Here is a 57671-nt window from a genome sequence, read left to right as displayed (position 1 = left end):
GTTGATGATCCTAACCTTTTTTGGACAAGTTTAATAAATTTTGGTATTTCCATCGCCTTCGGCGATGGAAATACCAAAATCGTTTTTTTATGAAGTTGCGATTGAAGGCGATCGCAGTTCTAATCCCAGAACTTGCGTATGCTCACCCCTTGCTTGAGTTACACCAATTGTCCGTTCTGATGCCTCGATCATTGGGCGACGCAAACTGACCACAATGAATTGGGCAAGATTAGCTTGCTTCCGTACCATCTTTGATAGACGCTCCACATTCGAGCCATCGAGGAACATATCAACCTCGTCAAAGGCATAGAACGGCGATGGACGATAGCGTTGTAGAGCAAAGATAAAGCTGAGGGCCGTGAGAGATTTTTCCCCACCAGACATGGATGCTAAATGCTGAACTTGTTTTCCTTTAGGATGGGCAACTAGAGTTAGCCCACCACTAAGAGGAGCATTAGGATTTTCTAGTTGTAGATATCCATCGCCATCAGAGAGTTCGGCAAAGATCTCTTTGAAATGCCCGTTGACCGCATCAAAGGCTTGCATGAAAGCGCGTTGACGGAGGGTCGTAAAGTTCTCAATTCTGATTAAAAGTTCAGTGCGTTCTTGGTTAAGGGTTTCCAGACGGTTGCTAAGTTCCTCAAGACGCTGAGATGTTGCCTCGTATTCAGCGATCGCCATCATATTGACTGGCTCCATGGACTGGATGCGCTTGAGCAAGCGGCGTTGCTCTAGTTGCAGTTGTTCTAGAGTCATGGTTTCAGGAACTTCAGGAATAATATCAGGAAGTTCAATTTGATCAAGTTGTTCCGTGAATTGAACAATTTGCTGTTCGAGTTCGGCTTGACGTTCGCGATTTTTTTGGAGTTGCCACTGCTGCTGCTGTTGTTGTTGTTGCTGAGTACGCAGCGATCGCTCACAGGCATCACGTTCTTGTTTTGCGGAGCCAATGGTTTGTTCGAGAACTTCTAAACGAGATTGATAGGAGGCGATCGCAGCTTCAGTTTGTTTGATTTGATGCTGAATTTGCGATGTGCTATTAATCAGTTCAGCTTGAGTACTGCGTAATTCTTGGAGACGAGTTTGACGTTGTGCCATTTTCTCCAAGGCTAATTTATGCTGATTTTCTAATTCTCCTAACTGTTGCTTGGCAGTGCGAAGTTCAATTTCCGCCGTATTGAGCAGCGCTTCTTGACCTTGTAGAGCATCTTGAGCTTGTAGCCAACGGGTATGGGTTCCCGATTTTTCGAGTTCCGTAAGTTCGGCGCGCTTGACTAAAAGTTTTGCTTCTAGTTCCGCAATGTTGCCGTCTAGGGTATTTAATTGTGACTGCCCTATCTCAATGGCAGTGCGAGTTTGTTGAATTTGGTCTTGCAAGCGAGAGCGATCGCGACTATTGCGTTCGATTTGTTCGTAGATGCGATCGCGTTTGAGTTGGGCTTCGCGATGTGTAGTTCTTGCTGCTTGCAATTGCTCTTCATATTTTGCAATTCCCGTTAATGCACCGCGCAAACGTTGATTCAGACGCGCTAACATCTGATCAATTTCCAACAGGCGATCGCGTAGTTGCTTTGTTTCCGAAGATTCCGCAGGTTTAGTATTACCAAAATGGAGACTGGTATGCAAAGGAGCGCTACCACCTGTCATCGCCCCTGATGTTTCTAGAATTTCCCCTTCTAGGGTCACCATACGGTATTTACCGATATGAAATCGCGCTTGGTCAAGATGCTCGAATACGAGGGTATTTCCAAACACGAAGGAGAATACATCTTGATAGCGATCTTCGTAGGTAACGAGATTGAAAGCATAGTCGATCGCCCCTAGCTTTTGAGCTTCTATACGCGAAGGGAACTTAGCGGACTGTAGTTTGTTTAAAGGTAAGAAAGTAGCCCGCCCTGCACGTTCACGTTTCAGCAGTGCGATCGCTTCGGCAGCAACTTGATCATTTTCAACTACTAAATTCCCTAAGCGTCCACCTGCACAGATTTCCAGAGCCAATTGATAGCGAGGTTCGACTAGTCCCAACTGAGCAACTAAGCCATATACTCCTGACAGATCCGCTTCGATTACTACCTGTGAAGCTTTGGTTCCCTGTACTTCGCGGCTTGCCTGTACCTGTGCCTCCAATTTATCAAGTTGGCGAGTTTTGACGCGCTGTTCTTGAGTAATTCGATCAATAGTCTCATTCTGAAGTTGCACTTCTAATTGAGCTTCAGCAAGATTTTTAGCAAGGGTCTGGACTAAAGTCTCGGCTCCACTTACTTCCGCTTCTTGCAGACGTAATGCATCTTCAAGGGACTGGTTAGACAACATGTCAACTGCATAGCGACCTTCGCCAGCCATGACTTCTTGCAGTTCGCGCTCTTGCGATTCTAATTGAATTGAACGTTGGTTAAGAACTTCTCTAAGCCTTGTCTGCTCTTGCTTTTGAGGATCAAGTTCGGCTTGAGCATGATCCGCATCCTGACGCAGTTGCGTTTGTTGGCGCACCCATTCCGATGAAGCTGAGGCGATCGCTTGCACTTCCTTACGATATTGCGAAACAATCGATGACTGTTGATCGCGAGCTTTCTCCGCAGTAATTACCGATTCTTCTTTAAATTGCTTTTGTGATTCTAGTTCTTCAGCTTCACGTAAAAGGCGATCAATTTCCTCTTGGGTGCTGACAATATGGTTTTGATTGTTTTGATAGGAGCTAGTTAGAGACTGTTGTTGACGTTGTAAGCCACGTAGTTCCGCCTGTTGTGCCGATAAGTTACTAGAAACCGAGAGATATTCTTCTTCACCGAGAGTATGGACGCGATCGCTTAATTCATTCAGTTGGACAGTACCTGTCTCAATCACCTGTGATAGTTCGGCTAGAGACTTTTCTAAATTGCTACATTGTTCCTTATTATTAACCAGCTCAACATTGCGAAGCGATTGCTGATAAAGGATCTCACGCTGCTGAAGAACTGCCTCAGAAGCTTCCATCCGTTCGTATTCTAGCCGTAGCGCCTTATATTTTTCCGCTTTGACGCGATCGCTTTTTAGTTTCTCTTTATTGGCAATTAGTTCTTGCTCCACAATCCGAAATCGCTCTTCCTGAGCCTTGACATCATCTAATTTATCTTTGGCCGTAGAAATTTTGCGATCAAATTCGCCCACACCTGCTAATTCGTCAATAATTTCCCGCCGTTCTCGTGAATTCATCGAGATAATGCCCGTTACATCCCCCTGCAAAACAACGTTATAACCTTCAGGATAAATACGGAATTTGGCTAATTGTTCATGCAACTCACTTAAGTTACAAGGAGTTCCGTTAATGTAATAGGTAGAAGTGTAAGTCCCCTGACTAGTCACCCGCAACTTTCGCATCACTGTCCATTCACCCACAGACTGCCCCTCTGCGGTAGGTATTTCTACGCCTTCAGCCTGTAGAGCCGTCACTTCAGCATCTTCAAGGGCAAAGGTAACCGTAACGATCGCCTCGACCATTCGACCTTTTTTACTATGGGCTTGGTTTACTAAGTCTGGTAAGCGATCGGCTCGCATCCCCTTGGAGCCTGCAAGTCCCAGCGCAAATAGCAGTGCATCAAGAATATTAGACTTACCCGAACCATTGGGACCTGAAACAACCGTAAACCCAGTCATTAATGGGATGGACACAGTTGAGCCAAAGGACTTAAATCTGGTGAGTTCTACATTTTTAATGTACATATGCAATATACGCGATAGCGATCGGGGGGAGGTAAGCTAGTTTTTGGCAGCACGAAAGTGCCAATACGTTATCATAACTTGGCAAAAATGGCATAAATATTCTTACGATTACCCAAGGATTAGAGGTGCGGCGCGAAGCGCCGCACCTCTAATCCTTGGGTAATTCGATTTTGATGTTTCCAGTGCCTTTGGCACTGGAAACATCAAAATCGGTTTCATAATGAGAATTACTGAAATATGATTGTGTACCTTGCAATACTAGTAAGCTTAATATAAAGACACACTACAAAACTTTATATACCTGTGAATTACTATTTTCCCTCTGATCCACCATATTTTTTGTTTGCTATTTCCCTCGTTGCTGGACTCGCTTGTGGGCGATCATTTGAAGTAACTTTACGCAATCTAGTTAACATCTGGTCTAGCAGTAAGTCTTCTCGCGTCATGCTGGAACTAAAGAGTGCCAGCATCAAAGTCCCTTATATAGGTATGACCATCAGCATCGCTGTCTTTATGTCAACAGGGCTAGAAGTGTTTGGGTTGCCGACCCTATTTGGTTATATCGTTGCGATTCCTATTACCGTCGGTATTGCTCTGCTCGTTTGGCGACAACTAGGACAGATGTTGATTGAGCTAGAAAAGGGAGGCTCCGCAGCATTAGATCTTGATTCGTTTGAAAGCTAAGTAATGGCGGTGCTTTGCGCCGTCACTAATCTTGTGGGTTTTATGTCCCAAGCAAAACTTGCATTGCTATAAATTAATTTTTAGTATCAATCCCCGAAAGTGTGGCACCACTTTTGGGCATTAAAGACCAAACCCAGTAAGGTTTTAAAAACATATAGCTGTCGCCATTCTTGTTAGGACATAAAACCCAGATATTATGAGGCGGCGCGAAGCGCCGCCTCATAATATCTGGGTTTTGAATAGCTATAAAATGGCGTAGACATTTTGTGTTTTAAAAAACCTTACTTTATAGGGCTTTTAAAAATTTGTTTGTACAATAACTAATAGACTTTTGCCAAGGCTGATCAATTAATGGATGCTAAAGAATTTTTGCAAATCTATCGAACGGGGCGCAAAGTATTTTCTAACGTTGTTCTAGTGGGAGTAGATTTACAGGCGATCGATCTGCACAAGGTTGATTTTAGCCACGCCCTCATGAGCAAAGCTAACTTGGCGAATGCTAAACTTTGTCGCGCTAATCTCACTGGGGCAGATCTGAGTTATACCAATTTGAATAGTGCTGATCTCCATCGAGCTAATTTGCGTCATGCCAATCTTAAGGGTGCAGATTTACGCAAAGCGGATCTACGTGGGGCAGATTTGAGGGGCGCGAACTTGAGTTGGGCTAATTTGCAAGATGCTATTTTTGATGGCGCTCAAATGACTAATACCAATTTATACAATGCCAAAACCTAGAAAGTGGGACACAAGGTGTCCCATTTATACCAATTCACGAAAGTGTGACAACACTTTTGTGAATTGAAAACCAAACCCAGTAAGGGTTTTAAAAACACAAAATGGCGTAGCCATTTTGTGTTTTGGTATTACTTAAGCTTCACCTGTGATGGATAGTCCTTCGACCCAAATCTGGGGCGCGACACCTGAAGGTGTAATTTTTACTTCTGGCTCGACATAGGTGATCGCCTTTAGCAAGTCCAAAATATCGCCCGCTACCGTAGCTGACTCAACACTAACGCGATCGCCTTTATTGATCAGCCAGCCGTCAAAGGGCAACGAAAAAGAACCCTGCGAAGACTGCACACCTGCATGGAGGGCTTGGAGATCGTCGATTAAAATTACATTCTCAGCCGTTGCCAAATCGTAGACCTTCTCATTGGATACATTAGCCTCGCTACTACGCTCAACATGGAAGAAGTTAGGACTGACTGAAACCTTCGAGCCAATGCTACCATTGCCTGTGGGTTTAGCATCTAAGCGTTTTGCAGTAACAGAGCTATGTAGGAAATTGGTTAAAACTCCATTCACAATTAACAGAGTGCGGCGTGTGGGAGTGCCTTCTCCATCAAAAGTTGATGCACCCACATTTCCCACATGAAGTTCATCGTCGCTAACATTTAGTAGTGGTGATGCGATCTGTGTGCCGATGGACTCAGGACTAGAGAGACTATTTTTGTCGAGAATGCTTTGGGCATTGAAGAGACTGGAAAAAGCACTGATTAGACTTAAGAAAGCTTCAGGAGAGAATGCAACTAAATATTTGCCAGATTTGATTTTGTCATAGTTTAAATGACTAATCGTTTTCTCCGCAGTTTCCTCAATGCAACCCTTGACATCTAAATCTTCAAAACTGCGACTCACGCGATACGCACCAGCACTGCGAGGTTTTCTATCTTCCTCTTCCGTTTTAGTATAAAGATAAATAGAGCTATAGGAACTACTCTCATTTCGCATTGCCCCAGCACTATTCAAATAGAAGCGACTGACATCGCGTTGAGACAAACCATTATAGGGAACACCTGCGATCGCTGTATGTTTCGCTAGTAATTCTTTTTCTGCGCCCAAGAGGGTTGCAACTAGCTGCTCGATCGCTGTTTGTGGTGCAGTCTGTGATTCGCGAGAGGGGATATCAGCGATCGCTTCGGGACTAAAATCAGGAATATTTTCCTTAGCTCCAAAAAAGCTTGCCTCATGGGCGCTTTGGAGTGCAAGTTCTAGACCAAGGCGATCGATATTGGTGGTAGAAGTTACGCCAACTGTCCCCTGATCATTCCAAACCCGCACGGTGATGCTAGCGCGGTTAGAGGCTGATACTTGCTTAGGTTCGCCGCTATCGACTTCAGCACTAGTTTCATCGACGATTGCGCCATAAATATCAAATTTGTCGATTTTTAGCTTGCTTGCGGTCTCTTTAGCATCGGAGACTAATTTTTCCACACTGATCGCTGATGACATAAACCTTTTAATCTTTTTAGTTGTTTATGTCATTCTAGCAACTATAGCTATAGCCACTTATGCCAAAGCACAAATTGACCAAGCCATTTTGTGCTTTGGTATAAGTGGTGTTACGCAGAACCCAGTTATCTTATAGCTGTCGCCAAGTGTATAAGGACATAAAAACCAAGAAGAGAATGGCGGCGCGAAGCGCCGCCATTCTCTTCTTGGTTTTTTGCTTTTGTCCTAACACAATCGACGGCAGCTATAAAAGAGGATTTGGAGACCAAATCCCTACATAATTGTAAAGGTAAGGGCTTGGTCTCCAAGCCCCAATCTCAGCCTTTCACTCCATATCAGTTAATCAAAGTCGGCGCTTCGCGCCGACTTTGAACCTATAGCCCATTGCCAATTAGAAAGAAAGCAGACCAAAAATAAGGATGATCGAATGGCTCACCACCTCGAATTAATGCTACTTGTGCTAAACGTAACGACTCGGTAGCGGAAATACCTTTTTTAAGACTGGCATAAAAGGCATCCATTAGTTTCTGAGTGCCACCATCATCAACTGTCCATAGAGACGCAATTACGGCTCTTGCACCAGCATTCTGAAATTGATAGCCCAATCCTAGTACTTCTGTTCCATCGCCTAATTTGCCGCCAACTCCTGTCTCGCAAGCACTCAAAACCACTAAGTCTACGCCTTTAAGCGCCCAAGTCTCAATCTCTCTCAAAGTCAGGCGATCGCTATCTCCAAAGATCAAAAAAGATTCATCTGGTGTACCTGTATTAAATGAACCGTGGGTAGCTAAATGAATGATCGTATGGGAACTTGTACTTGTTTTGGTTGAATTTTTGGTGAAACTTTGATCCACTAGTTCCGTTACATTTGGGAATATACTGACAATGTTTTTGACTTCCTTTTGGGTAGCAGGAATAGCAACAAAGGAAATAGTCTTACCTAACACATTCACACTATGAGCGGTGGTTGAAGCTCCAGCAAAGACTTTAGGTTGATTTATTGAAGGTCGGTTAAAGTTCGTTAGTGAACTAGCCGTAATATTATTGATTTTGTATTTCTCAACCAGAAACTGTTTACCATCGTGGAGCGTCGCAATGGGAATATAGCGCAATCGACTATCAGGAGCATAGATGATTGTCTTCACATTGGCTTGTTGCAATTCAGCTTCAATGGGAGCAATCAGCCATTTATAAAACTGTTGCGAAGTATTTTTAAAATCAAAATTACTAGCATCTCGTAAGTCTTCACGAAACTTTTCGACGGCAGCACTAATTTCTCTCTGTCTGACTGGAACTGCACGATGTATGGGTGGAGATGAAGGAGTGATCAATACAATTTCCAGCCTGCTTTCCAGTACCAGTGGATAAATAATCACTGCATTTAACTGCTTGAGTTCTTTTTGGAGGCTAACGATCGCTTTGAGATTCACATTTTGCTGTTGGATATCGTTATTTAGTTCCGTAGTTAGTTTCTGCACTTCTGCACTATTCAAAAAAGCGTTGAATTGTCGATTAGCTTCTTTCTCTTGATTGACGAGAGAGGTGAATCGTTCCTTTTGCTGAGCAGTGAGCTTGTTCTGATTTTCTAATACTTGTAAATCAGCAAGTTCTCTATTCAAGTTGATCATTTGCATTTCTACAGGCTGATACTCTACGCCCTTGGCAGTTTGTTCATTGCCACGGACATTTTTGAGGTAGTCATCCGCTTCCTGCACTTTGAGTAGATCAATCACTTGCTGTGCCTCGATCACCCGATCCTGCTGTAAAAGTAAATCTGCAAGCCGACGATATACTGGTGCAATTGTGTCCGCGTAGAGTTTTTGCTCCTGTCGTGCTAGGGAATTGAGGTCTTTCCGAATCTCTTCGTAGATATTGACTGACTGCTTAAGATAGGCGATCGCCAAAACATTTTGCTTCCGTTCTTTGAGCAGCGAACCAATATGCTGATAAAGCTTAGCCTCACCTGCGCGATCGCCTGTTTGCCGACTAACTGCTAGAGCCTGTTGATAGTAACCGAGTGCGATTTCAAACTGTCCTTGGCTGTTGTAGAGCAGTCCAATATTGCCGAGAGTGATACTTTCATTGACCCGATCCGCTAACTTCTGACTGATTTCTAGGGATTGCTGATAACTTTTAAAAGCCTCAGCATTCAGCCCACGCTCATTCAAGAGAAAGCCAATGTTGTTGAGAATTACGGCTTCACCTGCGGGATTTTTGCCCGATTCTTTGGTCAATGCTAGAGCCTGTCGATAATAATCTAGAGAATTGGCATATTCTTTATTGTTGCGATAGACCAGTCCCAAATTGTTAATTGTTCTGGCAATACCAAAGCGATCGCCTAATTTTTGTTGAAGTTTGAGGGCTTCTTGATAGAGTTTGATCGAGCGATCAAATTGACCCAAGTTGCGATAGACGATGCCCATGTTGTTGAGAATGCTGCTCTCACTCAATGCGTCTTTGATGTCTTTGCTAATTTTGAGGGCGCGTTCATAGGATTCGATCGCCCGTACAAACTGCCCCAAGTCGTTGTAAACAGAGGCTATACCATTCAATGCTTGAGCCTGTCCAGCGCGATCCTGCTCTGCTGTGCTAAGCTTCAATTCTTGCTGAAAAGCTTCTAATGCGGAGTTAAGTTGTCCTTTTTTCTGTAATGCACTCCCATTCTTTTGCAGAATGTCAGCATCCGATGACTTTGTTCTTAAAGTATTTTCTGAACTTTCTGGTGAGCTAATTTGAGCCATTGCCGCAGATGTTAGCCCCAGATGCGTCCAAGTTCCGTATATACCAATCGAAAGGGGCAACAACCAAACAGAAGCGCAGAAACCTTTGTGTAAAGCCTTAAAGATCATATTGCTGTACTTATTCGCAGATAAATCAATAATGTAGTGCATTTATATAAAATAAATGATTGTTTACAATTTGATAGGTTTGAAAAATTTAGAATTACTTATAATTTAATTAGTTTTAGGATTTTATTGTGCCTATCTTCTCTGTCTATCGCCGAACAGTTTTGAGGTGGATGTCACTATTCTGTATTGGTTTACTGATTTCGTTTCTTTTTGTTGGTCAAGCTGAGTCTCAAAATCAAACTAATTGCATCAAGATCCCCGAAGTTTCTTTGGGCAATGCGGAAGCAATTGAAAGAAATAGACGTGTGGCTGTGCTAATTCAAGCGGATCGATTGATTCAGAGTAACAATCTCGCTGAAGCGGTCAAGTTGCAACAATCTGTAAAAAAAGCTCTCCCCAACGTAGCTGCGCCTAATCCGCCGACAAGAAATGTGGATAATCTAGCGAGTGGCGCTAAGGTATATTGGCAGAATGCTGAAGAAGGACTAGAGGCTGGACTGTCAACCAAATCATTAATTGCTTTGGAGAAGCTATCCGACAATTATCCTGAATTCATTACTGGACATATCAAGTTCGCGGAGGCATCCCTCCGCTGGAATCAACCAGACAAAGCGATCCAAACCTTAGATCGCGCCTATGGCATTTATCCCGATCGCGTGGATTTATTAGAGCCATTACTCAAACTACTCATATCCAAAAAGATGGAGGTAGAGGCTTCCATTGCTTCCCGTCAGTTTGCGCTTAACTATCCCGAACATCCTGACGCTCCTAAATATAAGAAGCTAGCTGATGATTACATGAATCAGTTTATTAATGATTTCAAAAATGAGTCATTTATTTCAGCACTTATTTCGGGCGATCGCAAAATCATTGAGCAGATTTTTAAAGGAGAATCGGGGTTTGGCGAAGAAAGTGCTGCCGAAATCAAACAGAGTGTGGCGTTAGTAACTGATCCGAAACTGACGGAATATATCAACAACCTTGGTCAGAAATTAGCAAAGCTATCGGGTCGTGATGATTTCAAATATGAGTTCAATATCATCCAAGACAACTCCCTCAATGCTTTTGCTCTACCAGGAGGCAAGATCTTCATCAATACAGGTGCGATCGCCGATATGGAATCGGAAGCTGAGCTAGCTGGTATTCTCAGTCATGAAATTGCCCATGCGGTCTTTTCGCATTCCTATCAAAAAATTATTACCGAAACTAAAGCTAGAGCTTTAAAAAAAGTAGGGTTGATCAATACTTTTCTAGAGTATCTTAAACCAGAACTTGCATTTGGGCGATCGCTTGAACAACAAGCTGATTTCCTAGGCACACGCATTCTCTCTTCGGCTGGCTATTCTGCTGATGGACTATATCGCGTGTTTGATCGCTGGCGTGGTTATGAGAAAGATCGGCAGACAGGTTGGCTAGATAGTCATCCTGCTTCTTCAGAGCGGGTGAGATACTTACAAGCAGCCGTCCAGAATCGCAACTACAACCGCTACTCATTAGAGAATATTGAAGCTCTAATTGCGGCGCGGGGTGCTTTCTGTAAATCGGAAGCTAAAGATTCACGCCCTACAGATGCTCCAACTCCTACTTCTAAACCCAGTAACAAGCCAACTTTAGGCAAGGTGGCTGTAGTTGCTGGGCAAACCAATGACAATGTGAGCATTAACATTAATGGAGGTAAGGTTGAGTCGAGCGGTAAATACATAATGAATGTAGAAATCGTCAACAATAGCAGTCAGTCCTTTGGATTTGTGCCTATATTTGCGAAAACAACCAATGCTGATGGAAAAACAGTTTCGTCACAGTTCATCAGTGCTTCTGGCAAAAACGTTGTGAATGCGGGAGAAACTGCTAAAGGCACTCTCTCGGTCTTCCAGCAGCCTTGGCGAGATACTGGCGATCAAGGTTTAGTTTGGCAAGTCACAGAAAGTACTGGCGGTGGTCGAGTGTTTCGGATTCCATTCTAATTTGATTAAAAAAAGCCTTGCTTTGCAAGGCTTTTTTTAATTATTTATACCTATACTTGTCGATTTGATATTTGCGATCGCCTTGAAGGAGATATCTAAATCAGTCTCTAATCAAAACATTCATATTAACCATTATATGAAACAAAGAAACTTCCATCCCCTCACGAAGATGAATCGTTTCTGTAAGTCTAATTTCAGGAAATATATTATAGCTGTCAAGTTTGTTAGATTGAATTAAGTCATAGGGGTAGTTTACTTCTTTAATATAACCGCAGTATTTTTTCCATAATTCATTAAACTTTTGTGCTGATGAATAGATTAAAATCATGTTCTGCTTAAGTCCAAGCGTATCGTAGCGAAATATTTTTTCCAGATGTAAATCAATATATTTTTTGTCAAGAGAATCTAGATTTAATGCCTCAACAACAGCAAATGGTCGCCCATTTTGTAAAGTGATGAACATATCAAGTTCACCTGCCGATTTTCCTTGATACGATAGCCCTCTTCTAGTCTGATCTTTTACAACCCAATCTTTAGTATTGAGGATACTTGCAATAAATGTATTTCTTTCATCTTCACTAGCTTTTGAATAGATTTTATTGCTTTGTAGTTCAATACAAGAATGAAGACAAGAATCTAAAAATAACTCTGTACTAGGCTCTTTTAATATATTAAATGCTTGAAAAAGTTTATTCACATCGCTTTGATTTGATATTTGAGACAAAAGAGGCTCAATCAATGAGAGGTCTCTGTCTGGAAAAAGTTGCAAAAATTTGTTTGTTAGCTCCTCAATGCCAATTTTTTTTTTGCTATCTGAATTACTTCCTAATTCTTTCAAATAGTTTAAAAATTTATATTCCTCAGAATTAACACTTACTTCCTTTAAACGTACATCAATTTTAGCTAACTCATAATTAGGACTAATTAAAATATAAGGATCAAAAAAACTGGCTATGCAATATTTGGAAAATTCTTCTTTTAAAAGACTCTCTGACAACCTATCTTTAAGTTCGTCATTCTTAATTTCACAGTAATAATAATGAAGTTTTGAAAAGTTTTCTCGATAGTCTAACCATGAAGGCTGAAGAAGTTCTTCTACTTTTGATATAGACAGTAAAACTTTGTAAAAGCTAACCCAAAATGGGCTATTCACATTAGATATTGATAATATGTCTCTACGCCACAATATATCGGTTAGTCTTGACAAATGATAATTACTCGATTCTTTCCGTCCTTCCATTAAATCTAAAATAAAGTTAATTATTGCCTTGAAAAACTCTGCATCTATACGATTTTCAATAATTTCAAATGCAGAGTCAAAAGCAGAAAGACTATCCTGTAACATTTTCTTGAATTCAGATTTTTCTGACTTCAAAGCTGAAAGAAAATAGATTAACCCTAAATAAAAATAGGATTCTGCTTGAATCTCCACTTCATCATTATGAGTACCCAACTGATATATTTTCTTTATGTCACTTTGTTCTAATTCATAGAATAGAAATAAATCTTTTAATCTGCGAACTTCTAAAAAGACATCCTGCGTCTTTTCCCAAGATGAAATCAAAATATCTAAAGCATATCTGGGCTTGAGTTTACTAATTAAGATATATTCCGTGTGAAGTTCTATTGCTTTTTTCCGAATATTTGTATTTTCTTTTTCATTTAGAATGATTGACCGAAGAAAATTGTATATTTCACGTTCTTCAAAAGATCCTAAGATTTCATGAGCATTACAACCAAAAAAGTGAAACTTCTCTGGTGTTGTAAAAATACTATATTCATTTAAAAGGCTATTTATATCCTTCATTAGAACAAGTATTCACCACTACTTAGGATTTTTTCATTCTTGACAATTCCTGTAAGTTTCCTTTGGGCAGTACCGATCAAAATCTGAAGTTTATCACTAAATCGATTTTCTATATTCTTCAGCAATGTTGATAAACCGTCAAGATAAACTGCATCTCCTTCTTCTTTGCTGGGACTATCAATTATCAAAAATCTAGTGTGCTTCCCAAAATTATGTCTCACATCAAGTTGTATCAGGCTAAGATAAAGAGAAATTTTAACCCGAAGTTGTTCACCTTCAGCTATTTGATTAAATCGAACAAAGTTGCCATCTTGCTTATAAGAGATGTCAAATTTCTCTGATATTTGAATTGCCGTAATAGTTGTAAGTCCAAGCAAATGTAACTCTTCAAGCATTAAGTTAGACAAGTCATTCAGAATATTCTTATCCAAATTATATCTTTCCTTCTCTAGAAGGTTAATCGCAAACCCCAATATTTCTATTTGACTCGCTAATGAATCATTATCTACAGATGTAATCTCTATGCTTGACTGGTTTAGCTGAAATTCTGCTACTGCTTTTTCGCTGATCAAATCCTCTAATTGCCGACTATGAGAGAGAATTTTATTTTGATACTGGGCTAAGATATTTTCTAGATGCTCCAACTCGACTTGAAGAGACAATATACGAGAGTTCTTCGCCTTCAAGTTATTTGTTAAGCTATCGATTTTCACTTCTTGTCTTTGACATTCTTTTTGCAAATCAGTTAGAGACAACTTTCTATCTGTCTCTAACTGAAGGATTTTTAACTTCTGTTGATTAAGCTTTTCTATCTTTTCTAGATGTTTTAATTGGCTTTGAGTTCCCTCTTCAGAATTAACAATGTCATGACAAAGAATACACTCAACCTCATTTTTCCTAGATGAAATAGGAGTTCTAGACACTTTTTTATTACAACATGGACAATGCTTGATTTCAAGATTTGAGAATAATCTACCAATATCTAAAAATTCTTGCAAATTCTGTACTTCTTTTTCTATTTGAAGTATGTTTTTGCAGATTTTGTTCAGTTCTTGCTCTACTCTTCGATATTCACCTTCTATTGTATATAATTCTGTACGAGCTTCACGAAGATCGGATTGCGCTTTGAAATATTCATTATCTACCTGAGTAATTTGGTTGCTAATAGCTTTACGTCTCTCGGAGTATTCTTCAAAATTGATTCCATTTTCTATAAAAGATCTCGACTTATCAATTTCAATATTTAGATTTGCAATCCTAGTTTCAAGTTCTTTTCTATCAATACTTGAAGACTTCGCTATAAAAACATTTGAATCTGATTTTCTTGCTTTTTCAGACTCTTTCTTATCTTTTTTGATTTTCAAGCGATTAATCGGGTATGTGAGATGCAATCCTAATAGCATCTGAAAAATTTTCTTTTCTTGGTCTCCGTAATCTGAGTTTGTATCTTTAGATTCTAAAAATATAGATTTAAAGTATGTATGCCAACTTGCCTTACATTCAAGAAGTTCGTTTGAATTCTTATTAGGAGATTTTTGAGTCCACTTGAGATAATAATAAGAAAATTGACCAAAGAAAAATGACTCCATCTCTTTGCTAAATTTATCCTCACTTCTTTCGTTGAAAATCGCAGAAATTCCCGACAATTCTATATCTTCTACTGTTCGGAAATTGTTAGAGTAGAGACTCCCAGAAAGAACATTAGATTCCATGTTCATGTAGACACAATAAGCTTTCTCACTAATCTTGAAATTTAGAAGAATTAAATCAAACAATTTCTTAATATCATTTTTAAGTTTACTGTTACCTGTTAAAGCAAATTGAATTGCCTTAAATATACTAGACTTCCCTCTTAAATTATCTGCAATAGTAATATTTATACCCTCCTTAAATTCTTGAAAAAAGTTTATTTCTTCTCCATTACTTTTTTTCCCTTTAATTGTCAAATCCATTAAAATCAATCTCCTACCTGTAGACGTAGGCGTGTCTCTACTATAATTGCCCTCATCTCCTAAATCTAGAAGATCATCTATAGCTGCTTCATCAAGAATGTCATTATACTTTTGAATAATTGTATTTCTAAACTTCTTATAATCAAAACTCATATCAGTTGCTCTCCAAATAATTCAAAGTACTTATTAACAACCCGCTCCGAAATTCCACCTATGTATTCTCCATATTTTGTATCCCTATACTCATCAATTCTATATTGCATAGCCTTTAGCTGAGTTCCTGAAAGATTTCCAAAATATTTATGGATATGACTACAACGATCTAAATACCATTTTAGAGAGGTTTTATCTATCGAATAATGATTAACTTTTGTTAAAGCATAATTGGTTATGTAATATTTTTTACTTACTGTTTTTAGTTCAGAATCTTTTTGACTAGTGAAATCAATAAAGTCAATGCTCTTCAAAAATGCAATTACATCATCTATATCTTCATAAGCGCCAAAAAAGAACTTTTCCATTTCAATTCGCCTTAATTCAGGTTCCTTAGAATTAAATATTTCTTTAATCAATATCTTGATCTCATTCCTTTTCGAGTCATTCTCTCTTGCATAATGTAATAACTCATAGGCAAAATAGTCTGGATTTCTTAAAAGAAAATCCAATTTTTGTATTCTTACTTCACTTTCAAAGATTTTCTTTCTTTCTGGAAAATTTGGATCTTCATGCTCATTGCTAAAACACAACAAAAGCAAAAAAATCCGAATCCTATCTTGGTATTGACGAATTAGAGTAGCTTCATCCATATAAATTTAGTCGAGAAATCTACAATTAAGCAAACTCGGACGCGCTAGAAGATTTATTAATCAATCCAAACAATTTATTCATATATTACACATTATTTAACCAGTTTCAAACAAAATTATCGTTTTTTAGAAGAGCTAGGTTTAAAGCGATCAACTAGAACTCAAGAATCACAGTAATTGTGATCGCCTTGAGAGAATAGATTGATAAAGCTAGTACAAACCAAAACCCAAGAATCGAGTGGCGGCGCGAAGCGCCGTCACTCGATTCTTGGGTTTTATGTCCTAAGCAAAACTTGCTTTGCTATACAATTCACTGGCAATGATGCTTTATAACTTGTGTAGGAGCATCCTTTTGACCTGCTCTTATACCAAAAAACAAAATGGCGTAGCCATTTTGTTTTTTACCCTTACTGGGTTTATTTTTTAATTCACAAAAGCGTGGCAACACTTTCGTGAATTGGTATTACACAAGTTATTTAAGATTGTTGCGTGATTCTATTAGCTTCTCTCTCCCCACTCAATAAAGCACCATGCACGGTTCCTATATGCTTACCATAAGTTGCCTCACCTGCGAAAAACACCCGATCGCCTATGGGTTCTGCCAAGCGATCGCAGTCTTGAAGAGAACCATTGAGCGAAAAAGTAGAGTAAGAACCATAGGCAAAAGGATCATTATGCCATTGAGTCAATAATGTTGCCGTGGGTAACGGAATATCTTTGCCAAACATCGATCGCAAATCAGACATGATGTTCTGGATTGCTTCAGATTTAGGCATTTGTGACAGCGATCGCGAAAAATCACCGCTAAACATGGCGGCTAAAATCGGCTGCTGAACATATTTCTGCCAGTTGTAAAATTCAACATAGCGATCGGGAATGTTGCCGTTGATATAAGCCATCGTGTGAGGCTGTGATGGCCAAAACTGTTGAGGAAATTTTAATACTAATCTATTTAATGCGCCCATACCCAATCGTTCAATTGCTGCTAACTTCTCTTCAGGTAATGCTGGCGAGAACTTGATAGAACCCCGTTTCAGCACACCCAATGGAACCGTAACAATCACCTGCGAACCACTAAAAACTTCGCGATCGGTCGTCACTTTTACGCCAGTATCATCGTAGGCAATCTGCTGCACAAGATGTTTAGTCCGAATATCCAAATCTTTGGATAGAGCCTGTACAAGCTGGATATAGCCTCGCGGAAAAACTACATCTGCTCCTGTAAATTCTGAATCTTCCTCAAAACCCTTGATTCCTAAATTCGCAATATCTTCTCCAACTTCACTCTCAATTGTCGAAGATAGAGTTGCCCGAAAGCCCTTAAGAGTAATTCCTGTAAGTTCTTCTGATTCAATTATTTGTTGAGCAATATCACCTAGAGTAATCTGCTGCGATGATCCAGCGTTATTCTTTAACTCGGCAACCCTATCTGTAAAGGCTTGAAAGGCTTTGCTGATCATGCGCTCTTCTGATTTACTTAGGAATTGATCGACACCTTTATAATTCCATTGTGATTCAAGATCAGAGACCACAGTCTGAATCCCAAATTTTTTGACTAATGGCGAGATTGGATTACCATCAATGGTGTGAATCCATGCAGCACCGAGATCTAAAGGAAACCCTAACGAATTATCTGTCCAAATTCTGCCGCCAAGGCGATCGCGTCCTTCTAGAATAATTACCCGATATCCTTGAGCCTGTAATTTGTTTGCCGCCGTGATACCTGCAATCCCTGCTCCTATGACAATGATCTGTTCATTATCTTCACTATCGTCTGGCGATGGCTTAGCTGATAGATTGTCAGACTTACTAAATGCATTTCCACAGCCGCAGAGCCAACTTGTTGCTCCAGCGTAGGTTAAGTTGCGAGCCTGAAGTAAAAATTTTCGACGATTATATTTGTCCATAAAAAATTTAATTGCTACTTCATCCAAACCACAATAAAGCGGCGCATTGCGCCGCTTTATTGTGGTTTATTCAACTGTTACAGACTTAGCAAGATTTCGGGGTTGATCGACATCTAAGCCGCGATGTGCCGCCACATGATAGGACAGCAATTGCAAAGGAATCACGGTGAGAATTGGCGAGAAAATCTCGTCAACCACAGGAATCGGCAAAATGTAATCAAATACCTCATGCGCCGCAGGATCATCAAGAGGTGCAACACCAATCAATTTCGCATCTCTAGCCTTTGCCTCTTGAGAATTTGAGAGAACCTTCTCATATACAGCCCCAGGGGTAGCGATCGCTACCACAGGCACATCCTCATCGAGCAAAGCGATCGGTCCATGCTTCATTTCCCCTGCGGGATAGCCCTCTGCATGAATGTAGCTAATTTCTTTGAGTTTGAGAGCACCTTCGAGGGCGATCGGGAAGTTAATTCCACGACCTAAGAAAATAAAATCCTTAGTATGGGTAAATTGACGGGAAAGCTCCTCAATGTAACGCTCTTGGCTTTCGAGAATCCGTTCCATATAGGCGGGGAGTTGTCGCAATCCTTCGATGATTGCTTGAGCTTTCTCTTCGGTTAATGTACCTTTGGCAATACCAAATTCTAAAGCTAGTAAATAGAAAATCAGTAGTTGAGCCACAAAGGTTTTCGTCGCCGCTACACCAATTTCAATTCCTGCTTGGGTATCAATCACCGCATCAGAAATTCGTCCAATCGAACTTTCCACACGATTGGTAATACCAAGGCAGCGATCGCCTCTTGATTTGGCAAGTTCTAAAGCTGCTAATGTATCCGCCGTTTCGCCAGATTGAGTCACACCGATGACGAGGGTATTCTTTAAAGAAGGAGGTGGCGAATAGCGATATTCTGAAGCATATTGGACGCTAGTCGGAACACCCGCAAGCTGCTCTAGCAGATACTTGCCAACTAGAGAAGCGTGCCAACTAGTTCCACAAGCAATAATTTCTACTCGCTCGATCTGGTCAATAAAACCAGTTGGCAAACCTAGCTGAATATAATTTGTTTCGCTGATGTAACTCGCTAATCCTGCACGAAACACCCCTGGTTGCTCATAGATTTCCTTGAGCATATAGTGCTTGAAGCCTTGCTTTTCCACCATTGTCGGATTCCAGTTCAGAGTCTGGGGCGCACGGCGGAGGCGATCGCCTTTAGCATTAAACACCTGCACCGATTCCCTAGTTATTCGCGCAATTTCACCATTTTCTAAGGGAATTACGGTGCGGGTATAGGCAACTAATGCAGGAGTATCGGAAGCACAGAAGTTCTCATCTTTACCAATCCCAATCACTAGAGGAGCCTGTTGCCGCACAACTACTAATTCGTCGGGATAGTCAGCATGGATAACGGCGATCGCATAGGCTCCTTGCAATTTCCCAACCGTTAGTCGCACAGCTTCAAATAGCACCGAAGGCGACTTGTCAGGAATAATATTACTTTGCTTCTCCAGTTGTGAGAGAAATTCCGCAATCATATGGGGAATCACCTCTGTATCTGTTTCACTGACAAAAATATGACCCAGCGCTTTTAAATCAGTTCGCAGTAGGTGATAGTTCTCCACAATCCCATTTTGGACAACGGCTAGGTTACCCATTGTATTGGTATGGGGATGGGCGTTATGCTCTTCGGGCTTGCCGTGAGTTGCCCAACGAGTGTGACCAATGCCAATCGGTGCTAGAGGCGCGGTATCAGCATTTAATTTTTCTTCAAGTTGGATGAGCTTGCCCTTAGCTCTGACCCGATGCAAACTGCGATCGGTGGGTAGATCGAATAGGGGAATTGTGGCAACGCCTGCGGAGTCGTAGCCGCGATATTCGAGTTTGCGTAACCCTGAGATTAAAACTTCATTTGCCGAGCGATGTCCGATGTAGCCAACAATTCCACACATAATGCTTAGTTACAAGTATCTAAAATTTCAGTGATTAATTTTTGGTGCAAAGCACCAAAAATTAATCACTAACAAACTGTCTGTATTTAACCACGCGAAGTTCCTACTATAGCCAAGAAAAACTTTGAAAGCGTTGCGAAGCAACGCTTTCAAAGTTTTTCTTGGCTATACGAAATAAGGAGCGCAAAGCGCCCCTTATTTCGTTAATATCCTAAACTTTCGTTATTTTTATCTTTTGGTAGCTCAGACACATTAGACGGAACTTCACGCTTGGGGCGCAGAGGAGCCGCTTGTAAAAAAATTGATTTTTCAGGACTCTCGCGCACTAGATCCCCAGGTTTTTTTTGCACCGATTGCAGCATCTCGTTATCAAAGGAGCCAGCCGCATTGGTTAATTGTCTTTCTTGGCGCTTGAGTTGTTCGAGCTTTTTATATTGTTGATTCCACTGTTCTTGAGCATATACAGTCCAGCCGTAGATGACAAATACTGAAATCGTGAGTAAAACAGTTGCAGCGATCGAAAGTTTTTGCGTAGTCATCAAAACTCGCAACCACAGAGGCAAAGGAAACGAGTTAGTCTTTGGCAGCCGCTTGACGTTGCGATTATTGGCTGGCTGACGACTCGCTTGCCCTCGTTTGCTCTTGCGATCGAGAGGCTGAGGCGATCGTTGTGGTTCAGGGCTTCTCGCTCTGCTAGCTGTCATTTTTTTTACTCTTCTTTCACTCAAGATTCACCACTGCTACTTTTAGCACTTTCGGGGAGAAATTACTAAGTAGTTTTGAACATTTTGGGATTTATTTACTTTTTAATAAAAATATTGCTTTGCAAGATCTTTATTAAGCCGCTAGACATAATTAGCAATAATAAATGCAAAACCTATGGTGAACATGCAGCGATCGCGACAAGTTTTGAGTTTTGATGTCTAATTGTGTCTATAACCTTACAGCAAATAATTTCAGACTCTAGAATTATAGTGGTCATTGATTTTTTGGCAACAAGAATTTAACAGAAATCCGATCGCCTTCTTTTAAACCAAGTTCTTGGGTCAGCCCAGCCCTTACTTCAATCACATTATCAGCGACGACACCGCCCTCAGGATAAATTGGACAGGGATCGCTTTGGCAAGTTGTCGCATTGCGGGCGATCGCTTTCACTTCACCATCAAGTAAGAAAATAATATCGAGGGGCGAAGGTGTATTTTTCATCCAAAATGCAGTGGGACGTGCAGGCGTAAAGGGAAATAACATGCCACGATCATCAGGTAAAGGGGGGCGAAACATTAATCCTTTTTCCTGCTCCTTGACAGTACTGGCTACCTCTAGCTGAATTTCGCGTCCTGCAATTGTAGCTGTAGCAGTAATTGGCAAGTATTGAGCCAGTTCAGAGACTGGTTTGGGTTTAGTTTGTGGTGCAATCGTCTGAGGAGCAGGTGATGATGTAGTAGGAGTTGCTGATGTAGTAGCTGTCTTAGGCACTTCGGTAGCAGCAGGTGCACAACCCATCAGGCAAATACTGAGGCTAAACGTACATAGCTTTATACAAAGTATTTGGATCGAACTAGGATTAGGTGTGTCACAATTTCTAGAAGTATCGCCAGTCATATTGCCAGTCATCCTATGTCATATCCTCTACATATCGCATTTATCTGGCACCAACATCAACCTCTCTACAAAAGCGCGATCGCAGGCAAATATCATTTGCCTTGGGTGAGGTTGCATGGAGTAAAAGATTATTTAGATTTGGCGTTGATGTTGTCAAGATATCCAAAACTACATCAAACAATTAATCTAGTGCCATCTCTTATCTTACAACTGCAAGATTATGTTGAGGGGAAAGCATTTGATCCTTATTTAGCATTGACCCTGACCCCAGTGGATACCCTAACGCGATCGCAAAAGCATTTTATCGTTGAGCATTTCTTTGATGCCAATCATCAGACCATGATTGAGCCATATCATCGTTATGCTGACTTATTGGCGCAAAGGCAAGCCTACGGGATCGAGTGGTGTGTCAATAATTGGCTAGCCCCAGATTTTAGCGACTTACTGGCTTGGCACAACTTGGCATGGATTGATCCCCTCTTCCGTGAAGCCGATCTTGAAATTGCTGAATGGTACGATCGCGGCAAAGATTTTACCCTTGCTGATCGCCAGAGGATCTATAGCAAGCAGCGTGAGATTATTTCGCGGATTTTGCCACAGCATCGGCTCATGCAAAAAAATGGACAACTAGAAATCACGACTACACCTTACACACATCCGATCATGCCGCTTCTAGCTGACACGCAAGCAGGACGGATCGCTGTGCCACAAATGTATCTGCCCAATCATCGCTTTCGTCATGAGCCAGACATTACATTACATTTAGAAAAAGCCAAGGAAGTCTACCGCCAACACTTTAGCTGCGATCCCAGAGGTTTATGGCCCTCAGAGCAGTCCGTTAGCCCTGCGATCTTGCCCCATGTTTCTAAGCAGGGTTTCTCATGGTTGTGTTCCGATGAAGGCGTATTAGGTTGGAGTTTAGGACATTATTTCCGTCGTGATGAGCGGGGAGCGATTGATGCGCCGCATTTGCTCTATCAGCCTTACCGTCTCGAAACTGTTCATGGTGACTTGGCTATTATTTTTCGCGATCGCCTGCTCTCGGACTTGATTGGCTTTAGCTACGGAGCCTTGTTGCCCCAAGCTGCTAGCGATGACCTATGCGATCGGCTGATGACAATTCAAAAACAGCAAAATGAATATTTAGCCGCGCATCCTGAAGGTCAGCCTTGGCTAGTGACGATCGCCCTTGATGGCGAAAACTGTTGGGAATTTTATCCTCAAGATGGCAACCCTTTCTTGCAGACGCTATATGAGAATTTGTCTAACAACGAAAATCTGAAACTGGTAACGCCTTCGGAATATTTAGCCAAATTCCCACCAATCGATAAAATCCCACCGCATCAGTTGCATAGTGGCTCATGGATTGACTCTAGCTTCACGACATGGATTGGTGATCCTGTTAAAAATCGGGCTTGGGAATTGCTCGCTGAGGCTCGGCATGTCTTGGCAGATCACCATGAAGCGACACCTGAGAATAATCCTGAAGCATGGGAAAGCCTGATGGCTGCTGAAGGCTCAGATTGGTTTTGGTGGTTTGGTGAAGGGCATAGCTCCAACGATGACGCGATGTTTGATCGTCTATTTCGTGAACATTTACAGGTAATTTATCGCGCCCTCAATGAGCCAGTACCCCATGCTTTGCTTTATCCCCTTGAGCCACACGATGTGTCTACTAGTGATCGTCCTACGGGCTTAATTGAGCCGTTGATTAATGGCAGGTTTGAAAGTGATGATTGGCAAGGTGCTGGCAAAATCGAAATTAGTGGGGCGAGGGGCGCGATGCACCAAAACACGCCTGTCAAGCGTCTATGGTATGGTTACGATCATTTTTATTGCTACTTGCGCCTAGAATTTAGTAATCTAGAGAGCATCGCCCAAAGTAAACTACACTTGTTGTGGTTTTATCCTAGTCGGATTCATCCCAACAGTCCTGTAGAACTTCTTGATGTGCCTGACGTATCGCCGCTAAATTATTTATTTCGCCATCATCTAGCGATTAATTTTGCTGATAAGTCAGTCAAACTTCAAGAATCCACAGAAAAATTTCAATGGGAAACTATCGCAACTCACACAAAAATAGGTTTTGAGCAGTGCCTAGAAGTTGCTATACCTTGGAGCGATTTGGCAGTTAAGCCCCAGTCTGTGGCACGGCTGGTGATCTTGCTCAGCCAAAAAGAGCATTTTCAGATGTCTCTACCTGAATATACGATTATTCCTATTGAAGTACCTTAGTGTTGCGTTACTAAAGAGATAACAGTGGAAAAGCTAGAAAAGACCAGCATTGAGTCTATTGTCGAACAGGCTTTACAAGATGGCTACCTGACTCCTGCGATGGAAGCCGAAGTGGGGCGGATTTGCGATAGCGCGTTTGAGCTATCAGTTGAAGAGTATATGGCTCTTGATCGTCTGATGGGCGCATTGCTTACGGGGGAAGTTGTTGCTGTACCTCGCAAGCAATTTATCAACGTCATGGAAGAATTGGTTTTGAGTGAAGCTGTGGCAAGGGTCGCTGAGATCGAAGCCAATACTAATAAAGTTTTGGATTTGGGGGATATTGCGGCTTATGCGCTCAACCGTTTACCGCCTTTGTACGCCACTACTGAGCAAGGGGCTAATTATCAACGGGACAGAGCGCTTGCCGATCTCCAACATTTGATCGCCCAGCAGGTCAAGGAAGTGATCGATCGCAACCTAGATCGTCCTGAATTCTTCCCCGATCGCTCTACTTTTGGCTCGGTAAACAAAGATTCAGTGCTTTCGCAGCTTAGTAACCTCCTCCAAGCCTATGCTCCTGACTTTGAGGAAAAGGCTTAGGCGTTGATTATTTCTTGACTATTTGGTCGAGCGTCTTGATCGATAAATAGAAATGAAAGGGGATAGCTGAGGTTAGCAGCAAATCCTAAAATGCCACGATCGCGATGTTCATAAACCAATGCATTTTGAGCATCAAATAAAAATGTACCGCCGCGTTGTGTCATGTAAGATGCATCGGGTACATAGGCGTTCCAATTTCCTAATACTTCCGCCATATTTCGTAATCGCAAAGTGGCTAGTTCAAAGGGGCGTTGGAATCCGCTACCACCAGCCCATTTAAAGAGAGAGCCTTTTAATGCTGGCAATGGAGACGCTTTAATTATTTCTTGATCGCCAATGAGTTGTGGGGCAAAGCGATCGCCTCGATAACCGCGAAAAACTTCTTTCAAAGTTCCTTGGCTCCCAATTCCTGCACACATTAGCATTAGATTGATCCAAGCACTTTGACCTGATGATAATAGGGGGAATTTAGTAGTTAGTCCTGAGTAAAGATTTAATTGTCGATGCAGTTCTCCCGTAGCATCGACAAACATCCAACTAGGATCAAAGCCTGTAAATTTACAAAAATATTCTCCTGATTGGCGATCGCCGATACCAATTGCCCGAACTGCAATTTCTGCTAATTTCAGGCGTTCGATGTCTCTCTGTATCCACCAAATATATTCGAGACTATCAAAATCACCTAGTTGGGGTAAAACTAAAATTAGTTTGCGAAATGCTGATGGACAATTATCAAAAATTGAGGCAACCTCGCCATCACTAACACGCTGTCGTTGGGTTTGACTCAGAATTTCGTAAGTGGTTTGCTGCATTGGATTTTATTAAAATTGCGATCACAAGAAAAATTATATGATCGCGAAATGACAATCTCTTGATGTAATACCAAAATACAAAATGGCTAAACCATCTTGTGTTTTTAAAACCCTTACTGGGTCTGATTTTTAGTTCACAAAAGTGTCGTCACATTTTTGTGAATTGGTATATAAAAAGCCAAGAAGTGAGGGGTGGCACTTCGCACCGCCCCTCACTTCTTGGCAGCAATTCTCATTATGAAACCGATTTTGGTGTTTCCAGCACCTTCGGTGCTGGAAACACCAAAATCGGTTTTTTGAAAGCCTGCCGAAGGTGGGCTTTCAAAAAACCGATTTTTATAATGAGAATTGCTGACTTCTTGGCTTTTATGTCCTAAGCAAAACTTGCGGTATAGTAGCAAAATATGTGATGGTAAAGTCAATGAAGCCTAACTTTCACCTTTTAGTGTTTCTTTTTCTGGCAATAATGCCCAGTGCTGCATTGGCTGAGCCAGTCACTATCAAAACAACTCCAGCTAATACGAATTACTACCCTTGGATTGTGCAACTCTCCCAAAGTCCAATTGATTGGTTTGCAAGTGATGTCAATGCAAAGGTTCAAGGAAAAGCTTATCGAGTTGTCATTCTGCTTGAGGATATTTATAACAGGGTATTTATTGAGCAGGTAACATTTGGGACGGAAGGTTGCTGCAAGAAAGTAACCAATGCACGCATGGTTGACCTCAAAACTTTTGTTGCAAAATTTGGCTTCACAGGTGAGATTAATGGATTTCGGTTTATGCGCTGGATCAGTCCAACATCATTCATCTTCCGTTACAAAGATCGCCTTTTTGTAATGACGGCGATCGATAGTCCCGAAGTTAAGGTCGAACCATATACTGATGATTAATAACTGATTTTGTAAAGGTAGGGGTTTGGTCTCCAAGCCCCAATCTCAGCGTTCCACGTAACATCAATTAATAACAAGGTAAAATATAGCTAGGACATAAAACCCAAAAGATGAGTGGCAGCGCGAAGCGCTGCCACTCATCTTTTGGAAGTAAAGCTTACATTGCTATAACTGACTTGAGCCAAGCTTTGAGATGGGTTGGCACTGTGGTGAAATGGACATAAATTGTTTTAGTAGATGGCGATCGCGGTTGGGCATTATCAGAGATCAGTAGCTTTTTATCTAGTATTAATGCCTCAGATGTGATTTGTTCTAGTAGCTGATGATGAGGTTGTTGAGGCTTCAAAACTTTGGCATAGATTTCACCTTCAATCTCTAGTTGTTGGGCTTGGTCATAAACTTGAAGATGGAGTTTGAGATTGGTTAATACAGGAACATCCTGATCCGAGAAAATCTCTGCTCCATAGGGCGATATCTGTAGTAATTCTCCCGTAAATATTTCTGTGCCTAGGTGCTTCTCTTCTAAAATGCGGTAGGTAATCGGAATAGGCTTAGGTAATATTTGCAACGAATCACTGAGAGAAGGAAGTTCGAGATTATAAGTACCACCAATTCCGCAAATATCGTAGATCAAAATCGGATGTGATACACCTTTAGGCTCTACTTCCATAGAGCCATTGGTTTTGGCAATTTCCCGTATTTCCTTATAGGTAGTTTCCGAAATCAAGATTTGTCCTCCCACAGTATAGGATTCGATTCTGGCGGTGAGATTGACATGATTGCCCACCACGGCGTACTTAGCGCGAGATTGGGAACCGATGTTACCTGCTACGACTTCACCTGTGTTAATGCCAATTCCCATTGCGATTTCGGGCAACTGCATTTGAGCGAGTTTCTCATTTACCGATCGCATTGCTAATTGCATGGCGATCGCACTAGCCACAGCCCTTGCAGCATCATCTTCCCGATAAATCGGCGCACCAAATAAAACCAGAATTGCATCCCCAATAAACTCATCAATTGTGCCTTGATAAGTGGAGATCGCCTCGGTCATCGTGCCAAGAAACACATTGAGAATTTCCACAACCTTTTCGGGCGGCATTTTCTCGGAAATCGTGGAAAAGCCACGCAGATCGCACATGAGGATGGTTACTTTGCGGCGATCGCCTCCTAGTTTTAGCCCTTCAGGTGTTTCTAATAAACTTTTGACCACAGCATCAGTCAAATAGCGGCTAAAGTAAGTCCGAATCTGCGCCGCCGTGATTGCTAGATAGCTAGTGACAATCACACCGCCGCCGAAAAAGGCGATCGCCGCAGGGACGAAGGGTAACCACCAGCCATAGGTTAGCGCGATTAAGCAAGATGCAAATAGACTGCTTGCTAAGACTAAGATGCTCAGCGATCGCCATATAATTGCCTGAATTTTGCGCTCCTTGATATTGGTATTGCGCCATAGCCAAATCAAGGTGGAGCCAACTAGTGACCAACCAAAAATCCAAAGCCATTCCCAATGTTCTTCCCATGACTGAATTGCAACTCTGCCATCAAGGGTACTACTGAGAATATGGCTCACAATCTGAGCATGTACTTCCACCCCCGATGTCAAAATTCTGGTACTACCTAGCCCACCGTCAAGGGGAGTGAAGAACCAATCTCTCAAGCTAACCGCCGTTACCCCAATCATCACGATGCGATCTCGCAAGAGATCGGGGGCGATTTTTCCTTCTAAAACATCTGCCATTCGCACAGTCTGAAAGCCTTGAAGCGATCGGCGGTAGTTAATTATAAATTGATGAGCACCCGCATCAATGCGGTTATAACCACCATCATTTGTTTGTAATTTGGGTGGGTTAAGAGCTTGTTCAAAGGGAACTATTGTTTCACCATCTAAGTAGAGTAAAGCTAGCTGCAAACCAAAACTAAGCCCTACTTTACCGTCAGGTAGCGTCAAAGATAGTACGCCTCTCCGAACCCGTCCATCATTATCCATAGGAAGATTGACTGCGCCAATTTGATCGACTTGGGCAAGCGCAGGCGGCGGTTTAATATCTGACACTGAGAAATTTGATGCTACTAAATCAGGTGTTTTATAGACTCCAATTAAATTAGGAGTAGTCTTAAATAGCTTCTCTAATTTTGGGTATCCAACATTATCGGTCTTGTCACGGGAAAGATCTAAACCGATTGCACGAGGTTTTTGCTGCCGTACTTTATCCAATAATTTAGTTAGTAGAGCATCATCAATCGGCCATTGATATTGACGGATATCAGCTTCGTCAATGCCAATAATCACAATGCGGCGATCCTCTGGCTCAGGCGATCTCCATCGAAAAAACTGATCGAGCATGGCTAATTCGAGTGCTTCAAGTCCGCCAATTAGCCGTAAGCCGATCACCAATAGGGAAATTGTGGGCGCAGCGATCGCAATCCCGCGCCATTTCCACAAGGTATTTTTTAATCGAGATCCCATCGCTATTTTCAAGTAAAGATTTGCTAGATAAAATCTCGAAGTCTATTTTGCCCACCCAGTGTTGGCATAGACTTGATTATGCTTTAGCGTCTTGTACTTGCTAAGAGCCATATTTTTTTGTAGGTTTTGTTGGCTCTAAAGTTCGCTCAGGTATGGCAACTGGGCTGTTCAAGAAAGTAAATGGAATCACCCGATCTAACGTAGCAGATTTCAGTAACTCAGTCCATTCGCTGACAATTTCTGGCTTTTTATGAAGCCCTTTTTGAGCCTCAGCCAAAGTTTGCACAGTTTCAAACCAGATCCCCTCTTGAGCAAATAAAGCTGCACGCTCCAACGGTAGGAATGTCTTTTTGAGTTGATCAACCAAGTTTTGACTTGGCAAAACTCGACGTACAGAGCCGCTCACAGTCTCCGCATCTGTTAAATCACCAACTACAAACTCCCATACGTAGTTTTGATTAGGCTGTAAAATTGGAGCATTATCGGGCATCTTAAAAGTAAGAATACCTGCTTTATTTTTAATTTTAAAAGATGTTCGGTAAACTCGTTTACCTTTAGTTAGCGAGCTATCAGATTCAAAAAGACGAAAGTATGCTTGACCATCAATTTTTGGGATCAGGAAATAAAATGTTGGACGTTCTGCAATCGTCTGAGGGACTGGAGAAGTTTGTGCTACTAAATCTGGCACTAGCCCAATTAGACAAGCTTGCTCGGTACAACCAGCGCTACGAGTAGCTCCTGGTACTGAAACAGTAAGAGTGCCAAGATTTTTAGGTGGAATATAGCGCACCCTGCGTGACTGAGCTTGGGCAGAAGGCATAAAAAGACTAAAAGACAATGGCAAAGCAATTACTGAACTAACAGCTAAGCAAGAGCAAGCCGATGCTATCAAAAGCTTTTTGGATGAAAATTTCTGTAAAGACATGATGCGATCGCCTCTAGAAAAGTGATCTTTGTAGGTATGGTATGCAGCTTAGATTACTACTAGCACACCCACGAGATAGTTTTGTACTAATAAAGATTGCATTTCTTAGCAAAAAGTTGCTATGGACATTCGACTGAACTTTTTTAGTGTTTCTAGCACCTTCGGTGCTAGAAACACTAAAAGCAAGTTTCATAATGAGAATTACTGCAATGAAGTTTCGTCGCTTTCTCTTTGGCACGGTAAAGCGTATTATGATACTTAGAAAAATTTATTTAAATCGTTACAAAACTATGGATATTTTGTCATTGGGTTGGTTTGGTGTGCTTGGCATGTTTACACTTTCGATCGCTTTTGTCGTCTGGGGACGCAACGGTCTATAAGAATTAAGAAAGGGGCGCTAAGCGCCCCTTTCTTAATTCTCACCGATTAATGTAAAAGCTGCCCAATTGAGAGGATCGGGGTACTTTGCTTTGGTGGAAAGCATAGCTTGTCGTATTGCCTTAGCTTTGTTTGGTTCAGCCTGAAATTTTTGATAAAACTTAGTCATCAACAGGGCCGTCGGATCATCAGGAACCGCCCATAACGACACCACGACACTAGGCACTCCTGCGGTAATTAGCGATCGCGATAAACCAATCACACCATCCCCCGTTAATAAACCCTGTCCAGTTTTGCAAGCACTTAGTACCACCATCTCCGCACTTAGGCGCATCGTCACAATTTCGCTAGCCGTCAAAAAACCGTCGTCCGTTGAGCTAGGTGCAAGAGCGATCGCCCCTGGGATATCCCCTTTGCGGTATTCCTCTAACAAGCCATGGGTGGCGAGATGCACAAATCGAGCAGATTTCATTTTTGTGACAACTTCCGTCTTTGTGGCTTGGTCACCTGTTAAAAAAGTCGTATTTAGTAAAGAAGCGATCTCTTTAGCTTCTTTTTCGGCTCCTATCAAAGTTGGTAATTGGATCGGTGGGTCTCCCAAACTAGGCATCGTGGGATTGCCAACAATTAGAGTGGCTTGCAAATTAACTTTTTGCACTTGTTGGCGGAGTTGATGAGTGAGATCGAGAACTTGAATTGCTGGAGCAATTTGCATTGTATGCTTCTCAATTAAGAATTGACCTTGAGGATTAATCAGAGCCGCGAATGGAACTAGAAAGAGTAATCCTTGTGGTAAAAAAATGACTCTCGTATTCTCGTCTTGAGGGAGTAAGTCTTGAATTGGCTGGATCAGAATCCCATGTAATGTCTTCAGATCGGCATACTTATCTAATACTTCCTTGGGGTCTTCGGCGATCGCCCCTGAGTCATTAAACAAGCTACGGACATCAGCAATAAGATCACCTATGGTAATATCCAGTTTTGTGAGATCAACTTCCCGAAAGGCGATCTCACCTGAAGGTTGGATTACCCAAATATATAGTTTGATATATTCACCCTTGAGCTTTCCCTGACCGATGAAAGTTGGATCGGCAATCAGAGAATATTCCACCATTACAGCGTTCTGTTGTTTGGCAATGCGACGAATATCCGCAATATCCAAATTTTTTATAGAAGATCCATTTTGCGGGGCTTCTATAAAAAGCTTGGGTTTGGTTTCAATTTGTTGTGAGTCAAGACGACGGGAGAGAAGTTCTGCAAATGCACGGGCACGACCTCTCTCGGCAATCTCTAGGGCGGATTCAGGTTTGTTCTGAGCAACCATAATCTGTTGCAGTAAATTAAAGGCATGAAGCTGTGTATCAAAAATGGAAACTTTATCGCCATCACTTAAGTTAGAACGTAAAGATTCCAATAAATTTAGGCTAGTGAGAAACTTTTGTTCTGCCTCTGAATACTTTTGCGATCGCCATAGTGTATATCCCCAATTGCTTAAAGTCATTGCTTCGAGACGACGATCTCCGATTTGCTCAGCTAATTTCCAACTTTGCTCTTGTAGAGATAAAGCCTTATCGTATTCTTGTAAAAATACATAGGCTAAACCCATCCCGCCGATTGCCGCGCCTTCAAGGCGAGGATTTTTGATTTCCTTGGCTACTGTTAAAGCTTGTTTGTAATAGGCGATCGCCTCTTTATATTTGCGTTGCACATGGTAGCTAGAGCCGATATTATTGAGCGCGTTTCCTTCCGCTTCCCGAAAACCGATTTTTCTAGCATTATCAAGACTTTGCTGGTAGTACTTAATAGCTTGAGGATATTCTTCTTCTGTACCTGCGATCGCGCCTAAGCTATTCAGCAAAAACACAACTCCACTGACATTACCTACCTCTTTCGCAATTTTAAGACTACGCTGATAAAAATTAACGGCGATCTTGTAGTTGCCAAGGTCATAGTGAATATTACCGAGGCTAGCTAGAACCTGTCCTTCTCCCTGTTTATCTTTTAGTTCTTCTCTAATTACTAATCCTTGGTTCTGAACTTCTAGCGCCTTAGCATAGCTCCCAATCACTCGATAGCTGTTACCCAGATTGCCGAGGGCATTGGCTTCCGTTTGGCGATCGCCTAGACTTTGTGACAAAGCTAATAACTGCTGCAAATAAGCGATCGCCTGTTCGTATTTGCCAAGCATTTTTGATGCTTCTGCTAAAGTCTCAAGGACATTGATCGCGCCTTTGTGATTCTTTTGCTGTTGATAGATTTTTAGAGCCTGTTGCCAACTAGCGATCGCTAGATCAAACTGTTTAGCTCGAAACTGCTGTAACCCAGTTTGGACAAGTTCATCTGCTGGAGATTTTGGTGGGATCGCAGGCTTAGGGTTGCTCGGTGCGGCAGCCCATGTTGATAGAGGTGTTACCAGCAAAATTGCACTAGCGATCGCAGTGAGATAGATTTTGTTTTTCATATAGCAATCCTAACTAGTTTGTAAGATTACGTCCCTTTGGGACGTAATCTTACAAACGGTTTATTCTTTGCAAGGCGGGAGTTTAGAGGCGGTAGAACTTTGGGCGGCGCGAGTTGGCACTGATGGCAATGAGGCGGTAATTGTTAACAGTGGTTTCTTTGTACCTGTGGGTTCACATTCCTGTACATCACCAGCATTTGCTTGTAAGTCAGCCGTGCGAGCAGTAGCGATCGCTTCTCCATTTAATCCTCCATTCAATGCATTAGCAACCACATTACTATTAGAGCTAAAAGATTGATCAGATAGAAGAACTAAGACGTTTGGGGGAATAGACGAAACACCTTGGGAGATAGCTCCATTAGTACCACTTGTGCCAGATAGGATCGCCCTTGGGTAAACAGAAAAAGTGGTATCTTTGAGGATGTTTATGGAAATAATTGGTATGCCACTTCCAGCGATCGTGCGCGGAGCAGTATCACCTGGTAACTGAAGTTGAACACTGCGGGCTGGTACTCCTGTAAATACTCCAGCAGGATCATTTGTAAAAGCTGCATAGGCAATCAAACTAGTAGGGTTCTGCTGACCGTTATTAACAAAGCCTGTTGCATCTCCAACATTAACGAAATTCGCATTGGAAGTTAAAGGATTGATAGCTGTAAATCTTTGAGCGGTAATTGTAATCTTGCCGTCATTAGTCGCGCCGTTAGCCGTACCAGCTTGAATGAAGCCATCAAGTAAAATTTCCCCGTTATTAGCTGTCAACGATACATTAGAACCAGTGGCGGAAATTGATTTAATAGAACCAGTGGAAATATTTCCATTTGTACTGGTGATGGAAACGTTGCTTGCTTCTATAGCAAGAACAAAAAAATTATTTCCCTGCGAAGCGATCGCAATATTGCCTGTAGCATTCAGGCTAACTAACGGGTCACCACCATTATTGTTAAGTCTACCAGCAATGTTCATGTTTCCTGCCGTAAAACTAATCGCACCATTATTTGTGCTAACACTCACTCCCGAAGAAACAGTTAAGGTATTTCCCGCCGTAACTGTCAATCCGACACCATTATTATTGAAGAAAACATCGTCATTAAAGGTAACATTGTTCGATGCGACAAGCGTCACATTGGCTAATGCATTTGCAATTGTTGCAGGATCGATCGTAAAAGTATTAGTAATATCTGCTCCATTAGATACTTCTAACAATGTTGCTAAACCTCCATTTGCTACAATGATGTTAAACGGATCGAGCAACCAGTTACCTGCATTACCATTAATAGCAGAAGCATCAACTGATGCATTTTGAACGTTGAGATAGTTTTTCCCAGAAGTCTCAATGAATCCCCCATTGCCGCTATCTATACCACCACGCGCTAATATTTTGCCACTAAAACTAGTTTTATTGTCTGCCCAGACAATCACTTTACCGCCATTTCCCGAACGCAATGCATCGGCTTTAATTATTGATGCTTGGTCAACGAAGGTGATTTGGGAATTTGGAACTGTCCCTTCACCTAAATAATCACCGCCGATGAGAACAGTGCCACCACCGATCGCACCAGAAGCATTGAGATTTGCGGAAACTAGACCAACGCGATCGCCTAAAACATTAATCTCTCCGCCTTTGTTCGTATTACTAGAGACATCGAGATTACCTGATGCGATCGCTGTTCCCGCAGTCTTGGGAATTACTGTCCCAGATACAAGTACATTACCTGAACTGTCCACATTCAAACCCGTTATATTCCGAAGACTTGCCGAGCCAGTCAGCAAATTCGGTAAATCCTTTGCCTGAACATTTGACTGCGCTAATTGATTTTGATCGGCGATCGGTAATTGTAAACTTAGCAGACTTCCTTCGGGTGTAATTTTGACATACTTCCCATCAGGTACGGCGGCGATCGTGATTTTGCCTGATTCTGTGGAAATCGTACCTGTATTAATTACCAACCCGCCAACGAGCGTAATACTCTGCCCTTCTTTCGCCGTGAGATTACCCGCATTCGCGATCGCGGCGACTGGTTGCTCACTAGCAACAATTGAAGTAGAACTAGCGAAACCAAAAGCTTGAGGAATGCCAGTTAACTTTTTGACATCATCAATTCCTGTATTCACACCAAACCAACCATTTCCCACTTGAATTCCATTAGCTGTAGTTGCTGTGAATGCCGCAGGAACATTCAAACTAGAATTTGCGCCAAAAATAATTCCCGCAGGATTTAATAAATAGAGATTAGAATTCCCACCCGTAACCTGAATTAGTCCATTAATCACTGAAGCATTTCCACCCGACACCCGCGCCAAAATATTCTGAATGCTGGGGTTGGACATAAAGTTGGCAATTTCTCCTTGAGTTAAGCCAAATTGCTGGAAGCTATGATAAAGATTGGCAGCAGCTTGTGTTCCGCCTGTGATGTTTAATTGCTGGGCATTATTCGCATCGGGAGAGACTTGTGTGCCTAGATTCCCGACTCCTTGAGTTGGCACAATTGACTGAGCAAACGCTTCACTACTCATAACAAAGGGTTGCATCAGTAGTAGTGCGATCGCTACTCGTCCAATTTGCGCGAAATTACTCTTGACAATTGCAGACATTTTGATTCTCCTTTGTTATGAGTTAGGAACAAATATTGATTACTTTCAACTGCTCTTTATTACTTTAATTGACTACTTTAATTTAGAGGATGTTTGCACTAAATCTCTAATATCTTAAACCTTTGATTCCTAGAGATCGTTAAAGAACTCTTATAACATTTAAATATCTGAGATATCAATTCTAAATGGATCGCGAGAAGCTAAAGTTTATAACAATTAGGCTTTTTGCCATTCTTAATAAATGATTTGGGATTGCTATACAATATGTCAAACAATATTAATTTTTGTATATTGAATATGAGATCCAAAAAAAAATCTGTCTTAAACTTACGATCTCAAGTTATTCTTTGTTGAACTATCGCTAACCAAAATTGATATTAGTATCATGAGCTTCTTCAAACTAATTAGTCATTATCGATCGCATTTCTTGATTTTTGGCTGTATCCTGCTTAGCTTGGTAGAAACGGTAGCAGCAGAAACGATTAATTCGAGCAGTTCTCTAACTACACCAACGCCCATAGCTTCTTCTCCAATTGCTCAAGCGATCGCTGTTAAAAAAGTTGAAGTTATTGGTAGTACGATCTTAACTAGTGCGGAGCTAGCGACAATCTCTAAGAGCCTAGAAGGTCAACAAGTAACTCCCGAACAAATCCAACAGGCTGCCCAATCAATTACTAAAATCTATGCCGATCGCGGCTACATTACTTCTCAAGCAGTAGTCGATCCTCAGAAAGTAGTTGATGGCATAGTCACAATTCAAGTCATCGAAGGGCGAGTCGAAAAAATTGAAATTGTAGGCTTAACTCATACGAACCCTGACTACGTGCGATCGCGAGTAGAGTTAGGAACTGGCACGCCTCTCAACACCGCTAAACTTGAAGATCAACTGCGATTGTTGCGTGCAGACCCCATATTTAGTGATGTTGAAGCAAGCTTAAAATCAGGAGGTCAAGCTGATAGCAGTATTCTCGTCGTTACGGTGAAAGAAGCGAATCAGTTTGGTGGATTTGCTAGTATCGACAACTTCTCACCTCCCGCAGTCGGTTCAGAGCGTTACGGTGGAGGCTTATTCTTTCGGAATCTCTCTGGTAATGGTGATACATTCACAGCTTCCTATTATGGAACCACAACGGGAGGATCTAACCAATATGATCTTTCCTATAGTATTCCACTCAATCCGATGAATGGAACTTTGTCATTACGCTATTCTCCTAGCAACTATCGAATTACGCAGTCTCCTTTTGATATATTGAATATCCGTGGAAACAACAATTTATTTGATCTAAATTTTCGGCAGCCGTTGGTTAGAACCAGTGTAGAAGAATTCGCTCTATCCCTTGGCTATAGCTATCAGAAAGGACAGACATTTGCCTTTAACGATCTTGCTACACCCTTTGGGATTGGACCAGAAGCCGATGGCACAACCCGCACTAGTGTAATCAAGTTTGGGCAAGACTATACATTACGCGATTTATTTGGGGCTTGGTCTTTGCGATCGCAGTTCAGTTTAGGAACAGGTTTATTTGGTTCTACCAGTGTGACGACCCCTAGCGGTTCTTTTCTAAGTTGGCTAGGACAGATTCAGCGTGTGCAATCTTTGGGAACTGATTCATTATTAATCGGTGCTTTAGATTTGCAATTATCTGCTGATCCCTTGTTATCTTCACAACAATTCACCATTGGTGGCGGTCAGTCTTTGCGAGGGTTTCGCCAAAATGCTCGTACTGGCGATAATGGGTTTCGCTTCTCCTTAGAAAATCGATTTGTAGCACTTCGCAATGAAAAGAATGCGGCTCTGTTGCAGGTGATTCCCTTTCTAGATGCTGGCGCAATCTGGAATCATGCCAATAATCCCAACACATTACCCAGACAAAACTTTCTGGCGGGTGGTGGAATAGGTTTACTATTTACGCCTTTAGAGAAGTTAATTATACGCCTAGATTACGCTATTCCCTTTGTGAACCTTAGCGATCGCGGTACAAATTTACAAGAATCTGCCTTTTATTTTAGTCTGAGTTATCAGTTCTAGGCATGTTATACCAAAAAACAAAATGGCTACGCCATTTTGTTTTTTTTAACCCTTACTGGGTTTGGTTTTCAATTCACAAAAGTGCTGCCACACTTTTGTGAATTGGTATTATACGAACCCCAAGAAAAATTTTGAAAGTGTTGCAAAGCAACACTTTCAAAATTTTTCTTGGTTCTGATTTGAGGGCAAATTTCTGTAAAAAACAGAGGGACGGGGCTTTGCCCCGCCCCTCTGTTTTTTATGACCCCCCATTGGGGCGAATCAAAACTATTGGAGTCTGTTCCGCAGCATTCCCCGCAGGATTCATTAATAGTGCTTGGTTGAGAAGTTTTTCGGATGCCCCTGATGTGGCTGCTAGTACTTTGACACGTCGTAAATCATTGACATCGACGATCGCTGCTTCTAGTCCTGTGCCTGCTTTAATCTCATCAACCACTGCTTGAGGATCTTTAGGACCTAAAACGATAAATTGATCATAGGGCGGTAAAGTTCCTGTTACATCATCAATCAGTCGCGCCTGATCGCCAGCCAGCATATAAAACACCCCAGGCACACGCAGAAATGCTTTGGCTAAAGCACCGACAATAAAGGCAAAAGCCACTCGCCAAGCCCCTGACTCATTAATCAATGACTGTAAACCACAGGCAGTAGCTAGGCTAGATGTACTTTTAAAGTAATAGCAAAGACGTTTCGCTAACCATTTGGGCTTAATGTCACTGGGATGATAGAAATTGCCTTGCATAATTGCAATTGGAGTTTCGGCGATCGTCACAATATCACCCGCTTGAGCATGACTCATCACATAGCGCTGCATTACCTCTACAGGATTATCTCCCGCCGATAAAATGTGAGTGCGGATGGGCAACACATCTGCGTCGGGTGTGGGTCGCCAACGTTCCCTTTGATTGGCATCAGGAAACTGTAATGGGATAATGCAATGCTTGACTTTTTCTTCGCGTCCTGCTGGCCCGTAAATTGTGTAATGAACTCGTACCCATACAGTTTTTAGTTCTTCTAAGTTTTTGCCACTCAGGTCAATCTGAATTTCAATCCCTGTACTGTGATTAGGGGTAACAATATAGGACTCCCAATAGTTGTCATTTCGACTGGTGACATTAGGATGGCGCGATCGCAACTGCACTTGGCTATTGATCCCATCAAGGCTGTTACTAGATAATATCGAGATTACAGGATCTACTTCGACTAGGAATACATCTAGATTACGAGTTTTGTTTGTGGCTGTTAGGAGCAATTCCAAACGATAGTGATCAGGCTCGTAGGTTAAAAACTGCCAAATTCCACTATCAAACTCTAGTAAGTTGCCTTGACGGGTGGTGTATTGCCACTCAAACAATAACCACAACAACGCAACTAGACCACCCAAAACCGCGATCGCAATACCCACACCAATCAAAATATTCATAAGCCTTAAATACCTACTTCCTAATCTTTAAGCCCAAGATTAGCGATTAATTTTTTGTGGCGCGGCGAAGCCGCGCCACAAAAAATTAATCGCTAATCTCTAATCTCTACTAATAGATTGCTTGAGAGTTTTACAAAGTTCCGCGATCGCATGTAAGCCACCATCAGGCTCAGCAAGTTTCCGCACCATCGCACTACCGACGATCGCCCCATCGGCATTCCAATCGATCACTTGTTTGGCATGTTCAGGTTGCGAGATGCCAAACCCAACAGCGATCGGTTTGTCTGTGATTACTCTCAGTTGCTCAATCATTGTCTTGACACCCTTAGCAACTTCAGTACGCACACCCGTAACACCCGTAGCACTGACCACATAGATAAAGCCCTGAGACTTTGCGGCGATCGCCGCTACGCGATCGGGAGGGCTAGTGGGCGCTACTAATAAAATTACTTCAATACCTGCTTTTTGAGCGGGTTCTAACAAAACATGGGATTCTTCAAGAGGTAAGTCGGGTACTACCAAACCGCGAACACCAGCTTCATAAATTGTTTGTAAAAAATTTTCTATACCCAGATTCAAAATTGGGTTGTAGTAGGTAAATAAAATAATTGGCGATCTCAGTTCAGGCGCAACGACTCGGACAACATCTAAAACTTTTTCTAGGGTTGTCCCATTCTGTAAGGCTCTTGTCGCTGCGGCTTGAATTACGGGCCCATCGGCAAGTGGGTCAGAGTAAGGTACACCAAGCTCGATCATGTCCGCACCATTTTGATCCAAGACCCGCAAAGCTTTTGCTGTTGTCTCTAAGCTAGGATCACCAGCTGTAATGAATGGAATAAGAGCAGGTTGCCCTTTAGCTCGCAGTTCTTCAAATCGAGCGGAAACGGATATCATGACGTAAAAATTCCCACAAAATGTAGTCCCGTATTATAGTAGCGCCTCATGGCTACTTGTTACTGATACCAGTTCAAGCCAATAGGACTGAAGTCGTTGCTTCGCAATGACTTCAGTCCTATTGAGGTTTGCACTTCCCAGCACGAATTAGACCGACTCGTTTGGCGATCGCTTCACCTTGAGAGGCAAATGCGCCCCATGTTTCTACAGCATTTAAAATTTCATCACTGCGATCGCTGTTGACAATTTCGCAAACACCAGTATCACGCTTACAAATGAACCACTGGTTTGAGGCAACGCGATCGTAGGGATTTTGTGAATTGTTAATTTGAGTAGACATAAGTACCTGCACAGAATAAATACCTAAACCCTTAAGGTTGCACCCCTGTGGGGCGCAACCTTAAGGGTTTAAGTTTGTAATTAATCTCTCATGATTTGTGTAAAGTAGCAGCTTGCATCATGTCCCTAAACGTAGTAAAAGAAATCATAGATTTGTTAAGGTTTTGTAAAATATTGCAACCTACCTAAGAGATCCTCAATAAATACAAACACTAAAAAATGGCGTTAACTATGGCGCAAGTCTTTGGAGAATTTACAGAAGATTTTTCGGAAAGAAGCGAATTTTTGGTTCTGGGATTTTCTCCATCCTCTCTACCTATCCAACTACGTTGGAAGACAAATGGGCTTTCGGCTGATTTCCTAGGAGACTATGTTAAAAACTTTTTCCCAGGCGATACTAGTGCTGCTTTAAATAAACAAACTGAAGTGCGTCATGCAGTTAGTTTTGTCGCTAATGAATTGCTGGAGAATGCAATGAAATATAGTGATAAATGTGCAGGACAACCAATTAATTTGGAAGTACATTTGTTCAGCGATCGACTAATATTTATATCAAAAAATAGTGTTCACCAAGATGCGATCGCCAATTTTCAGTCATACCTACAAACCCTTACCGCTGGTGATGTTGGTGAAATGTATATTAACCAAGTTGAAAAAAGTGTTGATATTGATGAGTCTGAAAGTTCGGGACTTGGCTATTTGACGATGATTATGGACTACGATGCTGTCCTAGGATGGAAGTTTGAACAGATTTCTGGTGATAATCCCGCTACGATAGTAACCACGATGGTACAGTTGCCTCTCTAGAAACGTATTCAACAGAAACTATTAGAGTCTTTTCTAGTTAGTGTTACTAAACGCATTAATCAAATTAATCAAGATTGTATTAGGAGAATTTCAAAGAATGGAAGTTAAAGGAGATGATTATCGGGTCTGGTATGAACAAGTAGATACAGTTATCTATTGTCAAGGATCTTTACGTCTAGCAGGTACGGAAGAATATGCCCCAATTGTCCAAATTTTAGAAAATGTAATTGGACAAAACCCTAAAAAGATCACTCTAAATCTCTGTCAATTAGAATTTTTAAATAGTTCAGGCATTAATGTTCTATCTAAGTTTGTGATCAAAGTTCGCCAAAAAGAGACTATTAAGATTACTGTACAAGGATCGGAAAACATACCTTGGCAAGGGAAATCTTTAAAAAACTTGCAAAGATTAATGCCTTCTCTCAATCTTGATTGGATTTAATTAACTGACTTCCTTCAGCATGTTTTTGCTAATTTTGCAGGTGATTTCGTTACGAACAATTCCCAAAAGGCTATTAATCACGGCTGGTGAGACATGTCCAGTATCCACCTCGCGCCCCGAAACTTGTGATAAAAATGTCAAAATCTGTTTTGGCAAAATTAATGTCAGTCCATTTTTGAGATGTAGTTCTAATTTATAAACTCCTGTAACCACAGGATAAACGCTGTATTGATCTAATCCATTGATAGCCTGTCCACCAGCATCAAAATAACTCAGTTGTACATATCGATAAGTAGGCGGCTGGCTACTATAACCATAAAGCTCTTGCTTAATTAATTCCGAAAGGTCAATACAATTATTAACCTGTGCGAATGCCAAACATTGCTCTAATGCTCTGGTTAACGGCAACTTATTAATTGCTTCTTCTGATTCCATCTGCAATTCTAGAGCCGAGAGGATATCGTTTAGGCTGGGGGCAATGCTAGTTTGAGTGGCTGACATGGGGATTCGCGCTAAATAAATCTATTGCTAGGTAGTTCAGCATAGTCAAAACCCAAAACCAAAGTTTGAGCCACCTGTATCAGGCGGCTCAAACCTCTCGGTTTTAAGCTTACTTATGCCTAGTTATAGCTATAGCCACCTGTATCAGGACAAATCAAAACCCAAATAATGTGAGGCGGCGCGAAGCGCCGCCTCACATTATTTGGGTTTTATGTCCTAACAATAATGGCGACAGCTATACTAAGTAAAATTAGGGCATAAAACTCATAAAGTAAAGATGATGCCAATGTGACCTCTGCTGGATGCAGTTTTCACATTGGCATACACTTATGATAATCGGCTAAAATGAACTTCAAAGTTATTCTTGCCTAAAGTCCATGCTCACTTCCGATCGCACTGTTAAACAAGAAAATACATCCGCCATTATTGATGTAGATGTCCCCAAACGAGGGATGCCCGTTACGATCATTACAGGTTTTTTGGGCAGTGGCAAAACCACTTTACTCAATCACATTTTACAAAACCAACAGGATTTGAAGGTTGCAGTTTTAGTAAATGAGTTTGGGGATATCAACATTGATAGTCAATTACTAGTATCCATTGATGAAAACATGATGGAACTGAGTAATGGCTGTATCTGCTGCACCATCAATGATGGCTTGGTGGATGCTGTTTACAATGTCCTTGAAAAAAGCGATCGCATTGATTACATGATTGTAGAGACTACAGGCGTTGCTGATCCCTTACCGATTGCTCTCACTTTCTTGGGGACTGAGTTGCAGCATTTGACTCGCCTTGATTCGATTTTGACAGTGGTTGATGCTGAAGCCTTTACCTCTGAGCATTTTAATAGCGAGGCAGCCTACTCCCAAATCATGTATGGCGACATTATCATTCTCAATAAAACCGATCTAGTTGGCGAAGAAAAGCTGCAAGAACTAGAGGCTTACATTAATAAGACCAAAACTAAAGCTCGGATCTTGCGATCGCAGTTGGGTGTTGTGCCACTGCCATTGATTCTGGATGTCCAGATTGACCAATCAGCGATCTTTACTACTGGGTCGTCCACTCAAGAGGCTGAGCATCACGATCATAGCGATCACGCCCATCACGACCACAACCACGCTCATGCCCATGAACACAGCCATGATTCCGATTGCCAGCAGGAGCATCACGATCATGATCATCATCACCATTCTCATCACCTAGATAACGACGGGTTTATCTCAATTTCATTCCAAAGCGATCGCCCCTTTGAGCTTGATAAGTTTCAAAACTTTTTAGACAAGCAATTACCGATTGATGTTTTCCGAGCCAAGGGTATTTTGTACTTTGCAAATATTGACAATCGCTATGTCTTCCAACTGAGTGGCAAGCGCTACGAACTCAAAACTGATAATCGTGGCAATTCTTTAAATAATCAACTCGTGATCATTGGGCGAAATTTGCATCGTGAAGAACTATTAGCACAGCTTACTGACTGTCTTGTCTAACAAAGAACCAAATTTTTAGTGGCGCGGCAAAGCTACGCCACTAAAAATTTGGTTCTCTATTTTACTGTGCGTCTCTTGTGGGCGCTTTTTAGATTAGGCGTGAACAGCTAAGCGATCGCATAGTTGATCGGCTTGAATTACCCCCTCAACGCGATCAACAGGTGCTCCATCTTTAAATAGAACCAGTGTTGGCAAAGCATAAACTTTGTACTGCGAGGCAAGATCGGGGTAATTATCAGTATTGATCTTTACAATTTGAACTTTATCTTTCATTTTTTCACTAACCTTGTCCAAAATCCCTGTCATCAATTGGCAAGGACCACACCAAGGTGCATAAAAGTCAACCAGAACAGGCAATTCTGAACTTTCTAATAGTTCATCAAAACTACCAAACTGCTTTTTTACTGACATGTAGCGATCACTCCTCTAAAAACTCAATTCTATAACAATTGCTATAAAAGTAGGCGTTGCTATTTTTGTCGGCACATAAAACCTCAAAAGACAAAGGCGGCGCTTCGCGCCGCCTTTGTCTTTTGAGGTTTTAAATCATCAGTAGAATTTCTCCAAAACCCGATTTATACCTATCGCCATTTTAGTCAAAAACCAAAACCCAAAAAAGAGTTGCAGCGCGGAGCACTGCAACTCTTTTTTGGGTTTTGGTTAGGTTTAAAATTTTTTTGTCACAAAGGTTACATCGCTAGGATAAAATTGTCACTGGCTATTACTCAATCTGCAATGATCTCTAGTAACGATTTTCGACCCGGCGTAACAATTGAACTTGATGGCGAAGTCTGGCGTGTAGTTGAATTTTTACACGTAAAGCCAGGCAAAGGTTCGGCATTTGTCCGCACTACTCTCAAAAGCGCCATGACAGGTAAAAACCTAGAAAGAACTTTCAGAGCTGGGGAAATGGTTCCTCAAGCTGTTCTTGAAAAAAGCTCCATGCAGCACACCTATAAAGACGGAGAAGATTATGTCTTTATGGATATGCAAAGCTATGAAGAAGCTAATTTGACTTCGGCTCAAATCGGTAGCCGTGTCAAATACATCAAAGAAGGCATGGAAGTCAATGTCGTGCGCTGGGGCGATCGGGTAATCGATGTGGAGTTGCCTAATACGGTCGTACTAGAAGTAATCGAAACTGATCCCGGACTCAAGGGTGACACAGCAACGGGTGGTAGCAAAGCTGCTAAGGTTGAAACTGGCGCATCGATCAATGTTCCCCTATTTGTGAATATCGGCGATCGCATTAAAATTGATACTCGTGAAGACACGTATTTGGGGCGTGAAAATTAGGTGGAATTTAGCTTAGATCAAGTACGTGAATTAGTCACGATTCTAAATAAGACGGATATTACCGAGCTGACGCTAGAATCAGGCGATGTCCGTCTGAGTATCCGTAAAAGCGAAACTAGAGTTTCGACAATGCCAGTAGCAATGCACTCGGTCGTCTCCGCCGTAAACCCAGCAGCGATCGAGCATACTGCTACAAGCCCTGTCGTGCATACCACCACAGTTGCTGACTCTCTTCCATCCAAAAAACTTGTTGAGATTACGTCACCGATGGTTGGTACGTTTTATCGTTCGCCAGCCCCTGATGAAGCTCCGTTTGTAGAGATTGGTGATACTGTCAAAAAAGGTAATACAGTTTGCATCATCGAAGCGATGAAGCTAATGAATGAGATCGAATCAGAATCTTCTGGCAAAATCGTCGAAATTTTAGTGGAAAATACTCAACCAGTTGAGTATGGTCAAGTTCTAATGCGAATCGAAGCAAATTAAAACAAAAAAATTATCAATTAGATTCTTTTTTAACGTTAGTTCTGGATAAGCTACAAAATTTTAAAAGCCAAAACAGTAAAAGCCTCGCTTCGCGAGGCTTTTACTGTTTTGGCTCCTAGAGAGGGTTTGCGCCGCGAACCCTCTCTATAGCAAAGCAAGTTTTGCTTAGGACATAAAACCCAAGAATCGAGTGGCGGCGCAAAGCGCCGCCACTCGATTCTGTACTAGCTAACTCTTTTTTTGCTATAGGAGCTAGTCTGCAATTAACCCGAAATGAGATTTTTTAATCTGAAAAGGCGGTACTATATGTGTCGCCTTTTCTATGTCCTGCGATATTTATAGTCCACACTTAAGAGATATTGTGTCAAATTGTAAACAATTGTTAAGATAACTGCATTAAATGACTAGTAACTTAACCAGCGAATTCAAATCTTAAGGAGTAAACTATGGAAACCAAATTTGACTTTAGTGGCGAAAAACTTTTCACCCCGATCGCTTTTCGTGAAGACTTTAATCGATTTGCGCGTCTGAGTGAAACTCAAGCTTGGTCAATGTTTTTTACAGCAAGTCGGGAAGATAATGCCCTTGGTTTCAGTAGAGCCGTAGGAAGATTTTGGACAGGACTATTAGTCGCGACAGTTGTGGAATCAATTCTTGGCGTTACAATTTTTCATGTATTTTAATTTACTCTCTTACTTCTCAAATCTTGATAGCTGCGCTACTAAATGCTTGTAGTTCCCTAGACAAATAAAGTTGCGACCCGCAAGGGTCGCAACTTTATTTGTCTAGGGCGGCAATTAATTACGTTCATCTAATTAAGCGGCTTCGAGAAAATGGGGAAGACTAAGAACCACGTACATTTTTGATCAACCAGTTAAACTTGGCTTCGGCTAATTCTAAGTTACTGAGCATAGACTGACCAAACCCACCTAAATGAGATTCTAAATCATCTAGATCATAGCCATATCCAAGACGGCTTACAGTACCACGTAGGCGATCGGAAAGGCAAAGACAGATAGCGCGATAAAGTCTTGAAGAAAAATTTGTATCCTGTTGTAGTTTCGACAAAAGTTGCACTCTTGGGATTGACAGTACGATGCTTTCTTCTAGCGATCGCACACTAGCAAGGGGAGGTCGAGTGTCGATAAATGATACTTCACCAACTATTTCTCCTTCAGATATTCTGGCAAGTTCCTTATGATCTTGAGACTCAATCGCAACACTAAATGATCCACTCACAACAATGTACAGAGCTTCACTGATCTGACCTTCGCGAATTAATAAGCGATCGGGTGCAATTGTTTCCTTTTTGCCTTTCTGGACAAACCAGTCAAGGTCACTATTATTGAGTTCGCTAAAGAAAAGTAAAATTTTCTTCACATTTAACCTCTGTAACTGGATAAAACGTAAGAAGTCATATTCTTGCAGATTCTTTTGTAAAAATAGTAATGCTAATTCAAAAATTTATGAAATAGTGGTTTTAAGATTTCTAAATATAGCTGTAACCAATTGCCTTAGACCGAATCAAAACCAGAAGATTAGTGGCGGTGCGAAGCACCGCCACTAATCTTCTGGTTTTATGTCCTAGCAAGACTGACTACGGCTATATAATACCAATCGCCAAGAGTGTGATCACATTTTTGGGGATTAAAAATCAAACCTAGTAAGTTTCTTAAAAACACAAAGCGGCTTAGCCGTCTTATGTTTTGATATGTGGATTTACAAAATTAACATCATTTTTAAAGTTGTTGGTTTTGATAGGTCTCCTTCAAATAGAATTTTGCAATTGGCATGAAGATGACGCGCAATGTGATACAAAGACTCAATCTCATCTAAAGCATTTATTCTGCTCGCAATTTCCTCTAGGGAGAGAGAGACATCTGATGCTTTCAGAGCATCAACAAGTTTCTTTTGTAAAGCAAGTACTTTTGCGCCAGCTTTTTTGCCAGCCTCAACACCTGGTTGATGATAAGCATTGATATTCACCAACGAAGCATAAAAGCTTACAGCACGTTCATATAGCGCAATTAATGCGCCCACAGTAAGCTCAGAAACACAAGGGATCGTCACTGTAATTGAGTCTCTACCATTTTCATAGAGAGCGCTACGTGTACCTTGCAAGAACCCTAACAAATAATCGCCCGTGACAACACCTTCTTCTACTTCGGGATGAGGCTTAGCTGAGTCCTGTAAAACTTCGATAAAAGTTGCAAAAAAGTTAGGAACCCCTTCCCGCAGTTGTTGTACATAGGCATGTTGATCCGTAGATCCTTTATTACCGTAAACAGCGATACCCTGATACACCGTATTGCCATCAAGATCATTCTCTTTACCGAGAGATTCCATTACCAGTTGTTGCAAATAGCGACTAAACAACAGGAGCCGATCTTTATATGGCAAAACTACCATGTCTTTTTCGCCCTTACCGTTGCCCGTAAAGTACCATGACATCGCCAGAAGAGCCGCAGGATTTTGACGAATATCTTCAATGCGAGTAGCGGCATCCATTAAACTTGCTCCGCGCAACATTTCGCGAATATCAATGCCTTGTAAAGCCGCAGGTAATAAACCAACTGCCGATAGTTCTGAGGTTCGACCGCCAATCCAGTCATACATGGGGAACTGATCCAGCCAACCATTGGCGATCGCGTATTTCTCCAAAGCACTGCCAACACCTGTAATCGCGATCGCCTGTTTTGCAAAATCTAAACCTGCTTGCTTAAAAGCAAACTCGGCCTCTTTCATGCCATTAGCGGCTTCAGGAGTACCGCCAGACTTAGAAATTACCAATACTAATGTGGTGCTGAGGCGATCGCCAAGTAGATCCAGCACTAAGTCAATCCCATCGGGATCAGAGTTGTCGATGAAACTGATTTTAAGGGGGACATCCGCCTTAGCAAAGCATTGAGCGACAAATTGGGGTCCTAATGCTGAGCCACCGATACCAATTGACAGAATATCCGTAAACTTTGCAGCCTTTGGTGGATGGATAATCCCTTCATGAATCTTCTTGGTAAAGTCTTCGATGCGATCAAGAGTCTCAGTAATATCTTTACTCAATGCTTCCGTGGGGGCAATCTCAGGCGATCGCAGCCAATAATGTCCGACCATACGTTGCTCATCGGGATTGGCGATCGCGCCTGACTCTAACGCTTTCATATCCGCGAAAGCTTTGACAAACTTGGGTTGTATCTCTGTCACAAAGTCTGGCGTAAACCTGATCCGACTGATATCCACGTAAAGACCTAGCTCTGAATGGTAGTACAGCCAGTCTTGATAACGTTGCCACAGTTCCACAGCCGAACTCATACGAACCTCACTTTGCTCTTTGTGAATAGCTTAAATGTGTATACCTTAAGGTTTGTGCGACTTAATAAAAAACGATTTTTTGTGGTGCGACTTTACCGCGCCATCAAAAATTTGTTCTTCATTTTACTGCGCGTCCCTAAGCAGATGCACAGTCCCAATCGTAAGTGATAAATAGCAACCTTGTTTGATGTTATTTCTACAGATTGCGATCGCTTAGGATTTTTAGATTTATTGTTTTGAGCGCTATAGGCGATAAAAACGCCAAAATCGGTTATTAAGTCTACGTTAAGAAGTGCATCAAAGTTGGTTTGCTAACACCTGCAAAGTGTTATGGTGATCTCATAGCCAAATCAGCTATTCGGCGCAGTGGGGTAATTAAAAACAAGATTGCGCGTGTCAATTTTATTAACTGATTTGGAACTCAGAAGCGAGGTCATAGAGATGAAACTTGTAATTCAAGGCAAGAATATTGAAGTCACGGAAGCCATCCGCGAATATGTTGAGCAAAAGATCGACAAAGCGGTGAGCCATTTCCAAGCATTAACCACAGAGGTAGATGTGCATCTATCTGTGGCTCGTAACCCTCGCATTGCTTCGAGCCAATCGGCTGAGGTAACTGTCTATGCGAACGGATCTGTGATCCGTGCGGAGGAAAAGAGCGAGAATTTGTATGCAAGTATTGACCTAGTTGCTGACAAGATTGCTCGTAAGTTGCGGAAATTTAAAGAACGCAAGAGCGATCGCACTGCTGCGAAAACTAGTATCGCTGTAGTTGAGCAACCACCAGTGCCTCTGCCAAACGACAATCGTGTGGTTGAGTTGCCTACTCAAGTGGTGCGAAATAAATACTTCGCTATGCCTGCTTTGTCTGTGGATGAGGCTCTGGAAAGGTTGGAGTTAATTGATCATGATTTCTATGTTTTTCGCAATGCTGATACGGGGGAAATCAATGTGGTGTATGAACGTAATCATGGCGGTTTTGGTGTGATCCAGCCCCATGATGTCAAAAAACATTAGCCACAGCTTGTAGAAGAGCGCTTTGCGCTCTTCTATCTTCTAAAAAAAGGAAGGGCGCTTTGCGCCCTTCCTTTTTTTAGGTTTAAATTTGCTACGCTATAGGGATAAGGGATGTGCAGTAAAATAAATAGCTGATTTCTGTTGCCTCGGCAACAGAAATCGGGCTATTTATTTAAAGCTCAAAGCCCTAAAGCAAATTCTTGCTCAGTTTCATTCTTTTCATTTTTTATTTTTTATCTCAGGGCAGACATGACTGTTAAGTACGGCGAACAAGCGATCGCAGAAGCAACCCTCACTACTTTTCCGAACCCACGCATCGGCAGGGATTACAACATTCAGATTACCCTTCCTGAATTTACTAGTAAATGTCCATTTTCAGGCTATCCCGACTTTGCCACAATCTATATTTCCTATACACCTAACCTTGTGCTGGTGGAACTCAAGGCAATTAAGCTATATATCAATAGCTACCGCGATCTCTTTATTTCCCATGAAGAGGCGGTCAATCAAATTCTGGATGATTTTGTAAAGGCTGGAGATCCGCTCAGAATTAATGTCAAAGGTGATTTTACGCCTCGTGGAAATGTGCATACAGTGGTGGAAGTAAATTATTCCAAACCTCAAGAAACTATCTAGTCTTAAGAAACAATCTAGCTTTAGATGCGTCACATTGATATGAGGGCAGTTGATTAATGAAAATCCATAAAAAACACCAATCATCGGCTAGTCCTGAAATCAATCTAACCGCTTTTTTAGACGTGGTGTTTACAATTCTGGCGTTTTTTATCTTGTTGTCAGCCGCCTTGACTTTGCCAAGTCGGGTTGGTATTGATTTACCAATTACCGATCGCAGCAGTCAGGGTGACTCAAACTCAGGCGATCTCCAGCCAGCAGATGTTTTCATCATCACCCTTGATCCTACGGGACAAATGTTAAAGGATGGAAAATTGATTCCACCGCAACAGTTGGCGCAGGAGATTAATGGTTTCCTAGGCTCCTCTACGCGAGGTATGGTCGTACTGAGTGCCGATGATTCAACTGTCTCTTATCAAATCGTCATTAGCCGTCTGGCAGAGTTAAGGGCTATTGCAGGTAATCGGGTGGCGATCGCCACGTCTCGATCTTGATTCAAGTGCTTTGCTTAGTAAATTTATACTTACAAAATACTTAACACAAAACCATGTTGCCGACTGAACCAAAGAGTGAAATAACTGTAAGTCAAACAGAGCAACCCATGTTGAACTCTAAAAATACAGTTGTGGCAAATAATCCGATGCGTCAATTTGCGAATAAAGCAGGCGGACTAATCATGAAGTACCCATTTTGGGTACTTGTGGTGAGTTCTCTCGGCATCCATACCGCCTTTGCTTTGGTTGCACCAAATCCACTCAAAAAACCAGAACCCCGTGAAGTTGTTGTCTCAACGCTTCCAGTTGTCAAGTTACCTCCCAAGACATTAACTACTAACTCAAAGACAAATAAATCACTCATTGATAATTTATTTGTCAAATCTGCACCCAAAACTAACTCACCCCTGAATCCATTTCCCGATATATCTAGCAGTAGCCCATTAACTACCTTAGACCTAGATAGCTTCAGTAATTTTGAGGATTTACCACCAGTTGCCGACCCATTCTCGATTTCTCCATTGCCCGATGATCCTGAGAAACCACAGTTTGTAAAACCGCAAACTCCTGCATCGACACCACCCAAAACTCCATCTACCCAGCAGCGCTTTACTCAGTCTGGGCAGATTGATAACACTAGTCCTCCTGTTAAGCAAACAGATAATATCAAGCCTGAGTATCAAAATAGTGGTCTCAAAAAGGACGTAACAGCATCTCCTGCGCCGACCAAAAAATCTAACAATAGCAAAGACACTGATACAAAAAATTTGCAAGGAGCTGTAGCAGCTAACTCTTCTAATAGCGATCGCAAAGAAAAAGAGATTGGTAACATTTCGTCACTTTATACTACCGACAAGCAAATCATTGATTTACTGTCTAAAAATTTAATTAGGAATACTCAAATTGCTCCTGCTGATGCCTTGATATCTAATCCTGATCTCAATAGAGAAAGAGGGGTGACATGGATTCCTCCGAAAGTTGCTAATACTTCTGGCAAAAGTGGCTCCGTCACATTTATGTGGCTTGTTGATCCTAGTGGTGAAGTCCAAACTAGGTTTTTAAAGTCTAGTGGGATTAAGGAGTTAGATGATATTGCTAGAGAAACGGTTAAAGACTACAAATTTAAACCAATTGAAGATCCTCAAAGTGGTAAGTATCGTCTTGTGACAGCTAAATATGATTTTCCTTAGAAGGCGGAGCAAAGCGCCGTCTTAAAAAACAAAATTTGTCGCTTTATGACACCTTTTGTAACAATAAATAGTAATGGCGGCGCTTTGCGCCGCCATTACTACTTTTCAAGCCTTGCTTAGGGATAGATAATGGGGAAATCTTGGACATAATTGCCATCACAGGCATATTTAGCACGATATTCTTGTAAAACCATGCGATCGCCTTCTAATTTATAAAGAGCCGATGAGCCACAATCACCAACCCCTCGAAACTTAGTGAAATTGGTTAAGGTCTGCGATCGCACATTAAATCTTGGCAAACCTGCGATCGAGCGCTCCGTGATCCGTTTAGGCTTTTCGCCTTCTTTTGGCTCTTGGAAACTATCAAATTCGAGAGGGATCACTCGAGGTTTTGGAGACTCATTGCTCCACAATACATACTCAAAGTTGCCTTGATAAGCAGCTAGGAAACACTGAATTTGGACTAAATACTTCTTGTCTGAGATTGGGAAAGCTTTTGAACCCATGCCATTTTTTCCATCTTCGGCACGGAAATTATCTTTGCAAACTCCTAAACTTTCACGATTTTGAAGTACATATTGCAATGGATCGGCAGGGGAATTTGTTGCTGAAGAATTGGATTTATTAGAACGTGTAAGGTAGCGTAATAGCTGCTCTTCTGTGAATTTTTGATTGGGAAAAGTCACCCGTAATACAGGTTCAGGATTTTGAGTGGTAGGTGATTCGAGAGTATATATATAACCTTCATTGTTAAACTCGATCGCCCCATCTTTCTGAGGATTATAATTCTTTGCCTCTAAGTCCAAACCACCACTACCATCTTTATTGCGGCTGATGTAATAGCGTGGGCGATTAGGTTCTTGGGCATCAGCACAAATATAGACTCGATAATTGGAAGTCTCTCCGTAGGCATAAATCACTCTTGTTTTGCCACAGATGATATCGCCTTCAAGTTCTTTGATATCACCAACGGCGATCGCTTTTGTTGAGGCTTTTGAGGAGGAAGCAACAGGTTTTTGGGGATTCGCATCAGGAGATGGAGTCACTGTTTTAGAAGTGTTTGTCGTGGTGATTGTGGTTGTGGACTGCGAACTATTGGGGGATGAGGCTAATGAGTTTGGGGTTTCCTGATTGGTACATCCCAGAAATATCAGACTAACCATTGCTGCCGTTAAGCCAAGTCGATTTTGCAACATGAACCTTCTCCTGATAATTGCTCTCTAGTATAGCGATCGCTACTTTACAGCGCTTTGCGCTGACTTAAAACCCAGAAATATTTTTGAAAGCGGCGCGAAGCGCCGCTTTCAAAAATATTTCTGTAATACGTAAAGCTTCAATAAACTGTATCGCGATTTTGATGTAGACAAGATAAAAAACGTAAACCCTGACTATGATTGTTTTTTCATTTTGCAAAGCCCTACAGTTTAAGACATAAAACCCTATAGAGAGTTCCGATCATTTTTGTAATGAATTGCCGCACGTAGTGCGGCAATTCATTACTTTTTTCCTATGTAATTCTAGCTGCCCCACGTAATTGCTTGGAATACCATTGGGAAACTGGATCTAATCCTGATAGTTGACTAATCTTAATTCCATTATGTCCATGCTCTTTTCCTGAACTATGAATATATTCATCATTACCGACATAAATACCAACATGAGTTGCTTTTGTCGGATTCCCAAAAAAGATTAAATCACCAATCTGGATTTTTTCTAGGGGCACTGCTTCTGCAAATGCTTCTTGCTGATAGGCATCGCGCGGAATCTGAATACCAACCGATGCAAAAGCCGCTTGCATTAATCCTGAACAATCATAATTGGGGGCAACTGTCCCCCCCCACAAATACTCATTGGGTGTTGCCATTGCTTGTCGAATAAAAGTGATCACATCGGGAAAGCGATCGCGTATTTCGCTAGCACTTAAAGCGGGCGGCAAATTATCGATAAAACTTTGGCGATCGCTTAGTTCTAACTTCTCAACATCTTGGCGATCAAGTAAGCCCGTATAGTTATCTTCTAGTAGTTGAATTTTTAGAAAACTTCGCTCAGATGCTAGTACTTCTAGATATCTACCCTTTGCCATCTGTGTCGCTAGGCGATCGAGTTGGGGTGAATCATAAATATTAATATCAGCCAAACTACGATAAATCATAACTAGATCCCAAGGGTATGTCTCAAAGCTTGATCAATTTCAGTCGTTGGCAGTGAGCCGATCACATTGTAAATTGCGGAAGTTGTGATCGTTGTTAGGTTGTCGGTCATTATTACTGAGTCAGTGAGCAAACCAGATTGCTTTCCTGCGATCGTATTCAACATTACCAAGACCCGACTAGGATGAATACTCCTGATCATCCGACTAGTAATCATCGCCACCACTACTTGTGGCAGTCCTGTTTGCAAGTTATCAGCTTGGACAATTATTGCTGGTCTTGTTTTGGCTGTAGTCAAATTTGAGTTTGGGAAAACTACAAGAACAACATCTCCACGTTTAATGTTTTTTAGCGACATCGTAATTATCGTAAATACTCATTTCGGGACTATCCCATTCTTCTGCAAAAGTAAATAAACTAGCTCGTAATATTTGAGCGTCAGCTCTATTAATGCCAAGGGATTCTAAATTAATCTCATCTGACTTTAGAAATGTAACGATAACTTTTGTGCCATCGGGTATGCCTGTGGGCAGATCGGTGATCTTGATCTGTCCATTACGGTAAAGACCTTCAAAACTGGTGAGCATAGCAAGCTATTCCATAATTTTGGAGCGAAGTTATCTTTTAAGATACCAAAAAGAGAGGCGGCGCGAAGCGCCGCCTCTCTTTTTGGTATCTTAAAACAATTTAGTACGAACTACGGGTTGCATTATCATACTTTGCTGCTAGTATGTGTGCATCAAAATTGAAAACTTATAAAGTGAGCTAGCAATAGCCGTGACCGTGCAGCTTCCCCCCCTTCCCGAAATTCATCACCCTAAGATTCAGGCGCTTTTCCAGAAGAGCGATCGCGAACTCGTGACGCTATTTCAAAGACATCCTGAAGAGGGTCAATATTTTGCAGCGATTTTTTGTCGCTATGGACAGGTGCTATATACCTTAATTGGTACAGCAACGCGATCGCCTGTGCAATCAGACTACTTATTTGTAAAGACTTGGGAATATATCTACCACGAGATGCGAGTGCTAGATTTGCGGGCTAACAAACCGCATCTTTCTCTGCAAAGTTGGCTGATTAATATTGCCGCGATGATGATCAATCGTGCCGAAGTCCCACCCGTTGAAGACATTCAATATTCTCTCAAAGATACGCCGCCTGTATTTTGGTGCTACCTTAATCAAGCGCTAAATCAAATGGCTGGTAACCTACGTCTGATACTATTGTTGTCTCAAACTTTTCAATGGAGCCACACGCGCATCGCGGCTTACTTACATGCTGAAGGCGAAAACATCTCTGCTAGTGATGTTAAGCAGCTTCTAGTTAAGGCATATCACGCTTTAGAAGAAGCCCTTCCCGAAGATATCCGAGACATTTACCTAGCTCAAACCGCTGTTACTGCCTGAGGTAAAGATTATTATGCAAACATTGAGTCCTACCATCTCTCCAACGATTTCTAAAACAAGCAACCAAAGAGTCACTAATTCAGAGACTGATCTTTTGCCTGCGATCGCTCAGTCTTCAGGCTTGCAAACAGCGTTGGCTGGTTTGGATGCGAGCCTCAATGACGAGCTAGATCGTTATCGCCATTGGCAATCTAATGGTCAAACCATCTCTTATCTCAATCCCTTTAGACCCCGTGCCGTCTCGACTCAATCGATTTGGACTTCGCCGAGTTTGTCGGATGCACTCTCCCCGATCGCTCCAATTGTTGATCCAACTACTAATGGCGATCGACGGACGATCCAGATGCCTGTAATGCCACCCCTAGGAGCATCTACAAATCCATCAATCAATATATCTACTGCTGAGTTAAATAATTTCCGAGGGCTAGAAGCTCTCCAGAGTCTTGAGAATTTGCATGATGCTGGTGTAGAGACAGATTTACCCTATGCTCAAGACATGAATGGCTATGGTGAAGCCACTAGCGGTAGTTTGAACTCGCCGACGATGGCAAAAATACCTGCCCCTGATGATGATGACATCCTGCAAAGCTTTGCCAATGATTATGCAGATCACTATCAGGAATCTGTTGATCAAGAGTCTGCTTATCCGATGCCCAATGCACCAACTGAAAAGAGTGCTTTACGCAGTTTGATGAATCCCGTAGGGATTATTTCACTATTGTTATTGCTCTGCTCTAGTGCCGCGATTGGCTATCTGATGGTCGATCCAGCGGGTGTAATGAAGATTTTCAAACCTGAAACCAAACCAAAAGCAGCCCAAACTGATGGTAAAAATGCAGATTTAGGTAGTGATATTAATTTGCAAAATCAGCAGAAGGCCAATGATACAGGCTTATCTTTTGTGCCTTTTGCTGGTGATAAACCTGAATTAGCTAATAGTAAAACCCTAGCCAATCCTGCGATCGCTCCCAAAAATCCCTTAACCGACCCATCAACGAAATCTTCAAGTTTGTTCGCTCCCAATAGTGCCTTTGTGCCTAGTACACCCTTACGAACCGTACCATCAACTTCATTGCCATCTATTTCAGTTGCTCCACTACCTCCCGCGTTAGCACCAGCACCTGTGGAGCGTAGCTATAGTCCGTCTGTGAGTAACGACTCGGCTCTTGCCCCTGCAAGCTCCTCTAGACCATCTGCTCCACGTCCTGCAACTAGCAAAGCCTCTCCTGCTCCTAGTGCAGCTAAGGCAACTCCTACAACACCAGTAAGTCGTGCTAACATAAATTCTGCTGCGCCCACGACTGTCTATGTGACCCCACGATCCAATAATACTGCGGTGAAGTATGCCGCGCCTATATCATCGGATCCTGCTCCCGCAGCTACCGCCCCCAGTAGTAACAGCTATCGTGTAGTTGTGGAAAATAGCTATGCTGCTAGCGCTCAGCAAATTGAACGGGATGCTTATGTGCGCCCTAGTGATGGACAAGTACAGGTTGGCTCTTATCGAGATCCTAATGCAGCCCAACAACGGATTGAGCAATTGCGCCGTCAAGGTATCCCTGCCAGAATTGAATAAAAATTGATAAATTGTGTAGAGCGGAGCTCTGCACAATTTATCAATTTTCAAATGAATAAGAACTCATTTGAAAACAAAAAACTAATCCTAGTAAGGGGTTTAAGTTTTCATTTTGCCGTAGGCAAAATGAAAACCGCTATATCAATGAGAAGTTACTAGCGAGACGCAAAAATATATGCACTTTTTTTTCGATGCGATCGCCTGTGGTTTATTGGCAGCCTTAACGTGGATGGGACTAGTCTGGATGTCACCCAATCACCCTATTGAGTCTGGGAAGGCTTGGGTGCAGGGGGTGGGAATGGTGGCGATCGCCAATATTTTTGTATGGATTGCTCTAGTAGGCTTAAATCTGCGATGGGTTCCCCTATGGGCAATTTGCTTTTTAATAATTAATGTGGCGATCGCCAGTTTATTATTTCCGCTTTGTGAAGGAATCAAGATTCCACGAATTTGGGCTTTGGTAGTTCATCCTTTGGCGATCGCAACGATGAGTATTTTGCTCGGTGGAGCAGTAGGTTTTTTATAGTTGTCATGTCCCGCTTGTCATAAGAACCAAGAAGAGAATGGTGGCGCTTCGTGCCACCATTCTCTTCTTAAAAAAGGGAGTGCTATGCACTCCCTTTTTTATCTGATGGAAAAGTTAAGAAATATCAACATAATGCCAAACGCTAGCATTCCCACCGCAAAAACTGATATCGCGTTGGTAAATTGTTCGGAAAACTGCATTACTTCTGCGGCAATGACTTCTGGAGTTTTGTAGCGATCAGCCCACCAGAAATAACTTAGGGTAAATGCGGCTCCTAAAAATAGGATGACAAATAGAGTAAAACCGATCAAAGGGGTATACACCATATTTTTTCCAATTCCTCTTTGGGATTTAAAAGTTTAGAAATTAGCTAACTATTTCTAAACTGGTATTAGTCTAGTCAAGACAAAAGCTGAGTTAGTAGCGATCGCTACTAGCCCAGTTGATGACTATTATCAGGCTTTATTCAGTCTTTTGTGTTTAGCTACGTCTGAGTAATTGTTAAGTTCAATTACAAACTCAAACCAAAAAGATAAGTGGCGGCGAGAAGCGTCGCTACTTATCTATCTAAAACATGTCAGAAACTCGATCTCCTATTTCCCATCAAACAGCGATTGCCACTCACCCATAAGACCCGACCACCTATTCCCTCAAATCAAACAGAGATCGCCCCTTCATCACCCACCAAACCTGATCGCCTAAATCTCAAATCTCGCCTATTTCCCACATCAAACAGCGATCGCCCCTCAACACCAAAAAACTGATCGTCTATTTCCTGCATCAACCAACAATCTCCCCTTCACTAGAACTGATTTTCAATATCTCTAGACTGATGCAGAATACGCACAATTTCAATGTAAGTT

The 57671-nt window shown here is 41.8% G+C and carries 49 protein-coding genes; 21 read left to right on the top strand and 28 right to left on the bottom strand.

Features of this window, described 5'->3' with window-relative positions; genetic code table 11:
* Nucleotides 1–87: 87 nt before the first annotated feature.
* Nucleotides 88–3699 (bottom strand): chromosome segregation protein SMC, encoded by a 3612-nt coding sequence (gene smc, locus H6G05_RS03865; RefSeq protein WP_190576468.1) that lies wholly within the window; start codon nt 3697–3699, stop codon nt 88–90.
* Nucleotides 3700–4002: 303 nt separating this feature from the next.
* Between smc and H6G05_RS03860 the strand changes: the two genes are divergently transcribed.
* Together H6G05_RS03860 and H6G05_RS03855 are read left to right on the top strand one after the other, a co-directional pair.
* Nucleotides 4003–4383: a hypothetical protein gene (locus tag H6G05_RS03860; protein WP_190576466.1), complete on the top strand. Its 381-nt coding sequence runs from the start codon at nt 4003–4005 to the stop codon at nt 4381–4383.
* Nucleotides 4384–4734: 351 nt separating this feature from the next.
* Complete coding sequence (locus H6G05_RS03855) at nt 4735–5118, top strand: pentapeptide repeat-containing protein (RefSeq protein ID WP_190576464.1); 384 nt, start codon at nt 4735–4737, stop codon at nt 5116–5118.
* 132 nt (nt 5119–5250) lie between these two features.
* On the opposite strand, the gene H6G05_RS03850 is transcribed toward H6G05_RS03855, so the two are convergent.
* A complete protein-coding gene (locus H6G05_RS03850) occupies nt 5251–6615 on the bottom strand; it encodes a TldD/PmbA family protein (RefSeq protein ID WP_190576462.1) in 1365 nt (454 codons plus the stop codon).
* Between the two features lie 374 nt (nt 6616–6989).
* Complete coding sequence (locus H6G05_RS03845; protein ID WP_190576461.1) at nt 6990–9506, bottom strand: CHAT domain-containing protein; 2517 nt, start codon at nt 9504–9506, stop codon at nt 6990–6992.
* A 128-nt stretch (nt 9507–9634) separates the two neighbouring features.
* Between H6G05_RS03845 and H6G05_RS03840 the strand changes: the two genes are divergently transcribed.
* Nucleotides 9635–11428 (top strand): M48 family metallopeptidase, encoded by a 1794-nt coding sequence (locus H6G05_RS03840; RefSeq protein ID WP_190576460.1) that lies wholly within the window; start codon nt 9635–9637, stop codon nt 11426–11428.
* 100 nt (nt 11429–11528) lie between these two features.
* On the opposite strand, the gene H6G05_RS03835 is transcribed toward H6G05_RS03840, so the two are convergent.
* The 7 genes from H6G05_RS03835 to H6G05_RS03805 form a co-directional block, all read right to left on the bottom strand.
* Complete coding sequence (locus H6G05_RS03835; protein ID WP_190576459.1) at nt 11529–13235, bottom strand: hypothetical protein; 1707 nt, start codon at nt 13233–13235, stop codon at nt 11529–11531.
* The gene (locus H6G05_RS03830) at nt 13235–15340 is read right to left on the bottom strand and encodes an SMC family protein (protein WP_190576458.1); all 2106 of its coding nucleotides are present in this window, start codon (nt 15338–15340) and stop codon (nt 13235–13237) included. The genes H6G05_RS03835 and H6G05_RS03830 overlap by 1 nt, the downstream gene beginning before the upstream one ends.
* Nucleotides 15337–15993 (bottom strand): hypothetical protein, encoded by a 657-nt coding sequence (locus H6G05_RS03825; RefSeq protein WP_190576457.1) that lies wholly within the window; start codon nt 15991–15993, stop codon nt 15337–15339. The genes H6G05_RS03830 and H6G05_RS03825 overlap by 4 nt, the downstream gene beginning before the upstream one ends.
* A gap of 476 nt (nt 15994–16469) precedes the next feature.
* Nucleotides 16470–17900, bottom strand: a complete 1431-nt coding sequence (locus H6G05_RS03820) for a flavin monoamine oxidase family protein (protein ID WP_190576456.1) — start codon at nt 17898–17900, stop codon at nt 16470–16472.
* 66 nt (nt 17901–17966) lie between these two features.
* A complete protein-coding gene (gene glmS, locus H6G05_RS03815; RefSeq protein ID WP_190576455.1) occupies nt 17967–19850 on the bottom strand; it encodes a glutamine--fructose-6-phosphate transaminase (isomerizing) in 1884 nt (627 codons plus the stop codon).
* A 203-nt stretch (nt 19851–20053) separates the two neighbouring features.
* The gene (locus H6G05_RS03810; RefSeq protein ID WP_190576454.1) at nt 20054–20554 is read right to left on the bottom strand and encodes a hypothetical protein; all 501 of its coding nucleotides are present in this window, start codon (nt 20552–20554) and stop codon (nt 20054–20056) included.
* A gap of 274 nt (nt 20555–20828) precedes the next feature.
* On the bottom strand, nt 20829–21464 hold the full coding sequence (locus H6G05_RS03805) for a DUF192 domain-containing protein (RefSeq protein WP_242025231.1): 636 nt from the start codon (nt 21462–21464) through the stop codon (nt 20829–20831).
* A 3-nt stretch (nt 21465–21467) separates the two neighbouring features.
* Here H6G05_RS03805 and H6G05_RS03800 point away from each other — a divergent pair, with 3 nt between their 5' ends.
* Both H6G05_RS03800 and H6G05_RS03795 read left to right on the top strand, forming a co-directional pair.
* Nucleotides 21468–23687: a glycoside hydrolase gene (locus tag H6G05_RS03800; protein WP_190576452.1), complete on the top strand. Its 2220-nt coding sequence runs from the start codon at nt 21468–21470 to the stop codon at nt 23685–23687.
* Nucleotides 23688–23786: 99 nt separating this feature from the next.
* Nucleotides 23787–24269: a late competence development ComFB family protein gene (locus tag H6G05_RS03795; RefSeq protein ID WP_199310326.1), complete on the top strand. Its 483-nt coding sequence runs from the start codon at nt 23787–23789 to the stop codon at nt 24267–24269.
* Here the strand turns inward: H6G05_RS03795 and H6G05_RS03790 are convergent.
* A complete protein-coding gene (locus H6G05_RS03790) occupies nt 24266–25081 on the bottom strand; it encodes a peroxiredoxin-like family protein (protein WP_190576448.1) in 816 nt (271 codons plus the stop codon). The genes H6G05_RS03795 and H6G05_RS03790 overlap by 4 nt on opposite strands.
* Nucleotides 25082–25547: 466 nt before the next feature.
* On the opposite strand from H6G05_RS03790, the gene H6G05_RS03785 reads away from it, so the two are divergent.
* Nucleotides 25548–25970, top strand: coding sequence for a hypothetical protein (locus H6G05_RS03785; RefSeq protein WP_190576446.1), 423 nt, complete (start codon nt 25548–25550; stop codon nt 25968–25970).
* Nucleotides 25971–26127: 157 nt separating this feature from the next.
* Here H6G05_RS03785 and H6G05_RS03780 read toward each other — a convergent pair whose 3' ends face one another.
* Complete coding sequence (locus tag H6G05_RS03780) at nt 26128–28440, bottom strand: CHASE2 domain-containing protein (protein WP_190576444.1); 2313 nt, start codon at nt 28438–28440, stop codon at nt 26128–26130.
* Between the two features lie 100 nt (nt 28441–28540).
* Nucleotides 28541–29365: a DUF928 domain-containing protein gene (locus H6G05_RS03775; RefSeq protein WP_190576442.1), complete on the bottom strand. Its 825-nt coding sequence runs from the start codon at nt 29363–29365 to the stop codon at nt 28541–28543.
* A 194-nt stretch (nt 29366–29559) separates the two neighbouring features.
* On the opposite strand from H6G05_RS03775, the gene H6G05_RS25220 reads away from it, so the two are divergent.
* Nucleotides 29560–29745 carry a cytochrome b6-f complex subunit PetN gene (locus tag H6G05_RS25220; RefSeq protein ID WP_242025229.1) on the top strand — a complete coding sequence of 62 codons (186 nt, stop codon included), beginning with the start codon at nt 29560–29562 and terminating at the stop codon, nt 29743–29745.
* 32 nt (nt 29746–29777) lie between these two features.
* On the opposite strand, the gene H6G05_RS03765 is transcribed toward H6G05_RS25220, so the two are convergent.
* Nucleotides 29778–32204, bottom strand: a complete 2427-nt coding sequence (locus H6G05_RS03765) for a CHAT domain-containing protein (RefSeq protein ID WP_190576440.1) — start codon at nt 32202–32204, stop codon at nt 29778–29780.
* A 60-nt stretch (nt 32205–32264) separates the two neighbouring features.
* Nucleotides 32265–34799 (bottom strand): two-partner secretion domain-containing protein, encoded by a 2535-nt coding sequence (locus H6G05_RS03760; RefSeq protein ID WP_190576438.1) that lies wholly within the window; start codon nt 34797–34799, stop codon nt 32265–32267.
* A 385-nt stretch (nt 34800–35184) separates the two neighbouring features.
* On the opposite strand from H6G05_RS03760, the gene H6G05_RS03755 reads away from it, so the two are divergent.
* Nucleotides 35185–36828 carry a ShlB/FhaC/HecB family hemolysin secretion/activation protein gene (locus H6G05_RS03755; protein ID WP_190576437.1) on the top strand — a complete coding sequence of 548 codons (1644 nt, stop codon included), beginning with the start codon at nt 35185–35187 and terminating at the stop codon, nt 36826–36828.
* A 238-nt stretch (nt 36829–37066) separates the two neighbouring features.
* Here the strand turns inward: H6G05_RS03755 and H6G05_RS03750 are convergent, their stop codons facing one another.
* The 3 genes from H6G05_RS03750 to H6G05_RS03740 all read right to left on the bottom strand — a co-directional run bounded on the left by H6G05_RS03750 (nt 37067) and on the right by H6G05_RS03740 (nt 39485).
* Nucleotides 37067–38251 carry a coenzyme F420-0:L-glutamate ligase gene (locus H6G05_RS03750; protein WP_190576435.1) on the bottom strand — a complete coding sequence of 395 codons (1185 nt, stop codon included), beginning with the start codon at nt 38249–38251 and terminating at the stop codon, nt 37067–37069.
* 99 nt (nt 38252–38350) lie between these two features.
* Entirely contained in the window at nt 38351–39145 is a 795-nt protein-coding gene (gene trpA, locus H6G05_RS03745) for a tryptophan synthase subunit alpha (protein WP_190576432.1), read from the bottom strand.
* Between the two features lie 118 nt (nt 39146–39263).
* Nucleotides 39264–39485 (bottom strand): DDE transposase family protein, encoded by a 222-nt coding sequence (locus H6G05_RS03740; RefSeq protein ID WP_190576430.1) that lies wholly within the window; start codon nt 39483–39485, stop codon nt 39264–39266.
* A gap of 230 nt (nt 39486–39715) precedes the next feature.
* Between H6G05_RS03740 and H6G05_RS03735 the strand changes: the two genes are divergently transcribed.
* Both H6G05_RS03735 and H6G05_RS03730 read left to right on the top strand, forming a co-directional pair.
* A complete protein-coding gene (locus tag H6G05_RS03735; protein ID WP_190576428.1) occupies nt 39716–40291 on the top strand; it encodes a slr1658 superfamily regulator in 576 nt (191 codons plus the stop codon).
* Nucleotides 40292–40388: 97 nt separating this feature from the next.
* Nucleotides 40389–40733, top strand: a complete 345-nt coding sequence (locus H6G05_RS03730) for a slr1659 superfamily regulator (RefSeq protein ID WP_190576426.1) — start codon at nt 40389–40391, stop codon at nt 40731–40733.
* Here the strand turns inward: H6G05_RS03730 and H6G05_RS03725 are convergent, their stop codons facing one another.
* Nucleotides 40734–41234, bottom strand: a complete 501-nt coding sequence (locus H6G05_RS03725) for a hypothetical protein (RefSeq protein ID WP_190576424.1) — start codon at nt 41232–41234, stop codon at nt 40734–40736.
* Nucleotides 41235–41611: 377 nt separating this feature from the next.
* Here H6G05_RS03725 and H6G05_RS03720 point away from each other — a divergent pair, with 377 nt between their 5' ends.
* The gene (locus H6G05_RS03720; RefSeq protein WP_190576422.1) at nt 41612–42727 is read left to right on the top strand and encodes a CobW family GTP-binding protein; all 1116 of its coding nucleotides are present in this window, start codon (nt 41612–41614) and stop codon (nt 42725–42727) included.
* A gap of 93 nt (nt 42728–42820) precedes the next feature.
* Here H6G05_RS03720 and trxA read toward each other — a convergent pair whose 3' ends face one another.
* The gene (gene trxA / locus H6G05_RS03715) at nt 42821–43138 is read right to left on the bottom strand and encodes a thioredoxin (RefSeq protein ID WP_094528793.1); all 318 of its coding nucleotides are present in this window, start codon (nt 43136–43138) and stop codon (nt 42821–42823) included.
* A 324-nt stretch (nt 43139–43462) separates the two neighbouring features.
* On the opposite strand from trxA, the gene efp reads away from it, so the two are divergent.
* From efp to H6G05_RS03700, 3 genes are all read left to right on the top strand, one after another.
* Nucleotides 43463–44023: an elongation factor P gene (efp, locus tag H6G05_RS03710; RefSeq protein WP_190576698.1), complete on the top strand. Its 561-nt coding sequence runs from the start codon at nt 43463–43465 to the stop codon at nt 44021–44023.
* On the top strand, nt 44024–44509 hold the full coding sequence (accB, locus tag H6G05_RS03705) for an acetyl-CoA carboxylase biotin carboxyl carrier protein (protein ID WP_190576420.1): 486 nt from the start codon (nt 44024–44026) through the stop codon (nt 44507–44509).
* A 446-nt stretch (nt 44510–44955) separates the two neighbouring features.
* Nucleotides 44956–45192, top strand: a complete 237-nt coding sequence (locus H6G05_RS03700) for a hypothetical protein (protein ID WP_190576419.1) — start codon at nt 44956–44958, stop codon at nt 45190–45192.
* 160 nt (nt 45193–45352) lie between these two features.
* Here H6G05_RS03700 and H6G05_RS03695 read toward each other — a convergent pair whose 3' ends face one another.
* Nucleotides 45353–45889, bottom strand: coding sequence for a cyclic nucleotide-binding domain-containing protein (locus H6G05_RS03695; RefSeq protein WP_190576418.1), 537 nt, complete (start codon nt 45887–45889; stop codon nt 45353–45355).
* Nucleotides 45890–46228: 339 nt separating this feature from the next.
* Nucleotides 46229–47818 carry a glucose-6-phosphate isomerase gene (locus tag H6G05_RS03690; RefSeq protein ID WP_190576417.1) on the bottom strand — a complete coding sequence of 530 codons (1590 nt, stop codon included), beginning with the start codon at nt 47816–47818 and terminating at the stop codon, nt 46229–46231.
* A 441-nt stretch (nt 47819–48259) separates the two neighbouring features.
* Here H6G05_RS03690 and hpf point away from each other — a divergent pair, with 441 nt between their 5' ends.
* The 4 genes from hpf to H6G05_RS03670 all read left to right on the top strand — a co-directional run bounded on the left by hpf (nt 48260) and on the right by H6G05_RS03670 (nt 51152).
* Nucleotides 48260–48835: a ribosome hibernation-promoting factor, HPF/YfiA family gene (gene hpf, locus H6G05_RS03685; protein WP_190576416.1), complete on the top strand. Its 576-nt coding sequence runs from the start codon at nt 48260–48262 to the stop codon at nt 48833–48835.
* A 249-nt stretch (nt 48836–49084) separates the two neighbouring features.
* Nucleotides 49085–49471 carry a preQ(1) synthase gene (queF, locus tag H6G05_RS03680; protein WP_190576415.1) on the top strand — a complete coding sequence of 129 codons (387 nt, stop codon included), beginning with the start codon at nt 49085–49087 and terminating at the stop codon, nt 49469–49471.
* Nucleotides 49472–49527: 56 nt separating this feature from the next.
* Complete coding sequence (locus H6G05_RS03675; RefSeq protein WP_190576414.1) at nt 49528–49962, top strand: ExbD/TolR family protein; 435 nt, start codon at nt 49528–49530, stop codon at nt 49960–49962.
* Between the two features lie 107 nt (nt 49963–50069).
* Nucleotides 50070–51152 carry an energy transducer TonB gene (locus tag H6G05_RS03670; RefSeq protein ID WP_190576413.1) on the top strand — a complete coding sequence of 361 codons (1083 nt, stop codon included), beginning with the start codon at nt 50070–50072 and terminating at the stop codon, nt 51150–51152.
* A 116-nt stretch (nt 51153–51268) separates the two neighbouring features.
* On the opposite strand, the gene H6G05_RS03665 is transcribed toward H6G05_RS03670, so the two are convergent.
* From H6G05_RS03665 to H6G05_RS03650, 4 genes are all read right to left on the bottom strand, one after another.
* On the bottom strand, nt 51269–52348 hold the full coding sequence (locus tag H6G05_RS03665) for a DUF1176 domain-containing protein (protein ID WP_190576412.1): 1080 nt from the start codon (nt 52346–52348) through the stop codon (nt 51269–51271).
* 311 nt (nt 52349–52659) lie between these two features.
* Nucleotides 52660–53304 carry a C40 family peptidase gene (locus H6G05_RS03660; protein ID WP_190576410.1) on the bottom strand — a complete coding sequence of 215 codons (645 nt, stop codon included), beginning with the start codon at nt 53302–53304 and terminating at the stop codon, nt 52660–52662.
* A 2-nt stretch (nt 53305–53306) separates the two neighbouring features.
* Nucleotides 53307–53660 (bottom strand): type II toxin-antitoxin system PemK/MazF family toxin, encoded by a 354-nt coding sequence (locus tag H6G05_RS03655; protein WP_190576408.1) that lies wholly within the window; start codon nt 53658–53660, stop codon nt 53307–53309.
* A complete protein-coding gene (locus H6G05_RS03650) occupies nt 53641–53889 on the bottom strand; it encodes a hypothetical protein (protein ID WP_094528823.1) in 249 nt (82 codons plus the stop codon). The genes H6G05_RS03655 and H6G05_RS03650 overlap by 20 nt, the downstream gene beginning before the upstream one ends.
* Nucleotides 53890–54085: 196 nt before the next feature.
* Here H6G05_RS03650 and H6G05_RS03645 point away from each other — a divergent pair, with 196 nt between their 5' ends.
* The 3 genes from H6G05_RS03645 to H6G05_RS03635 all read left to right on the top strand — a co-directional run bounded on the left by H6G05_RS03645 (nt 54086) and on the right by H6G05_RS03635 (nt 56808).
* On the top strand, nt 54086–54706 hold the full coding sequence (locus H6G05_RS03645) for an RNA polymerase sigma factor (RefSeq protein ID WP_190576696.1): 621 nt from the start codon (nt 54086–54088) through the stop codon (nt 54704–54706).
* Between the two features lie 13 nt (nt 54707–54719).
* Complete coding sequence (locus H6G05_RS03640) at nt 54720–56282, top strand: SPOR domain-containing protein (RefSeq protein WP_190576406.1); 1563 nt, start codon at nt 54720–54722, stop codon at nt 56280–56282.
* Nucleotides 56283–56457: 175 nt separating this feature from the next.
* On the top strand, nt 56458–56808 hold the full coding sequence (locus tag H6G05_RS03635) for a hypothetical protein (RefSeq protein ID WP_190576404.1): 351 nt from the start codon (nt 56458–56460) through the stop codon (nt 56806–56808).
* A gap of 98 nt (nt 56809–56906) precedes the next feature.
* On the opposite strand, the gene H6G05_RS03630 is transcribed toward H6G05_RS03635, so the two are convergent.
* Both H6G05_RS03630 and H6G05_RS25560 read right to left on the bottom strand, forming a co-directional pair.
* A complete protein-coding gene (locus H6G05_RS03630; protein WP_190576402.1) occupies nt 56907–57134 on the bottom strand; it encodes a hypothetical protein in 228 nt (75 codons plus the stop codon).
* 329 nt (nt 57135–57463) lie between these two features.
* Complete coding sequence (locus tag H6G05_RS25560; RefSeq protein ID WP_277874737.1) at nt 57464–57589, bottom strand: hypothetical protein; 126 nt, start codon at nt 57587–57589, stop codon at nt 57464–57466.
* Between the last annotated feature and the right edge of the window lie 82 nt (nt 57590–57671).

It is taken from the genome of Phormidium tenue FACHB-1050 (assembly GCF_014696925.1).
GTDB lineage: Bacteria > Cyanobacteriota > Cyanobacteriia > Pseudanabaenales > Pseudanabaenaceae > Pseudanabaena.
This window is presented reverse-complemented; position numbering and strand designations above follow the sequence as displayed.

What these genes read in the sequence shown, in the direction of transcription:
- hpf (WP_190576416.1), top strand. Translation starts at nt 48,260, where the DNA reads ATGAAACTTGTAATTCAAGGCAAGAATATTGAAGTCACGGAAGCCATC.
- smc (WP_190576468.1), bottom strand. Translation starts at nt 3,699, where the DNA reads ATGTACATTAAAAATGTAGAACTCACCAGATTTAAGTCCTTTGGCTCA.
- H6G05_RS03855 (WP_190576464.1), top strand. Translation starts at nt 4,735, where the DNA reads ATGGATGCTAAAGAATTTTTGCAAATCTATCGAACGGGGCGCAAAGTA.
- H6G05_RS03700 (WP_190576419.1), top strand. Translation starts at nt 44,956, where the DNA reads ATGGAAACCAAATTTGACTTTAGTGGCGAAAAACTTTTCACCCCGATC.
- H6G05_RS03845 (WP_190576461.1), bottom strand. Translation starts at nt 9,506, where the DNA reads ATGCACTACATTATTGATTTATCTGCGAATAAGTACAGCAATATGATC.
- H6G05_RS03805 (WP_242025231.1), bottom strand. Translation starts at nt 21,464, where the DNA reads ATGACTGGCAATATGACTGGCGATACTTCTAGAAATTGTGACACACCT.
- H6G05_RS25220 (WP_242025229.1), top strand. Translation starts at nt 29,560, where the DNA reads ATGAGAATTACTGCAATGAAGTTTCGTCGCTTTCTCTTTGGCACGGTA.
- H6G05_RS03850 (WP_190576462.1), bottom strand. Translation starts at nt 6,615, where the DNA reads ATGTCATCAGCGATCAGTGTGGAAAAATTAGTCTCCGATGCTAAAGAG.
- H6G05_RS03760 (WP_190576438.1), bottom strand. Translation starts at nt 34,799, where the DNA reads ATGTCTGCAATTGTCAAGAGTAATTTCGCGCAAATTGGACGAGTAGCG.
- H6G05_RS03840 (WP_190576460.1), top strand. Translation starts at nt 9,635, where the DNA reads ATGTCACTATTCTGTATTGGTTTACTGATTTCGTTTCTTTTTGTTGGT.
- H6G05_RS25560 (WP_277874737.1), bottom strand. Translation starts at nt 57,589, where the DNA reads ATGCAGGAAATAGACGATCAGTTTTTTGGTGTTGAGGGGCGATCGCTG.
- H6G05_RS03660 (WP_190576410.1), bottom strand. Translation starts at nt 53,304, where the DNA reads ATGATTTATCGTAGTTTGGCTGATATTAATATTTATGATTCACCCCAA.
- H6G05_RS03665 (WP_190576412.1), bottom strand. Translation starts at nt 52,348, where the DNA reads ATGTTGCAAAATCGACTTGGCTTAACGGCAGCAATGGTTAGTCTGATA.
- H6G05_RS03810 (WP_190576454.1), bottom strand. Translation starts at nt 20,554, where the DNA reads ATGACAGCTAGCAGAGCGAGAAGCCCTGAACCACAACGATCGCCTCAG.
- H6G05_RS03670 (WP_190576413.1), top strand. Translation starts at nt 50,070, where the DNA reads ATGTTGAACTCTAAAAATACAGTTGTGGCAAATAATCCGATGCGTCAA.
- H6G05_RS03650 (WP_094528823.1), bottom strand. Translation starts at nt 53,889, where the DNA reads ATGCTCACCAGTTTTGAAGGTCTTTACCGTAATGGACAGATCAAGATC.
- H6G05_RS03775 (WP_190576442.1), bottom strand. Translation starts at nt 29,365, where the DNA reads ATGTCTTTACAGAAATTTTCATCCAAAAAGCTTTTGATAGCATCGGCT.
- H6G05_RS03630 (WP_190576402.1), bottom strand. Translation starts at nt 57,134, where the DNA reads ATGGTGTATACCCCTTTGATCGGTTTTACTCTATTTGTCATCCTATTT.
- H6G05_RS03720 (WP_190576422.1), top strand. Translation starts at nt 41,612, where the DNA reads ATGCTCACTTCCGATCGCACTGTTAAACAAGAAAATACATCCGCCATT.
- trxA (WP_094528793.1), bottom strand. Translation starts at nt 43,138, where the DNA reads ATGTCAGTAAAAAAGCAGTTTGGTAGTTTTGATGAACTATTAGAAAGT.
- H6G05_RS03800 (WP_190576452.1), top strand. Translation starts at nt 21,468, where the DNA reads ATGTCATATCCTCTACATATCGCATTTATCTGGCACCAACATCAACCT.
- H6G05_RS03820 (WP_190576456.1), bottom strand. Translation starts at nt 17,900, where the DNA reads ATGGACAAATATAATCGTCGAAAATTTTTACTTCAGGCTCGCAACTTA.
- H6G05_RS03780 (WP_190576444.1), bottom strand. Translation starts at nt 28,440, where the DNA reads ATGGGATCTCGATTAAAAAATACCTTGTGGAAATGGCGCGGGATTGCG.
- H6G05_RS03750 (WP_190576435.1), bottom strand. Translation starts at nt 38,251, where the DNA reads ATGAATATTTTGATTGGTGTGGGTATTGCGATCGCGGTTTTGGGTGGT.
- H6G05_RS03795 (WP_199310326.1), top strand. Translation starts at nt 23,787, where the DNA reads ATGGAAGCCGAAGTGGGGCGGATTTGCGATAGCGCGTTTGAGCTATCA.
- glmS (WP_190576455.1), bottom strand. Translation starts at nt 19,850, where the DNA reads ATGTGTGGAATTGTTGGCTACATCGGACATCGCTCGGCAAATGAAGTT.
- H6G05_RS03835 (WP_190576459.1), bottom strand. Translation starts at nt 13,235, where the DNA reads ATGAAGGATATAAATAGCCTTTTAAATGAATATAGTATTTTTACAACA.
- H6G05_RS03655 (WP_190576408.1), bottom strand. Translation starts at nt 53,660, where the DNA reads ATGTCGCTAAAAAACATTAAACGTGGAGATGTTGTTCTTGTAGTTTTC.
- H6G05_RS03690 (WP_190576417.1), bottom strand. Translation starts at nt 47,818, where the DNA reads ATGAGTTCGGCTGTGGAACTGTGGCAACGTTATCAAGACTGGCTGTAC.
- H6G05_RS03725 (WP_190576424.1), bottom strand. Translation starts at nt 41,234, where the DNA reads ATGTCAGCCACTCAAACTAGCATTGCCCCCAGCCTAAACGATATCCTC.
- H6G05_RS03755 (WP_190576437.1), top strand. Translation starts at nt 35,185, where the DNA reads ATGAGCTTCTTCAAACTAATTAGTCATTATCGATCGCATTTCTTGATT.
- H6G05_RS03735 (WP_190576428.1), top strand. Translation starts at nt 39,716, where the DNA reads ATGGCGCAAGTCTTTGGAGAATTTACAGAAGATTTTTCGGAAAGAAGC.
- H6G05_RS03785 (WP_190576446.1), top strand. Translation starts at nt 25,548, where the DNA reads ATGCCCAGTGCTGCATTGGCTGAGCCAGTCACTATCAAAACAACTCCA.
- H6G05_RS03790 (WP_190576448.1), bottom strand. Translation starts at nt 25,081, where the DNA reads ATGCAGCAAACCACTTACGAAATTCTGAGTCAAACCCAACGACAGCGT.
- trpA (WP_190576432.1), bottom strand. Translation starts at nt 39,145, where the DNA reads ATGATATCCGTTTCCGCTCGATTTGAAGAACTGCGAGCTAAAGGGCAA.
- H6G05_RS03730 (WP_190576426.1), top strand. Translation starts at nt 40,389, where the DNA reads ATGGAAGTTAAAGGAGATGATTATCGGGTCTGGTATGAACAAGTAGAT.
- H6G05_RS03675 (WP_190576414.1), top strand. Translation starts at nt 49,528, where the DNA reads ATGAAAATCCATAAAAAACACCAATCATCGGCTAGTCCTGAAATCAAT.
- H6G05_RS03740 (WP_190576430.1), bottom strand. Translation starts at nt 39,485, where the DNA reads ATGTCTACTCAAATTAACAATTCACAAAATCCCTACGATCGCGTTGCC.
- H6G05_RS03640 (WP_190576406.1), top strand. Translation starts at nt 54,720, where the DNA reads ATGCAAACATTGAGTCCTACCATCTCTCCAACGATTTCTAAAACAAGC.
- queF (WP_190576415.1), top strand. Translation starts at nt 49,085, where the DNA reads ATGACTGTTAAGTACGGCGAACAAGCGATCGCAGAAGCAACCCTCACT.
- H6G05_RS03825 (WP_190576457.1), bottom strand. Translation starts at nt 15,993, where the DNA reads ATGGATGAAGCTACTCTAATTCGTCAATACCAAGATAGGATTCGGATT.
- H6G05_RS03635 (WP_190576404.1), top strand. Translation starts at nt 56,458, where the DNA reads ATGCACTTTTTTTTCGATGCGATCGCCTGTGGTTTATTGGCAGCCTTA.
- H6G05_RS03765 (WP_190576440.1), bottom strand. Translation starts at nt 32,204, where the DNA reads ATGAAAAACAAAATCTATCTCACTGCGATCGCTAGTGCAATTTTGCTG.
- efp (WP_190576698.1), top strand. Translation starts at nt 43,463, where the DNA reads ATGATCTCTAGTAACGATTTTCGACCCGGCGTAACAATTGAACTTGAT.
- H6G05_RS03830 (WP_190576458.1), bottom strand. Translation starts at nt 15,340, where the DNA reads ATGAGTTTTGATTATAAGAAGTTTAGAAATACAATTATTCAAAAGTAT.